The organism is Providencia sp. (assembly GCF_040396775.1).
Taxonomy (GTDB): Bacteria; Pseudomonadota; Gammaproteobacteria; order Enterobacterales; family Enterobacteriaceae; genus Providencia.
This window is the reverse complement of sequence record NZ_JBEBNT010000014.1, coordinates 1-57,671: the sequence shown is the minus strand read 5'-3', so window position 1 is coordinate 57,671 and position 57,671 is coordinate 1. Positions and strand designations below refer to the sequence as shown.

General features: G+C 43.9%; 49 protein-coding genes and 6 tRNA genes (1 of these 55 running past the window's edge). 31 read left to right on the top strand and 24 right to left on the bottom strand.

Annotated elements, in window-relative coordinates:
• Both ABWP91_RS14575 and ABWP91_RS14570 read left to right on the top strand, forming a co-directional pair.
• Positions 1-1,016, top strand: partial view of an SPFH domain-containing protein gene (locus ABWP91_RS14575; RefSeq protein WP_353243842.1) — the 3' portion only. The gene continues 4 nt to the left of window position 1, outside the view; only the last 1,016 of its 1,020 coding nucleotides appear in the window; the start codon falls outside the window, past its left edge; it ends in the stop codon at positions 1,014-1,016.
• A complete protein-coding gene (locus ABWP91_RS14570) occupies positions 1,016-1,939 on the top strand; it encodes a diacylglycerol kinase catalytic domain-containing protein (protein ID WP_353243881.1) in 924 nt (307 codons plus the stop codon). Before ABWP91_RS14575 ends, ABWP91_RS14570 begins: the two co-directional genes overlap by 1 nt.
• Positions 1,940-1,994: 55 nt before the next feature.
• Here ABWP91_RS14570 and lnt read toward each other — a convergent pair whose 3' ends face one another.
• The 5 genes from lnt to miaB form a co-directional block, all read right to left on the bottom strand.
• Positions 1,995-3,527, bottom strand: a complete 1,533-nt coding sequence (lnt, locus tag ABWP91_RS14565; RefSeq protein WP_353243841.1) for an apolipoprotein N-acyltransferase — start codon at positions 3,525-3,527, stop codon at positions 1,995-1,997.
• Positions 3,527-4,411, bottom strand: a complete 885-nt coding sequence (gene corC / locus ABWP91_RS14560; RefSeq protein WP_219249496.1) for a CNNM family magnesium/cobalt transport protein CorC — start codon at positions 4,409-4,411, stop codon at positions 3,527-3,529. Before corC ends, lnt begins: the two co-directional genes overlap by 1 nt.
• 383 nt (positions 4,412-4,794) lie before the next feature.
• The gene (gene ybeY / locus ABWP91_RS14555; RefSeq protein WP_353243840.1) at positions 4,795-5,262 is read right to left on the bottom strand and encodes an rRNA maturation RNase YbeY; all 468 of its coding nucleotides are present in this window, start codon (positions 5,260-5,262) and stop codon (positions 4,795-4,797) included.
• Entirely contained in the window at positions 5,263-6,261 is a 999-nt protein-coding gene (locus ABWP91_RS14550; protein ID WP_490736570.1) for a PhoH family protein, read from the bottom strand.
• Between the two features lie 93 nt (positions 6,262-6,354).
• Positions 6,355-7,785, bottom strand: a complete 1,431-nt coding sequence (gene miaB / locus ABWP91_RS14545) for a tRNA (N6-isopentenyl adenosine(37)-C2)-methylthiotransferase MiaB (RefSeq protein WP_353243838.1) — start codon at positions 7,783-7,785, stop codon at positions 6,355-6,357.
• A gap of 568 nt (positions 7,786-8,353) precedes the next feature.
• Here miaB and ubiF point away from each other — a divergent pair.
• A complete protein-coding gene (ubiF, locus tag ABWP91_RS14540; protein WP_353243837.1) occupies positions 8,354-9,541 on the top strand; it encodes a 3-demethoxyubiquinol 3-hydroxylase in 1,188 nt (395 codons plus the stop codon).
• Positions 9,542-9,606: 65 nt separating this feature from the next.
• Here the strand turns inward: ubiF and ABWP91_RS14535 are convergent, their stop codons facing one another.
• The 10 genes from ABWP91_RS14535 to nagB form a co-directional block, all read right to left on the bottom strand.
• Positions 9,607-10,962 carry a dicarboxylate/amino acid:cation symporter gene (locus ABWP91_RS14535; RefSeq protein WP_353243836.1) on the bottom strand — a complete coding sequence of 452 codons (1,356 nt, stop codon included), beginning with the start codon at positions 10,960-10,962 and terminating at the stop codon, positions 9,607-9,609.
• A gap of 533 nt (positions 10,963-11,495) precedes the next feature.
• A tRNA-Gln gene (locus tag ABWP91_RS14530) sits at positions 11,496-11,570 on the bottom strand.
• A 13-nt stretch (positions 11,571-11,583) separates the two neighbouring features.
• Positions 11,584-11,660, bottom strand: a tRNA-Met gene (locus tag ABWP91_RS14525).
• 49 nt (positions 11,661-11,709) lie between these two features.
• A tRNA-Gln gene (locus ABWP91_RS14520) sits at positions 11,710-11,784 on the bottom strand.
• 31 nt (positions 11,785-11,815) lie between these two features.
• Positions 11,816-11,890, bottom strand: a tRNA-Gln gene (locus tag ABWP91_RS14515).
• 31 nt (positions 11,891-11,921) lie between these two features.
• Positions 11,922-12,006: transfer RNA gene (locus ABWP91_RS14510), tRNA-Leu, on the bottom strand.
• Positions 12,007-12,013: 7 nt separating this feature from the next.
• Positions 12,014-12,090, bottom strand: a tRNA-Met gene (locus tag ABWP91_RS14505).
• A gap of 390 nt (positions 12,091-12,480) precedes the next feature.
• Positions 12,481-13,704 carry a DNA-binding transcriptional regulator NagC gene (gene nagC / locus ABWP91_RS14500; RefSeq protein WP_353243835.1) on the bottom strand — a complete coding sequence of 408 codons (1,224 nt, stop codon included), beginning with the start codon at positions 13,702-13,704 and terminating at the stop codon, positions 12,481-12,483.
• A 3-nt stretch (positions 13,705-13,707) separates the two neighbouring features.
• Positions 13,708-14,877 carry an N-acetylglucosamine-6-phosphate deacetylase gene (gene nagA / locus ABWP91_RS14495; RefSeq protein WP_353243834.1) on the bottom strand — a complete coding sequence of 390 codons (1,170 nt, stop codon included), beginning with the start codon at positions 14,875-14,877 and terminating at the stop codon, positions 13,708-13,710.
• A 76-nt stretch (positions 14,878-14,953) separates the two neighbouring features.
• On the bottom strand, positions 14,954-15,757 hold the full coding sequence (nagB, locus tag ABWP91_RS14490; protein WP_353243833.1) for a glucosamine-6-phosphate deaminase: 804 nt from the start codon (positions 15,755-15,757) through the stop codon (positions 14,954-14,956).
• Positions 15,758-16,173: 416 nt separating this feature from the next.
• Between nagB and nagE the strand changes: the two genes are divergently transcribed.
• The 6 genes from nagE (at position 16,174) to glnS (ending at position 22,862) form a co-directional block, all read left to right on the top strand.
• Entirely contained in the window at positions 16,174-18,201 is a 2,028-nt protein-coding gene (nagE, locus tag ABWP91_RS14485; protein ID WP_353243832.1) for an N-acetylglucosamine-specific PTS transporter subunit IIBC, read from the top strand.
• A 203-nt stretch (positions 18,202-18,404) separates the two neighbouring features.
• Entirely contained in the window at positions 18,405-19,256 is an 852-nt protein-coding gene (locus tag ABWP91_RS14480) for a hypothetical protein (RefSeq protein ID WP_353243831.1), read from the top strand.
• Entirely contained in the window at positions 19,235-19,762 is a 528-nt protein-coding gene (locus ABWP91_RS19835) for a colicin E3/pyocin S6 family cytotoxin (RefSeq protein ID WP_502935815.1), read from the top strand. Before ABWP91_RS14480 ends, ABWP91_RS19835 begins: the two co-directional genes overlap by 22 nt.
• 10 nt (positions 19,763-19,772) lie before the next feature.
• Entirely contained in the window at positions 19,773-20,027 is a 255-nt protein-coding gene (locus tag ABWP91_RS14470; protein WP_353243830.1) for a colicin E3-like toxin immunity protein, read from the top strand.
• A 180-nt stretch (positions 20,028-20,207) separates the two neighbouring features.
• Complete coding sequence (locus tag ABWP91_RS14465) at positions 20,208-21,023, top strand: sulfite exporter TauE/SafE family protein (protein WP_353243829.1); 816 nt, start codon at positions 20,208-20,210, stop codon at positions 21,021-21,023.
• A 171-nt stretch (positions 21,024-21,194) separates the two neighbouring features.
• Positions 21,195-22,862, top strand: coding sequence for a glutamine--tRNA ligase (glnS, locus tag ABWP91_RS14460; RefSeq protein WP_353243828.1), 1,668 nt, complete (start codon positions 21,195-21,197; stop codon positions 22,860-22,862).
• A 697-nt stretch (positions 22,863-23,559) separates the two neighbouring features.
• Here the strand turns inward: glnS and ABWP91_RS14455 are convergent.
• From ABWP91_RS14455 to kdpF, 7 genes are all read right to left on the bottom strand, one after another.
• Complete coding sequence (locus ABWP91_RS14455) at positions 23,560-23,886, bottom strand: DUF5329 family protein (protein ID WP_353243827.1); 327 nt, start codon at positions 23,884-23,886, stop codon at positions 23,560-23,562.
• A gap of 162 nt (positions 23,887-24,048) precedes the next feature.
• Positions 24,049-24,732 (bottom strand): two-component system response regulator KdpE, encoded by a 684-nt coding sequence (kdpE, locus tag ABWP91_RS14450; RefSeq protein ID WP_353243826.1) that lies wholly within the window; start codon positions 24,730-24,732, stop codon positions 24,049-24,051.
• Positions 24,733-24,748: 16 nt separating this feature from the next.
• Positions 24,749-27,436, bottom strand: a complete 2,688-nt coding sequence (kdpD, locus tag ABWP91_RS14445; RefSeq protein WP_353243825.1) for a two-component system sensor histidine kinase KdpD — start codon at positions 27,434-27,436, stop codon at positions 24,749-24,751.
• An 11-nt stretch (positions 27,437-27,447) separates the two neighbouring features.
• Entirely contained in the window at positions 27,448-28,038 is a 591-nt protein-coding gene (gene kdpC, locus ABWP91_RS14440; RefSeq protein WP_353243824.1) for a potassium-transporting ATPase subunit KdpC, read from the bottom strand.
• Positions 28,039-28,048: 10 nt separating this feature from the next.
• A complete protein-coding gene (gene kdpB / locus ABWP91_RS14435) occupies positions 28,049-30,112 on the bottom strand; it encodes a potassium-transporting ATPase subunit KdpB (protein WP_353243823.1) in 2,064 nt (687 codons plus the stop codon).
• Positions 30,113-30,125: 13 nt separating this feature from the next.
• On the bottom strand, positions 30,126-31,829 hold the full coding sequence (kdpA, locus tag ABWP91_RS14430; protein ID WP_353243822.1) for a potassium-transporting ATPase subunit KdpA: 1,704 nt from the start codon (positions 31,827-31,829) through the stop codon (positions 30,126-30,128).
• A gap of 1 nt (position 31,830) precedes the next feature.
• Positions 31,831-31,920, bottom strand: a complete 90-nt coding sequence (gene kdpF / locus ABWP91_RS14425) for a K(+)-transporting ATPase subunit F (RefSeq protein WP_206085296.1) — start codon at positions 31,918-31,920, stop codon at positions 31,831-31,833.
• 446 nt (positions 31,921-32,366) lie between these two features.
• Between kdpF and ABWP91_RS14420 the strand changes: the two genes are divergently transcribed.
• Together ABWP91_RS14420 and ABWP91_RS14415 are read left to right on the top strand one after the other, a co-directional pair.
• Positions 32,367-32,573 carry a YbfA family protein gene (locus tag ABWP91_RS14420; RefSeq protein ID WP_047756317.1) on the top strand — a complete coding sequence of 69 codons (207 nt, stop codon included), beginning with the start codon at positions 32,367-32,369 and terminating at the stop codon, positions 32,571-32,573.
• A 200-nt stretch (positions 32,574-32,773) separates the two neighbouring features.
• A complete protein-coding gene (locus ABWP91_RS14415) occupies positions 32,774-33,517 on the top strand; it encodes a type 2 GTP cyclohydrolase I (RefSeq protein WP_353243821.1) in 744 nt (247 codons plus the stop codon).
• Positions 33,518-33,794: 277 nt separating this feature from the next.
• Here the strand turns inward: ABWP91_RS14415 and ABWP91_RS14410 are convergent, their stop codons facing one another.
• Complete coding sequence (locus tag ABWP91_RS14410; protein WP_353243820.1) at positions 33,795-34,928, bottom strand: multidrug effflux MFS transporter; 1,134 nt, start codon at positions 34,926-34,928, stop codon at positions 33,795-33,797.
• A 125-nt stretch (positions 34,929-35,053) separates the two neighbouring features.
• Here ABWP91_RS14410 and ABWP91_RS14405 point away from each other — a divergent pair, with 125 nt between their 5' ends.
• Positions 35,054-35,812 carry an AraC family transcriptional regulator gene (locus ABWP91_RS14405; RefSeq protein ID WP_353243819.1) on the top strand — a complete coding sequence of 253 codons (759 nt, stop codon included), beginning with the start codon at positions 35,054-35,056 and terminating at the stop codon, positions 35,810-35,812.
• A gap of 81 nt (positions 35,813-35,893) precedes the next feature.
• Here the strand turns inward: ABWP91_RS14405 and ABWP91_RS14400 are convergent, their stop codons facing one another.
• Positions 35,894-37,180: a citrate synthase gene (locus ABWP91_RS14400; RefSeq protein ID WP_353243818.1), complete on the bottom strand. Its 1,287-nt coding sequence runs from the start codon at positions 37,178-37,180 to the stop codon at positions 35,894-35,896.
• A gap of 672 nt (positions 37,181-37,852) precedes the next feature.
• Here ABWP91_RS14400 and sdhC point away from each other — a divergent pair.
• From sdhC to cpoB, 19 genes are all read left to right on the top strand, one after another.
• A complete protein-coding gene (sdhC, locus tag ABWP91_RS14395) occupies positions 37,853-38,242 on the top strand; it encodes a succinate dehydrogenase cytochrome b556 subunit (protein WP_353243817.1) in 390 nt (129 codons plus the stop codon).
• The gene (sdhD, locus tag ABWP91_RS14390; RefSeq protein WP_353243816.1) at positions 38,236-38,580 is read left to right on the top strand and encodes a succinate dehydrogenase membrane anchor subunit; all 345 of its coding nucleotides are present in this window, start codon (positions 38,236-38,238) and stop codon (positions 38,578-38,580) included. Before sdhC ends, sdhD begins: the two co-directional genes overlap by 7 nt.
• 1 nt (position 38,581) lies before the next feature.
• The gene (gene sdhA / locus ABWP91_RS14385) at positions 38,582-40,348 is read left to right on the top strand and encodes a succinate dehydrogenase flavoprotein subunit (RefSeq protein WP_353243815.1); all 1,767 of its coding nucleotides are present in this window, start codon (positions 38,582-38,584) and stop codon (positions 40,346-40,348) included.
• 35 nt (positions 40,349-40,383) lie between these two features.
• Entirely contained in the window at positions 40,384-41,100 is a 717-nt protein-coding gene (locus ABWP91_RS14380) for a succinate dehydrogenase iron-sulfur subunit (RefSeq protein ID WP_004256824.1), read from the top strand.
• A 499-nt stretch (positions 41,101-41,599) separates the two neighbouring features.
• Positions 41,600-44,413 (top strand): 2-oxoglutarate dehydrogenase E1 component, encoded by a 2,814-nt coding sequence (sucA, locus tag ABWP91_RS14375; protein ID WP_353243814.1) that lies wholly within the window; start codon positions 41,600-41,602, stop codon positions 44,411-44,413.
• A 14-nt stretch (positions 44,414-44,427) separates the two neighbouring features.
• The gene (gene odhB / locus ABWP91_RS14370; protein WP_353243813.1) at positions 44,428-45,639 is read left to right on the top strand and encodes a 2-oxoglutarate dehydrogenase complex dihydrolipoyllysine-residue succinyltransferase; all 1,212 of its coding nucleotides are present in this window, start codon (positions 44,428-44,430) and stop codon (positions 45,637-45,639) included.
• 132 nt (positions 45,640-45,771) lie between these two features.
• The gene (sucC, locus tag ABWP91_RS14365) at positions 45,772-46,938 is read left to right on the top strand and encodes an ADP-forming succinate--CoA ligase subunit beta (protein WP_206085302.1); all 1,167 of its coding nucleotides are present in this window, start codon (positions 45,772-45,774) and stop codon (positions 46,936-46,938) included.
• Positions 46,938-47,810: a succinate--CoA ligase subunit alpha gene (gene sucD, locus ABWP91_RS14360; RefSeq protein WP_219244297.1), complete on the top strand. Its 873-nt coding sequence runs from the start codon at positions 46,938-46,940 to the stop codon at positions 47,808-47,810. The genes sucC and sucD overlap by 1 nt, the downstream gene beginning before the upstream one ends.
• Before the next feature lie 860 nt (positions 47,811-48,670).
• Positions 48,671-50,239, top strand: a complete 1,569-nt coding sequence (gene cydA / locus ABWP91_RS14355; protein WP_353243812.1) for a cytochrome ubiquinol oxidase subunit I — start codon at positions 48,671-48,673, stop codon at positions 50,237-50,239.
• A gap of 13 nt (positions 50,240-50,252) precedes the next feature.
• Positions 50,253-51,392, top strand: coding sequence for a cytochrome d ubiquinol oxidase subunit II (cydB, locus tag ABWP91_RS14350; protein ID WP_353243811.1), 1,140 nt, complete (start codon positions 50,253-50,255; stop codon positions 51,390-51,392).
• A gap of 11 nt (positions 51,393-51,403) precedes the next feature.
• Positions 51,404-51,517: a cytochrome bd-I oxidase subunit CydX gene (cydX, locus tag ABWP91_RS14345; protein ID WP_004909083.1), complete on the top strand. Its 114-nt coding sequence runs from the start codon at positions 51,404-51,406 to the stop codon at positions 51,515-51,517.
• A gap of 4 nt (positions 51,518-51,521) precedes the next feature.
• Complete coding sequence (gene ybgE / locus ABWP91_RS14340; RefSeq protein WP_353243810.1) at positions 51,522-51,809, top strand: cyd operon protein YbgE; 288 nt, start codon at positions 51,522-51,524, stop codon at positions 51,807-51,809.
• A 125-nt stretch (positions 51,810-51,934) separates the two neighbouring features.
• Positions 51,935-52,339, top strand: coding sequence for a tol-pal system-associated acyl-CoA thioesterase (ybgC, locus tag ABWP91_RS14335; protein WP_219244294.1), 405 nt, complete (start codon positions 51,935-51,937; stop codon positions 52,337-52,339).
• Positions 52,336-53,019 (top strand): Tol-Pal system protein TolQ, encoded by a 684-nt coding sequence (gene tolQ, locus ABWP91_RS14330; protein WP_206085308.1) that lies wholly within the window; start codon positions 52,336-52,338, stop codon positions 53,017-53,019. The genes ybgC and tolQ overlap by 4 nt, the downstream gene beginning before the upstream one ends.
• A 17-nt stretch (positions 53,020-53,036) precedes the next feature.
• Positions 53,037-53,459, top strand: coding sequence for a colicin uptake protein TolR (gene tolR / locus ABWP91_RS14325; RefSeq protein WP_353243809.1), 423 nt, complete (start codon positions 53,037-53,039; stop codon positions 53,457-53,459).
• A 51-nt stretch (positions 53,460-53,510) separates the two neighbouring features.
• Entirely contained in the window at positions 53,511-54,629 is a 1,119-nt protein-coding gene (tolA, locus tag ABWP91_RS14320; protein WP_353243808.1) for a cell envelope integrity protein TolA, read from the top strand.
• 146 nt (positions 54,630-54,775) lie between these two features.
• A complete protein-coding gene (tolB, locus tag ABWP91_RS14315) occupies positions 54,776-56,068 on the top strand; it encodes a Tol-Pal system beta propeller repeat protein TolB (protein WP_353243807.1) in 1,293 nt (430 codons plus the stop codon).
• Positions 56,069-56,112: 44 nt separating this feature from the next.
• Positions 56,113-56,610 carry a peptidoglycan-associated lipoprotein Pal gene (gene pal, locus ABWP91_RS14310; RefSeq protein WP_047756402.1) on the top strand — a complete coding sequence of 166 codons (498 nt, stop codon included), beginning with the start codon at positions 56,113-56,115 and terminating at the stop codon, positions 56,608-56,610.
• Between the two features lie 22 nt (positions 56,611-56,632).
• On the top strand, positions 56,633-57,418 hold the full coding sequence (gene cpoB / locus ABWP91_RS14305) for a cell division protein CpoB (RefSeq protein WP_353243806.1): 786 nt from the start codon (positions 56,633-56,635) through the stop codon (positions 57,416-57,418).
• The last annotated feature ends 253 nt before the right edge of the window (positions 57,419-57,671 follow it).

Below are 57,671 nucleotides of genomic sequence, written 5' to 3'. Positions count from 1 at the left end.
TTAACTTTAAATATTTCAAAGCAGACTCATCCACTTTTGTTATTCAATCAGTGAATGGAAAGGTACGTAAGCAAGGCAAAGGAATTAGTTTTTGGTATAACGCGGATAAAACTTCGATTGCTGCTTTACCACTGAATGCGCAAGAGGCACCGTTTATTTTTAACCTGCAAACCGCTGATTTTCAAAGTTTACGGGTACAGGGACAAATTTCATTTCAAGTCAAAGAGCCAGAAAAAACGGCTGATGTATTAAATTTTAACTTAACCAAAGACGGGAAAGGCTATTCATCGGAAGACCCGTTAAAAATGAGTGACAGAGTGGTGCGAGCGGCGCAAACGGTGATCCAAGCGAAAATCCAAAGTACATCATTGCGTGATGCATTATTAATTAGCCGTTCATTAGTTACGTTGGTTTCCCAGCAGTTAGCGGAACAGTCGGTTATCAATTCATTAGGGATAGATATTCTTGAGGTCTCTATTGCGGCGATTACGCCATCGCCAGAAACCTTGAAAGCTCTCGAAGCACAGGCGAGGGAGTCTATTTTAAAAGAGGCGGATGATGCGATTTACGCAAGGCGCAAATTCTCTGTTGAGCAAGAACGGACTATCAAAGAGGCCGAATTAGAAACCGATCTCTCCGTTCAAGCGAAAGAGCAGCAAATCGAAGAGGCGAGGTTAGACAATGAACGTCGATTATTACGTGAACGCGCAGAAATTGAACAAGAAGAATTAACCGCGCAGGTGAATGCCGAAGAGAAACGCCAAGAATTGGTGGCGCTCAGTGTCGGGAACCAACGTATTCAATCCGATGCGGATGCGTATTCCATTGAATCAAAAATGAAAGCTTACAGCCAGTTACCTGTGGAGAACTTAAAAGCGTTAGCGCTGGCCAAAATGGGGCCAGAACAGTTAATGGCGATGGCATTTGAATCATTGGCACAAAATGCAGGAAAAATTGGTGAGCTTAATATCTCCCCTGATTTATTCGGCCAATTAATGAAAAAAGGGGCTAAATGATGAAAGGAATTGATGATGCGCGTTTTGTCTTGGTCATGCGTAAGACACGCTTACAAGAGCTGATTGAACGTTTTAACACATGGCCGCAAGCCAAATTCTATTTAGAGCATAATCATGTCGAGGTTGATGATTACTTGCACGAACATGATTTATACCAACGACAATTAGTTCAAGCGGAATCTGTATTGAAATCACTAGGTCGATTTCAATTATTAGAAAGAAAACTACTACCAAGTTACCAATTTTCTAAACAGGATATTGTGGTGGTTATCGGGCAAGATGGCTTGGTTGCGAACACATTGAAGTACTTGCAAGGGCAGCCAGTGATCGCCATCAACCCAGACCCTGCAAGGTGGGATGGTAAGTTGTTACCCTTTGAAATCAGCCAATTAAGGGATGTGGTGACCCAGACATTAAAAGGGAAAATGGTACAAAAATCGGTGACTTTTGCTGAGGCGAAAACGAACGATGGGCAGTCTTTATTGGCGGTAAACGATCTGTTTATTGGCCCGAAAAGCCATACATCAGCGCGGTACCTACTTAACTGGCAAGGAGAGCAAGAGTTTCAGTCTTCATCAGGGATCATCATTTCGACAGGTCTTGGGTCAACAGGGTGGTTTCAATCTATTTTAGCTGGCGCTCAGGCGATTACAGGCACAAAAAGTCACCCATTGGCGAATGGATTTGCATGGGGAGACAGCAAGTTACAGTTTAGCGTGAGAGAGCCATTCTTAAGTAAAACAACGGGTACAAAGTGGGTGTTTGGGACGATAGAGCCTAATAGCCCGTTATCACTGGAGTCTCTAATGCCTGATAACGGCGTGATTTTTTCAGATGGGATTGAAGAGGATTTTTTGCAATTTAATGCGGGGTGCATTGTGACAATTAAGATTGCGGATATACAAGGACAACTCATTGCTTAGCTTTGCATCATCAGCCTCAATAGATATTTATTTACTATTGAGGCTGATTGATGATTTAGCGCTTACGGCGTCGGTTCATCGCAAAACCAAGCACACCAAACACAATAACCGTTCCCCACATTGGGTAATTGCTCCAACGTGCATAAGGGGTTAACCCTGTCGTTGGCGTTACTTCTGTGGCAAGAGTGGCGGTTTTGAATTGTGGAAGCATATCCTGAATAGAACCATCTGCACTGATCACCGCAGTAATACCATTATTGGTTGAGCGTAACAGAGGGCGACCCAATTCCAGAGAACGCATCCTCGCCATCTGGAAGTGCTGCCAAGGGCCTATGGATTTTCCAAACCACGCGTCATTTGAAACAGTAAGTAAGTAGTCGCTATCAGGTTTAAAGTTATCCCTGACCTGCGTACCTAAAATAATCTCATAACAAATAGCCGCCGTTAGATGAATATTACCTACTGCTAATTGCGCTTGTTCATAATCGCCACGGCTAAAGCCTGACATTGGCAAGTTAAAGAATGGGGCGATAGGGCGCAGTAAATCTTCTAAAGGCACATATTCACCAAATGGTACTAAATGGTGTTTGTTATAACGGTTTTTAGATGGATATAAATACGGTTTTTTATCTCCTAATACAATGATTGTATTATAGAAAGTATATTCACCATCCATCGGGCGTGCATCCACAATACCTGTAATTAGCTGGGTGTTTGACTCGGCTAATAATTGGTCGAGGGATTTTAGCCACGTTTGGTTGTCGAGTTCAACGGAAGGCACCGCTGATTCAGGCCAAATAATCAAAGACGCTTTGCCAATATAAGGGCGAGAGAGCGCCATATAGGTGTCTTTAGTTTTTTGTAAAAAGCTGGCTTCCCATTTCATCGATTGGGGAATATTGCCTTGCACTAGTGCCACTTCCATTTTTTTGTCTTCAAGGGGGGTAAACCATTGAACATTTTTGGCAATTAATGGAGCAAAGATTAAGACAGCAGCCACAGCGAGCGCGATAAAGCTACGGCGTAGGATAGCGAGTACTAACAGACCACTGATGCTAAATAACAGCAATGTGATCATTTCTACCCCAAATACAGGGGCGAGGGCTTTCATCGGCCCATCAATTTGGCTATAACCAAATTGTAGCCATGGGAAGCCAGTTAATACCCAACCACGCAGAAATTCAGTGACTTGCCATAGAGCAGGGGCGACAAAAACTAAACGCCAAATATTGGCTTTAGGGGCAAGTTTGGCCAATAAACTGCCAAATAGGCCAGTATAAAGGGAAAGGTAAGCGGCTAATAAAATAACAATAAAGACGTTGACAGGCCCCGGCATTCCACCAAAATCAGCGATGCTGACATAAACCCAATTGACGCCACTGCCAAACAGGCCAAGCCCCCACGCAAAACCAACAGCAAAAGATTGCTTTGCATTGCGTTCTAAGGTGAGAAGCTGGAGAAATAGAATTGAGAGAAGTGCGGCAGGCCAGATGTCAAAAGGCGAAAAAGCCAGTGTTCCACTGGCTCCGAATAATAAAGCCAGCAGTAACCGCAACCACTGACTTTGATACATAGACGTTGAGTTCATTAAGTCTGTTCTTCTTCCAAAGTAGGAACTGGCGCATCGTCTGGAATTTTCACATGGAGCAGAAGAATCCGACGACTGTCTGCCATAGCAACTTTAAACTGATAATTATCTATTGTGATGGTTTCTCCGCGGGAAGGCAAATGACCAAAGGCTTGCATGACCAACCCACCAACGGTATCCACTTCGTCATCACTAAAATGGGTATTGAAAGCGTCATTGAAATCTTCAATCTGCGTTAGTGCGCGGACAGAATAGGAATGACGGCTCAACTGGCGAACATCGACGTCGTCTTGATCGTCATATTCGTCTTCAATTTCACCCACAATCAACTCTAAAATATCTTCAATGGTCACAAGACCAGAAACACCACCAAACTCATCGATAACGATAGCCATATGGTAGCGTTGGGAACGGAACTCTTTGAGTAATCGGTCTACTCGTTTACTTTCAGGGACAACAACCGCTTGGCGCAAGACTTTGTCGATACTAAAAGGCTCAGCATCTGTACGCATAAATGGCAGTAAATCTTTAGCCATCAACAGCCCTTCAATGTGGTCTTTATCTTCGCTGATAACAGGGAAGCGCGAGTGAGCAGAGTCAATAATGACATCCAAGCACTCATCAAGCGTTTGGTTACGTTTTAAGGTAACAATTTGGGAACGCGGGATCATAATGTCGCGCACGCGCTGATCCGCGATATCCATAACCCCTTCAAGCATTTCACGGGTATCAGGATCGATTAAATCGTTTTGCTCAGAGTCGCGGATTAATTCGACTAAATCATCACGATTTTTAGGTTCACCATGGAAAAGGTGATTTAACAGTGCAAAGAACCCTTTCTTAGGACCAGGGTTATCGCTACTCGAAGAGTTATCGTCGCTCATGGCGGTTAATTTTTTTTTCCTCAAAAAATACTCGTCATACTTCGAACCGCAGCGTTGTTGGCTGCACTCGGCTACCCGAATCACATACTTGTGTATGCTCATCGGATATCCTCGCTGGCCGCCTAGCTGCAATCCGAATTATTTAGAGTATTGAATAGTCGTTACTCATCACATATCGAACCGCAGCGTTGTTGGCTGGTTTGTGCTATTTCGTTAAACAAAAAGTGAGCACATAAAGTATTTAGAGCGTTGGTTAGTTAATAAAAACAGCTTACTTCATTCTTTTTTAGCATAAAACTGACGGTTTATCTGCAAAATTACCGTCAGTTTTTTGTAAAATAATGCTTTCTTCGTCAAAGATACCTAAAAAAATTATAGTTAGGTCACTCTTTTTCCGCAAGATAGGGGTCTTCATAACCCAATTCTGCCAAGATTTCCGTTTCTAAACCTTCCATTTCCTCGGCTTCATCATCTTCAATATGGTCATAACCTAATAAATGCAAGCAGCCGTGAACCACCATATGTGCCCAATGTTCTTCGGCACTTTTTTGTTGTTCAATGGCTTCTTGTTCAACCACTTGGCGACAAATAATTAAGTCACCGAGCAGGGGAAGTTCAATTTCAGGTGGCGCTTCAAAAGGAAAAGATAACACATTGGTTGGTTTATCTTTTCCGCGATAAGTCAGGTTTAAATGGTGGCTTTCCGCTTCGTCCACAATACGAATTGTCACTTCACTTTGTGCTTGAAATTTAGGTAATACAGCGGCTAACCAGCGCTCAAAAAGTGCTTCAGAAGGCAAACCTTCAGGGTTTTCACACGCAATTTGTAAATCGAGAATGATGTCACTCATTTATTGGTTTTCCTGCTTTTCCAGCTCTTTTTGCTGTTCTTTTTCTTCACGTAATTGTTGGCGACGCTTGCTATCTTGCTCTTCCCACGCTTCGTAGGCCATAACAACCTTGGCAACGACAGGGTGGCGAACCACGTCTTCACTGTGGAAGAAATTAAAGCTTAAATCATCTACGCCAGACAGCACTTCAATAGCGTGACGCAGGCCTGATTTACTGCCGCGCGGTAAGTCGACTTGGGTGATATCACCTGTGACAACCGCTTTGGAGTTAAACCCAATCCGCGTCAAAAACATTTTCATCTGTTCGATGGTGGTGTTTTGGCTTTCATCTAAAATAATAAACGCGTCATTTAATGTCCGACCGCGCATATACGCCAGCGGGGCGACTTCAATAACGTTGCGCTCAATCAGTTTTTCAACCTTTTCAAAGCCTAACATTTCAAACAGGGCATCATAAAGCGGGCGTAAATACGGGTCGACTTTCTGGCTTAAATCCCCGGGTAAGAAACCGAGCTTTTCACCAGCTTCAACCGCTGGGCGCGTAAGCAGAATGCGGCGAACTTCTTGGCGCTCTAAGGCATCAACCGCCGCGGCGACTGCTAAGTAGGTTTTCCCCGTTCCCGCAGGACCAATACCAAACGTAATATCATGATCCAAAATATTGGCAATGTATTGCGCTTGGTTTGGTGTGCGAGGCTTTATCACGCCACGTTTGGTTTTGATATTCACCGCTTTGCCGTAGTCTGGAACGCTTTCGGCGGACTGCTCTAAAACGCGACTATCCAAAATGGCTAAGTGAATATTTTCAGGGTCGATATCAGGAATAACACCGCGCACAGGCGCGGTATCGACATACAGTTGACGCAAAATTTTGCTTGCCGCTTGAACATTCAGCGGCTTACCCGATAACTTAAAGCGGTTATCACGGCGATTAATTTCGATAGCAAGGCGGCGTTCTAGCTGCTTGATATTATCGTCAAATGGCCCGCAGAGGCTCATTAAACGCTGGTTATCTGCGGGTTCTAGAAAGATTTCTTGTGTTGCGATTTGCAAATTTTTTGTCTCGGTCACTGAATATCCTATGGTTGTGGCTTAGGGTTGAAAGCTACCAACACCTAGCTCATCTTCTTTACGGGTACGTGCAATAACAGACGCTGGCGATTCATGAACGCGAAGACCCATTTGATCTTCTGTACGAATGACTTTACCGCGCAATGAGTTGGTATAGACATCCACAATTTCAACATCCACAAATTTACCGATCATATCTGGTGTGCCTTCAAAGTTCACCACGCGGTTATTTTCGGTACGCCCAGAAAGCTCCATCACGTTTTTACGGGATGTCCCTTCAACTAAAATACGTTGAACGGTGCCCACCATTTGGCGGCTGAAGCTCAATGCCTGCTGATTAATACGCTGTTGCAGTAAGTATAGACGCTGTTTTTTCTCATCTTCAGTGACATCGTCAGGTAAATCTGCCGCTGGTGTACCAGGACGTGCGGAATAGACAAAGCTGTAGCTCATGTCAAAATTTACGTCTGCAATCAGTTTCATGGTTCTTTCAAAATCATCGGTCGTTTCACCAGGGAAACCAACAATAAAGTCAGAACTGATCAGAATACCCGGACGTGCTTCGCGCAGTTTGCGAATAATGGATTTATATTCGAGTGCGGTATGAGCACGTTTCATCATTGTGAGAACGCGGTCAGAACCACTTTGCACTGGCAGGTGCAAGAAGCTGACTAACTCAGGTGTATCACGATAAACTTCGATGATATCGTCAGTAAATTCAATTGGGTGGCTAGTGGTAAAGCGAACACGGTCGATACCATCAATAGCGGCGACTAAACGCAGTAATTCTGCGAACGAGCAAATTTCACCGTCAAACGTAGCACCGCGATAAGCGTTAACGTTCTGACCCAGCAAGTTAACCTCACGTACGCCTTGTGCGGCTAATTGTGCGATTTCAAATAAGATATCGTCGCAAGGGCGGCTAACCTCTTCACCGCGGGTATAAGGCACCACGCAGAAAGTACAGTATTTATTACAGCCTTCCATAATGGAAACGAATGCGGTTGGGCCTTCAGCTCGCGGCTCTGGTAGGCGGTCAAACTTCTCAATTTCAGGGAAGCTGATATCAATAACAGGGCTGCGAGTACCTTGTACTTGGTTGATCATTTCAGGCAGGCGGTGCAGTGTCTGTGGACCAAAAACAATGTCAACACTCGGCGCACGCTGGCGAATAAAATCCCCTTCTTGGGATGCCACGCAGCCACCGACACCAATAATGATGTCAGGGTTTTTATCTTTAAAAAACTTCCAACGACCAAGCTGGTGGAAGACTTTTTCTTGGGCTTTTTCCCGAATCGAGCAGGTGTTAAGCAGGAGTAAATCTGCTTCTTCAGCAACTTCAGTTAGCTGATAACCGTGGGTGCTTTCTAATAAAGAGACCATTTTGGATGAGTCATACTCATTCATTTGGCAGCCCCACGTTTTAATGTATAACTTTTTATTCGTCGACATGTCGTATATCCGGTGTTTTCGAAGCGGCTAGTGTAATGGACCCCGAAACGCGTTGTAAATCCAAAGTCCTACCCTCTTTTGGGAACTCGTTTGCATTTTGATTAAGGACATCATTGTATGATGAGATAAATGCAAAGATAGCGAGAAATAATATCACTTCACGAAATTTAAGGGCAGGCAATTTGCCTATTGTTTTAAAAATTAGGACGTATTGTATTCATTTGGGGCTTCAGTGACTAGGGGGTGTTTATCTTTGATGGTCAATTTTTATTCGAATTAAAGCCATTTTAGGCAAGGCAAGAGCCTCTCAACGCAGCATCAAATGAGTGAAACGCGCTTTAATCGAACCCGCAGGGCAGCGTTTAAGTACAATAGTTAACGCAAATAATAGTCAGTCAGCTTGATTAACACGTTTATTCAATGTGTTAATTGTTTTTTGACCTTTTTTAGCGGTAAAAATCAGCAGCAAAGATAAACAGCCCCTAGAGTTCAAGTGGAGATATTGTCTGCGAGGGCAATAAATTTTCGGTACAATACGGCAATCAATTCGTAAATAGTGGCCAATGTGATGAATAAACAAATCGAATCTTATGATGTTGTCGTAGTCGGCGCGGGGATGACAGGCGCAGCGGCGGCATTGGGCTTTGCCCAAGAAGGGATGAGGGTGGCTTTGCTTGAAAAGGCACAACCGACACCATTTGAGCCACACAGTACCCCAGACGTTCGCATTTCGGCGATTAGCCGTGCATCCGTCGAATTATTAAAGCAACTTGGTGCATGGCAGCATGTTGAAGCTATGCGCAGTGTGCCATATCGTCAGTTGGAAACATGGGAAGAGCCTGAAAGCAATGTAGTGTTCGATGCCCAAAGCTTAGGTTTACCTGAGCTCGGTTTTATGGTTGAAAACAGAGTGTTACAGCTCGCTTTGTGGCAGGAATGCGAAAAATACAGCAACTTAGAACTCGTTTGCCCCGCAAAACTGGTGAATTTATATCAGCCCAAAAACCAAAAAGAGTGGCGATTAGAACTTGATGATAACCGCCTGTTAGAGGCTAAATTGGTTGTGGGTGCAGATGGCGCAAACTCCCAAGTGCGCAAAATGGCAGGGATCGGTAGCCGCGGTTGGCAGTATCGCCAATCTTGCATGTTGATTACCATCCAAACCGAACAACCTCAGCAAGACAAAACATGGCAGCAATTTTTTCCATCAGGCCCACGTGCATTTTTGCCGTTATACGATAATTGGGCCTCATTGGTCTGGTATGACAGCCCTGCAAAGATCAGGCGCTTACAAAGTATGTCTATGGAACAACTCACTGGTGCGATTTCTGAAGCGTTTCCTGAGCGTTTGGGTAAGGTGACTGCCATTGCATCAGGGGCATTCCCCTTAACGCGTCATCATGCTAACCGCTATGTGATGGATGGCTTAGCGTTGATTGGCGATGCGGCGCATACAATCAACCCGTTAGCAGGGCAAGGGGTTAATTTAGGCTACCGTGATGTAGAGAGCTTACTGAATGTGGTGAGCTATGCACGTGAATATTTGCAACCTTGGTATTCAGTGGATGTTTTAAAACGCTACCAGCGTCGCCGTTTGCCAGATAATTTAGTGATGCAAGCGGGGATGGATGTATTCTATATGGCATTTAGTGAAAATCTACCGGGATTAAAAATGTTTAGAAACCTTGGTTTGATGGCAGCTCAAAGGGCTGGTGAAGCGAAAAAGCTCGCGCTTAAGTATGCGCTAGGGTTATAAATTTACTGTTGACCATAAAATAGGCCGCTGATTAGCGGCCTATTTGTTTTTATCAATCTGGCAGATTATTTATTATTTGCTAAATCAACAGGCTGAACGTTTGGCGCATCATTAGTGATGCTGTCGTCTTCAGTCAGTACTGAATCTAATGTTTCATTTTTGGCTGAGAATGCATGAGCCAGTTTCTCGGTATCTAACTCTTTTTCCCAACGAGCAACTACGATACACGCACAAGCATTACCGACTAAGTTAGTTAATGCACGGCACTCTGACATAAAGCGGTCAATCCCCAGAATCAAGGCCATACCTGCAACAGGAATGCTTGGCACAACCATCAGTGTTGCGGCTAGGGTAATGAAGCCTGCACCTGTGACACCCGCAGCACCTTTAGAGCTGATCATGGCAACGAGCAGTAAGGAAACTTGTTCCCAAATAGTGAGCTCAATATTGGTAGCTTGTGCGATAAACAGCGCTGCCATGGTCATATAGATGTTGGTACCATCAAGATTGAATGAATAACCTGTTGGGATAACTAAGCCCACAACGGATTTTTCACACCCAGCGTGCTCCATTTTTCTCATTAAGCTTGGCAGTGCCGCTTCAGAAGAAGAGGTACCTAAAACTAACCAGAGTTCGTCTTTGATGTATTTAATCAATTGAATGATTGAAAAGCCGTTATATTTTGCGACGGCACCTAATACCAGTAATACGAAGAGTAAAGAGGTAATGTAGAACGTCATTATCAGCATCATTAAGTTACCGATAGATGAAATCCCATATTTACCAATGGTAAATGCCATTGCACCAAATGCCCCGATTGGCGCGAGTTTCATTAGCATCGCAACCATTTTGAACACTGGCTCAGAGAAGTTTTGCAGTAACTTAACAATTGGCTCGCCGTGCTTGCCTGTTGCTGCTAATGCTAATCCGAAAATTACGGCAATGAATAGAACTTGAAGAATGTTACCGTTTACCAATGGGCTAATGACGGTATCAGGGATGATATTCATCAAGAAGCCAACAATTGACGATTCGTGTGCTTTGGCAACGTAACCCGCAACTTTAGTACTGTCGAGGGTTGCAGGGTCAATATTTAAGCCATCACCTGGGCGAATGACGTTCGCTACGATGAGACCAATGATGAGTGCGACAGTTGAGAAGGTGATGAAGTAGAGCATTGATTTACCCGCAACGCTACCTACAGCCTTCATGTTTGACATGCCTGAAATACCCGTTACTACGGTTAAGAAGATAACAGGCGCGATAATCATTTTAACGATTTTGATGAATGCATCACCAAGTGGTTTTAATGATTCTCCGATGTCTGGGAAAAAGTGGCCTAGCGCGATACCTAAGGCGATGGCTACGATGACCTGAACATATAAGATTTTATATATTGGTTGCTTTATCATGTTTCGCATAAATTTTCTCTGTAAAAATGTTGCGCTTTGGCAATTTATAATTATTAGGTTTAAAACTTTTATTTGAGTTTTTGAGAACTAATTAATGGAATGGAAGATGGGAGTGAGTTTTCTGGTGACTTAAGTGTATAAAACTATTTAGCCACCAATCATACCTAACTACAATTCGAGCGCAGGTTACCACTTTCAACAGTTAAATAGAAATGATTAAAGTCACAGATTTAATAGAAAAGTTATGCAAAAGTAAATTTTATGGGCGAAATGTTGCTTAGTTAACATTTAAAACGATTAAGCTACTGGTTAATTAGTATCCGCGGGATTTAATAAAGTAAAAAACATGAAAAAAGAGTACATCTCCACTGAAAAAGTGCATAAACATGCAAATAGCGACGCAAAAAATTGGTTTTCAGTAAGAAATATGGATTTATTACCTAATTTTTTAAACTTGGTTTAATTTATCAATAAAAGTAATAATCAAAATAAATGAATTGAAAAGAGATTGTATTAGAGAGAAAAGAATGGAAGCAGAGGAATGGCTGGGGTACCAGGATTCGAACCTGGGGATGCCAGGATCAAAACCTGGTGCCTTACCGCTTGGCGATACCCCAACAACAAAAGAAATGGTAGCTACGACGGGATTCGAACCTGTGACCCCAACATTATGAGTGTTGTGCTCTAACCAACTGAGCTACATAGCCATCGTCTATTTCTTTAATCGTGATTTTTGCAACAAGGAGGGATAGTAGATGGCTGGGGTACCAGGATTCGAACCTGGGAATGCCAGGATCAAAACCTGGTGCCTTACCGCTTGGCGATACCCCATCCGGGAAATTCTACTATTGATGATTTAAGATGGCTGGGGTACCAGGATTCGAACCTGGGGATGCCAGGATCAAAACCTGGTGCCTTACCGCTTGGCGATACCCCAATCTTAAATTCAATACTACCGAGAAGGAAAATGGTGCGGGAGACAAGACTTGAACTTGCACACCTTGCGGCGCCAGAACCTAAATCTGGTGCGTCTACCAATTTCGCCACTCCCGCAAATAAATGGTGGCTATGACGGGATTCGAACCTGTGACCCCAACATTATGAGTGTTGTGCTCTAACCAGCTGAGCTACATAGCCATCTTTTTTTGCTTAACCTTCATCGGCGTTGCGGGGCGCATTATGCTAATTACAGACCCTACAGTCAACAGCTTTTTGCACTATTTTTCAGAAAATGCGTCTGTTTGTTTGTTGAATAATCATTTTGTCGATAAAGTCAGCAAAAAACAACCCTTGATTTGAAAAAAACCTGATTTTCACAGTTTGTCTGTTCAAAAAATAGTAGGGAGAAATAACGGTGTTTTGCGAAATTTGCTTTTAAGAGAAGCTGAAATAATTTGAGAAAATACAAATAGATTTTAAATTGTACAATGCCATGGTGAAGGGCAAGCGTATTTTTTGATATTGGGTCTCTCAAAGCAAAAAAGCAGGCCGAAACCTGCTTTTATTTATTCATTGAGGAGGCGGAAATTAATTATCAAACAGCTTTTGCAGTAATTCACCATTAAGCATTGCGCGTTTGGTTAAGGCAAATGCGCCAATGGCTGAATTATGGACTAATTGCGAGGTAACAATCGGTAAGTTCTCACGGAAGCCTTTGAGTGCTTGAGTATCAATACAGCTTTGGATAGCGGGCAGTAAAATTTGCTCAGCCTCGGTAATATCCCCTGCAATGACGACTTTTTCTGGGTTGAACAAGTTAATGGTAATTGCAACCGCTTTACCTATTTGCCGGCCAACGTGCTGAATAACCTCGGTGGCTAATGGATCGTTTTTGTTTGCGGCTTGGCAAATAGATGAAATTGTGCAAGTTTCTGCGGTCAGCGTGCTTGAATAGCCTTGTTCTAAGCGCTGTTTAACGCGTGCTTCAATGGCTTGGTTTGAGGCAATGGTTTCTAAACAGCCAAAATTACCGCAGTGGCACAGTTCACCAAGGGGGTCGACTTGGATGTGGCCGATCTCCCCTAAATTGCCACGACGGTTTAGCAATATCTCTTTATTGATAACAAGGCCTGCTCCAGCGCCTCGGTGAATACGCACTAATAAAGAGTCTTCACAATCCCGCGTAGCGCCAAAATAGCTCTCAGCAAGTGCGAGACTGCGAATATCGTGCCCAACATAGCAGGTGATATTAAAATGCGCTTGCAGGTTATCAATCAGGTGCCAATTATCCACTTTGATGTGGGGCATATAGAAAATTATGCCCCGATTTGGGTTGACCAAACCGGGGAGGATAATTGAAATAGCAATCAGTTCTTTGATACGACGCTGATTTTGCTCGATAAAATCCTCGAGGGCAGCAATCAATTTCTGTTCGACGGCCTCTTGAGAAGGCTCAGAGATAGGGTAGTGACCATCCACAATCATTTTTCCGCCTAAGTCGTACAATGCGATAGTGGCATCATAGCGGCCTAAACGGACACCAATGGTGTGGAAGTTTTTGTGTTCAGAAACAATGGAGATAGCGCGGCGGCCCCCTGTGGAGGCCTGCTGGTCAACTTCTTTAATTAAACCGCGCTCAAGTAGCTGGCGAGTGATCTTCGTGACACTGGCTGGGGCAAGCTGGCTTTGCTCCGCTATTTGAATTCTTGATATCGGACCTTGTTGGTCTATCAAGCTATAGACGACAGCACTATTGAGTTGTTTGACGAGGTCAATATTACCAATTTGCTTTAGCGAGTGGCTTTGATTCATTAGCTAGTTACTCATTTTGTAGACTTCCTTTCCGTTTACGTAAGTCGCGAGAATAGTGAAGTCGTGGTTAAATGCGGTCAAATTCGCAATTTTACCCGGAGCAATTGACCCTAAAGTTTCATCAACTCCGATGGCTCTTGCTGGATAGAGCGTTGCCATTCTAAGTGTTTCATCCAATGCGATACCGACATGTTCTACGCTGTTTCTGACTGCTTCAATCATCGTCAGTGACGAACCGCTGAGTGTGCCATTTTCATCAACACATAATCCATCACGATAGTATATGGTTTTACCTGCGAAGATAAAATGATCCATTTCACCAGTTTGAGGATCAATTCCTGCGGGTGCTGTTGCATCCGTCACTAAAATTAATTTATCACCTTTCAGGTGCTTACTGTTTCGAATGTTAGCCCATTGAACATGTAAGCCGTCGGCAATAATACCTGCATACACTTCTGGCGTATCATAAATGGCGCCAACTAAACCTGGGCCGCGGCCTGAAATGTATGGCATCGCATTGAAAAGGTGCGTTGAGAAACGGATACCTGCTTTAAAGCCAAGTTTCGCTTCTTCATAGGTTGCATTTGAATGCCCAGCAGAAATCACAATACCCGCTGCTTTTAACTGGCGAATATAATCGAGGTCGACCATTTCAGGCGCTAAGGTGACTTTTGTGATGGCATCGGCGTGGGAGGCCAAATAATCAATCATTTGAGCTGAAGGCTGGCGAATAAATTCAGGGTTATGAGTCCCTTTTTTGATCACATTAATATAAGGACCTTCTAAATGTAGGCCAATGGCTTGGTTTTTGTGATCTTTTAAATATTCAGTCATGACGTCAATGCCATGTTTCATCAGGTCATCAGAGCAAGTGATCAGCGTTGGTAGGTAGCTAGTGCAACCTGTGCGCTCATTGGCTTTTTGCATGATGTCTAAATTTTTCAATGTGACATTTTCTTTATTGTCATTGAATTGAACACCGCCGCAGCCGTTAACTTGCAGATCAATAAAACCAGCAGAGAGAATTGCGCCTTGCAAATCGTGTTGTGGAATATTTGCAGGTAGTTCAGAGACAGGGCAAACCTCTTTGATGATTTCACCATCAACGATGACAGCATGGTTATCCAGTCTTTCATGACCTGTATAAATAATGCAATGAGTTAGTGCATACATGGTTTTAAACTCCTGACCTCTGGAAAAATGGGTCACCGACTAGCCGTCGCCAGTCGGGTGATTGATAAATATAATCTTAGTTAAACTTCTCAATAATTTCAGATTCTAGCTGTTTGAAATATTTGAGGGTTTTGACTTTTAATTCGAGCGTTGCGGGTTCATCACACACAATCAGTGCTTTCGGGTGCATTTGTACACAGCTTACTGTCCACAAATGGTTGATGGAACCTTCTACCGCAGCGTGAACCGCATTGGCTTTATTCGCACCTGTCGCTAACACCATTAATTCTTCTGCATCCATGAGTGTGGCGACACCTACCGTTAACGCAAATTTTGGCACTTGGTTGATATCATTATCAAAGAAGCGTGAGTTTGCTTGGCGCGTTTCTGGCGTTAACGTCTTAATACGGGTACGAGAATTTAATGATGAACCCGGTTCATTGAACGCAATATGGCCATCATTTCCTACGCCGCCCATAAACAAATTGATTTTGCCGTAAGATTTAATTTTATCTTCATAACGTTGACATTCCGCATCAACATCTGGGGCATTACCATTGAGCAGGTTGATATTTTCAGCTTGGATATCAATGTGGCTAAAGAAATTATCATGCATAAAGGTATGGTAGCTTTGTGGATGATTAGCGGGAATGCCAATGTATTCATCCATATTAAACGTCACCACATGTTTAAAGCTCACTTTACCCGCTTGATATAAAGCAATCAGCGCTTTATAGGTTGCAAGAGGTGTGCCACCTGTCGGTAAACCGAGAACAAAAGGGCGCTCAGCGGTTGGGTTGAATGCGTTGATTTTATCGGCGATATATTGCGCGGACCAAGTGCCGACATCATGCGCATTGTTTAATGGGATTAGCCTCATGTTTCAATTACCTCTAATAAGTCTGTGAAATCTTTCATATATATGTGTATCCCTGATGTTATACATTAGATATAGGAATACTCGTTATACTACAAATTTATTACGCGTTGGTGTTGGTATACAGTGCCGTCTAGCGGCCGCACCTGCATTTAAACGCGCTGAGAATATACAGGTTAATGGCTTAAATAAGTTATTTTTAATCATAAAATAAGTTTTCAATAATAGCTACTAATTTAGTCAGATCATGAACTCTTTCGTTGACATTTATCACAAATCGCACCTATTTATTTTGCATCGCGAAACAATTAATTTAGACTATGAAATTGATACTCTCAATAACCTAAATTATGATTTAGGTGTGTGAACAAGAAGATCCCGTAAATGGGGCAAAAAATAGGGCGATAAAGGGGGAGTTTGTGAATATTCTTAGCTACTTACAGCGGATTGGTAGGGCACTTATGGTGCCAGTTGCTGTACTACCAGCCGCAGCAATCCTAATGGGGATTGGCTATTGGATTGACCCAGATGGTTGGGGCGCTAATAGTGCAATCGCGGCGTTACTAATTAAATCCGGTGCGGCAATTATTGAAAATATGTCCGTACTATTTGCAATTGGTGTTGCATATGGGATGTCTAAAGATAAGGATGGTGCTGCGGCACTGACCGGTTTTGTCGGCTTCTTAGTGGTGACAACACTGTGTTCTCCTGCATCTTATTCCATGATTATGAATGTGCCTCTGGAAACTGTTCCAGCGGCATTCGGAAAAATTAATAACCAGTTCGTGGGTATCTTAGTTGGGGTACTGTCTGCTGAATTATACAACCGCTACAGTGGTGTTGAATTGCCAAAAGCGTTGTCATTCTTTAGTGGCCGTCGCCTTGTTCCGATTTTAACCTCATTCTTGATGATCATCTTAGCCTTCGTACTGATGTATGTCTGGCCGGTGGTATATAACGGTTTAGTGTCTTTCGGTGAAAGCATTAAAGATTTAGGTTCTGTCGGTGCGGGTATCTACGCATTCTTTAACCGCTTGTTAATTCCTGTTGGCTTGCACCATGCACTTAACTCGGTGTTCTGGTTTGACGTTGCGGGTATTAACGATATTCCAAACTTCCTTGGTGGAGCTAAATCTATCGAAGCAGGTTTGGCAACGGTAGGTATCACAGGTCGTTACCAAGCTGGTTTCTTCCCAATTATGATGTTTGGCCTACCGGGTGCAGCACTAGCTATTTACCACTGTGCACGCCCTGAAAATAAAGCCAAAGTGGCGGGTATCATGATTGCGGGTGCATTTGCTGCATTCTTCACCGGTATCACTGAACCGCTTGAGTTCTCATTCATGTTCGTGGCGCCAATCCTGTACGTTATTCACGCACTGTTGACTGGTATTTCTGTGTATATCGCTGCAACAATGGAGTGGATTTCGGGCTTCGGCTTCAGCGCAGGTTTAGTGGATATGCTGCTGCAATCACGCAACCCATTAGCTGTTCAATGGTACATGCTGATTGTTCAAGGCTTAGTCTTCTTCTGTATTTACTATGTGATCTTCCGTTTCATGATCCGCAAATTCAACCTGTTAACCCCAGGCCGTGAAGAAAGCTCAGATGATGAAACCATTGATGGTTACGATGAAAGCCTCAGCCCTGCCAATACGACGGATAGCGATATCCAAAAAGAGGCACGTCAGTATGTCTCTGCGGTAGGCGGTAGCGATAATATCGTCAATATCGATGCGTGTATCACTCGTTTACGTTTAACGGTAAAAGACACGGCGATTGTTAACGATGCAATGACGAAACGCCTTGGTGCTTCAGGGGTTATTCGCCTGAACAAACAAAACGTGCAAGTGATTGTGGGAACCCGTGCTGAATTGGTTGCTAAAGCGATGACGGAAGTGATTGCAAAAGGTCCAATTGCAGGTACTGCACCTGTTGCCGCCGCAGAAGAGAAAAAAGCAGCAGAGCCAGCGAAAGCAAAAGGCAATGCAATTTTATCCCTCGTTGCGCCAGTCAGCGGACAAGTCTATTCCCTCGATGATGTGCCTGATGAAGCGTTCTCTAGCCGCATTGTGGGCGATGGTATTGCCATCAAACCAACCAGCAGTGAAGTGTTAGCCCCTGCATCAGGTACAGTCGTTAAGATTTTCGAAACTAACCACGCATTCTGCCTTGAAACTGAAAACGGCGTAGAGCTCATTGTTCATATGGGTATCGATACCGTTGCGCTGAAAGGCGAAGGTTGTGCGCGTTTAGTGGAAGAAGGTGCAGAAGTCACTGCGGGTACACCAATCTTGAAATTAGACTTAGATTTCCTTGAAGCCAATGCTAAATCGATGATCAGCCCAGTTATCATCAGTAATATCGATGATTTCGCAGGTGTCGAAATTTTAGTTGACGGTGAAGTGAAAGCCGGCGAAACCGTTATTTATAATGTACTGAAATAATTTAGTTTAATATTATAAGTGAGTAATAGGGTGGCTTAGGCCACCCTTTTTTATGGGATTAAATAAGGAGAAGATAATCATATAGGGTATAACAAATAATGATAATCACTATCAATTGAGTTTAGCGCATAGAGAAAACATAATTAATTGTTAGCTTTGTGGGCTGTGTTTGGGACAACACATTCTTTTGATAAGGAATATCTATGCAGCAATATGATGAAATTATGAACATATTGAAGTGTAATCTTTGCCCTAGATGTGGGGAGCAAGATTGCCCTTTTCTAACACATGATAAGCGCGCTAAACAGATGATGGATGCATTTAGGCGAGGTAATTTTTTAGAAGCGCGAAAAATATATCTAAAAACATTTGAACAAATGTTACCTATACTGAGAGATAATTTTAAAAGAAAAATCAAAATATATGAGTTAGTAACAGAAAGCCTAAGATATAAATTTATTGATAATCAAATAGTAAAAATTCCCCCGACACTGGCTTCAGCGTTAAATACTTCTTTATCAACCTTAAAACCTTCTCCTCTAATAACCGGTCATACTGCACCAGTCTCAACGTTTAAACTCGGTGTCACACCGCTTTCTAACAGCGACCCTCTAGGTGCTGTTATTGGACGTTCTGTCGGACTAGGTGTTGGGTTACTAACATATTCGCCACCAGCGGGTGCCCCTGGGCTAGATACATTGCATGGTTTTTCAAAGCATGACTTTAATTATTTAACAAAGAATACGAATACAGCAAGAACACCTGTTGGGGAGCAATTAAGAATACCAGAAGAACGAATATTAAGGGCGGTGGGCCGTAACAAAGGCGTTGTTGAAACTTATGCGGTTCCCACTGAGCGTATAAGTCATGGGCAAAAAATTATTGAGTTAACCCCAACACATTTACCAGTCAAGACACGTGTTATAGAGGCGATCCCCACGGAGCAAAAAGGGCTTTTTAGTTACTCCCTACCTAATGAACAAAAAGATAGATATATACAAATAGGCAAACCGGAGATTTCACTGGTACTCCCTTGCCTAACCCTAAGAGATTGAAGTCGTTACCTGGTGAAATATATGATATCACTCGTTCTTCGGGCATCCCGATTAGTTCACCCTCTTTTCCAACTTCCGTTATAAATTCAAGTTCTCACTCACAATCTCCTTTTATTATTGTTTTTTCCGAGAATTTAGGCATCAAACCAATTTATATTGCAGCAAACAAAGGTGGTAAGAAAAATAAAGGTAAAGGAGAAGAGGATAAAAGAAAAGGTATTAAAGAAGAAGGACATGAATACCACCCTGCTCCTAAAACAGAAGAAATTAAAGGATTAGGTGATTTAGAAAGAGGTAAAGATAAGACACCTAAACAAGGTGGTGGTGGGAAGCGTAGACGTTGGTTTGGTGATAAAAAACGTAAAATATATGAATGGGACTCTCAGCATGGAGAACTTGAAGGTTACAGAGGAAGTGATGGTCAGCATATTGGTGCATTTGACCCTTATACAGGTAAACAATTGAAGCCAGCAGACCCTAAACGTAATATAAAAAAATATCTATAAGGAGAAAATAATGGGATTAAAAATTCATCTAGTTTGGTTTGATAAACAAACAGAAGAATATGTTGATGAAGAGTATTCTCTTGATCTAGGCGATGATGGTCGCATTATAGAGGAAACGGTAAACCCTGAAGAAAATATTATTAATAATGGTAGTTTTGATGTGGTTTCTGACTGGGTCTCTAATCTTCAAAATCATATAGAACATAAAATTGAATGTAGTAAATATGATTACCAAGTTTCATTCGATTATCGAGACGAATGGTAGTGATTATTCACATTTGAATGATGTTAAATAAAGGGGGCTAAGCTTCCTTTATTTTCCCCCACCAAGTTGCACTTATTAATAACATTTGGCGAAATCTCAAAGCAGGTTGTCAAATCTGCATAAGCAAGGCGGCTTACGCATCGATAAGATATTTTCTCAATGACTGATGAGGAATTTTCTGTGGAACTGCTTCTTTGCTTATTTGGGTTTATTTCGGGGATCACAACCGCGTTATTTGGTTTTGGCGGTGGGTTTATTACTGTACCGCTGCTGTATGCCTTGATTACCTTAGTCTGGGGGCCGCAAAGCGATGCAAGTGCAGTGGCGATGCAAGTTGCAGTAGCAACATCCACTTGTGTGATGATTTTTTCATCAACGCTATCGAGCCGTGCTCATTATCTAAAAGGTAACCTTAACTGGCCAATTATCAAGCCGTTTATTATTCCCATTTCAATGGGTGGAATACTTGGGGCAATTGTTGCGTTATCGGTAGATAGCGCGTTGATCCGCTGGATATTTATTGTCTATTTGATTATCACGATATTAGATTGCTTTATTCGGCCCGGTTTTATGCAAACGGACTCGGAAGGTATTAAAGCTTCTCGTGGGGGCATTTTTGCGGATACCCCGATTGGTGTGGTAATAGGTGCCGTGGCAGCATTTTTAGGGGTGGGCGGCAGTGTGATGACCGTTCCATTGATGCGACGCCGCGGTGCCAGTATGATCCAAGCGGCGGCGTTTGCTAACCCATTAACGCTACCGATGGCAATCACAGGGACATTAACTTATTTTTATTTTGCTATTGAAAAACACGTTGACCTCGGCGCGGGTTTCCTTGGCATGATTTACCTCAAAGGCGCGTTGATTCTGATTGCTGCATCTTGGTTGGGGATCCGTTTTGCTTCATTATTAATGCCTTACCTTAGCGATAAGCGCCATGCACAAAGCTACCCATTGTTGTTGCTAGTGGTATTAACCGTGATGTTATTGACCTAGAAAGGGTGAGCAAGCAAAGTTTAATGCGCCTATTTTTTATTGTGAACGCCTCCTTGGTATAGCTTTTATCGGTTAAGCGCAATCAAACGGTTGTTTCCTGACGGATTATGGTAGAATATATCTGGTTACTAACCGCTTTTAGCGCGCTTTTGGCATTGAGGAATGATGACAATGAATGAGGCAGATGCTCGCCCAACAAATTTTATCCGTCAGATCATAGATGAAGATCTGGCGAGTGGAAAACACACGTCGGTCCATACCCGTTTTCCACCAGAACCGAATGGCTATTTACACATCGGCCACGCGAAATCAATCTGCTTGAATTTTGGCATTGCCAAGGATTATCAGGGACAGTGCAACTTACGTTTTGACGATACCAACCCGGTTAAAGAAGACGTCGAATACGTTAACTCAATCCAAGAAGACGTCAAATGGTTAGGTTTTGAGTGGACGGGCAATGTTCGTTACTCTTCTGACTATTTTGATACCTTATATCAATATGCAATTGAGCTGATTAAAAAAGGCTTAGCTTACGTTGATGAGCTAAGTGCAGACGAAATTCGTGAATACCGTGGCACATTAAAACAGCCAGGTAAAAATAGCCCCTATCGCGAGCGCCTAATCGAAGACAATCTCGCATTATTTGAAAAAATGCGTGATGGCGGCTTTGAAGAAGGTAAAGCATGCTTACGTGCAAAAATCGACATGGCATCACCATTTATGGTGATGCGTGATCCAGTTTTATATCGCATTAAATTTGCTGAACATCACCAATCTGGCAATAAGTGGTGCATTTACCCAATGTATGACTTCACACATTGTATTTCTGATGCGCTAGAAGGGATCACGCACTCTTTATGTACACTGGAATTCCAAGATAACCGCCGTTTATATGACTGGGTGTTGGATAACATCACGATTGATTGTCATCCGCGTCAGTACGAGTTTTCTCGCCTGAATCTTGAATACACGGTGATGTCTAAGCGTAAGCTGAACCAATTAGTGACAGAAAAACACGTTAACGGTTGGGATGACCCACGTATGTTAACCATTTCTGGATTACGTCGTCGTGGTTATACCGCTGCGTCTATCCGTGAATTCTGCCAACGTATTGGTGTGACAAAGCAAGATAATAACGTTGAAATGGCGTCATTAGAGTCGTGCATTCGTGATGACCTGAACGTATCAGCACCACGCGCTATGGCGGTAATTGACCCAGTGCGTGTCGTGATTGAAAACATGCCAGCGGGCGAAGAAATTTTAACGGCGCCAAACCACCCAAATAACCCAGAGATGGGCACGCGTAAAGTACCGTTTAGCAATGAAATTTATATTGACCGTGCGGATTTCCGTGAAGAAGCAAACCGTCAATTTAAACGTTTAGTGTTAGGTAAAGAAGTGCGCTTACGTAATGCGTATATCATCAAGGCTGAGCGTGTGGAAAAAGATGCTGATGGCAACATCACAACTATTTTCTGTACGTATGATGCAGGCACACTGAACAAAGACCCAGCTGATGGGCGTAAAGTGAAAGGTGTTATTCACTGGGTGAGCGTACAGCACGCACTACCAGCGGAAATTCGCCTGTATGACCGTCTGTTTACTGTGCCAAACCCGGGTGCAGAAGATGATTTCTTATCGGTGATTAACCCAGAATCGTTAGTTGCTCGCCAAGGCTTTGTTGAGCCAAGCTTGAAAGATGCGGTTGCAGAGAAAGCGTATCAGTTTGAGCGTGAAGGATATTTTTGTGCAGATAGTAAGTTAAGCAGCCCAGAGCATCTGGTGTTTAATAGGACTGTTGGGTTGCGTGATACTTGGGCGAAAATCGAGTCTAACTAAAATCCTCGTCATCCTTCGCGCTGTAGGTGCGTTGGCTTCACCCACTAGCCCTAGTCACATACTTATGTATGCTCCTAGGGTCTAGCGGATTTGCCGCCTTCCTACAACACAAATGATTTAGAGGATGGTATGGGTAAGGTCTCTCTCGTCATCCTTCGGCTATCCTCGTCATCCTTCGCGCTGTAGGTGCGTTGGCTTCACCCACTAGCCCTAGTCACATACTTATGTATGCTCCTAGGGTCTAGCGGATTTGCCGCCTTCCTACAACACAAATGATTTAGAGGATGGTATGGGTAAGGTCTCTCTCGTCATCCTTCGGCTATCCTCGTCATCCTTCGCGCTGTAGGTGCGTTGGCTTCACCCACTAGCCCTAGTCACATACTTATGTATGCTCCTAGGGTCTAGCGGATTTGCCGCCTTCCTACAACACAAATGATTTAGAGGATGGTATGGGTAAGGTCTCTCTCGTCATCCTTCGCGCTGTAGGTGCGTTGGCTTCACCCATTAGCCCTAGTCACATACTTATGTATGCTTACGGGATAACTTAATTTGCCGCCTACCTGTGGCACAAATTATTTAGGGGACGTGCGGAGTGAAGTCTCTCTCGTGAGCTGCTACTAATGGCGGCTCAGGAAAACTAAAAAGCCGGCAGTTAAATGTCGGCTTTTTATCGTAGTTAGTTTACAGACCTACAAATCTATTTAGATTTGCTATCTACTTTATCTTTCAATAAATCATGCAAATATTGATTGGCGGGAAGCACATTACCTTGGGCGTCTTTAACTTGGTAGATTTCACCAGTAATAGACGATTTTGAGGCCACATTATCAATAAATTGCTCGGTGGTGTTTAGGCGTTTTTCTGTTTTACGTAATTTTAAACGCAAATGGGATTCAGCATCGGCCGCGTTGTGTTCTGTGCCGTTGCGGGTAAATGTTAAGTTTTGTTGTTTACCAAGCTCTGTGAGTAAAGACTCAGTGCGAACTTTTTCTTCTGGGCTTAAAGCGAGGGCCTGAGTTGTCACAAAAATTCCTAAAAAAAGGACTAAGGCAGATGAAAAACGGTTTGATAGTTGAGTTGTTAATAATTGCACGGATTTCTCTCCATAGAAAATAATGGGGAAATTATAGCCAGCTAAAGGTTTTAAACTAGCGGAAAGATTCTGAGAATTCGATGCAAAATTGGCTTATGGCATAAACCGATAGCCAATACCTGTTTCCGTTAATAAATGAATCGGGCGAGTTGGGTCATTTTCCAATTTCTGCCGTAAGTGACCCATATAAATCCGCAAATAATGGTTATGCTCAATATAGCTTGGGCCCCATACTTGCAATAATAAATGGCGTTGAGTCAATACCTTACCGCTATTAGCAACTAATTCACTAAGTAAGCGAAACTCGATAGGCGTGAGGTGTAACTCTTCATTTTGCTTAGTGACAATCCGATTAATAAAATCGACAGTAATATCACCAAATTGAAATTGTGAACTTTCTTGACCCACTTTGCCAAAACGGCGTAGTGCTACACGAACTCGCGCTAGTAATTCACTGATACCAAACGGTTTTGTTAGATAATCATCCGCACCTGCATCAAGAGCGGCAACTTTTTGTGATTCTTCTTCGCGGGCTGACAAGACAATAATGGGAATACTGCTCCATTTTCGTAAATCACGAATTAAATCAAGGCCATCACCGTCAGGTAGCCCGAGGTCTAAAATCAGTAAATCTGGTTGCCTTGTGCCTGCTTCAATCAAACCCCGTTGGCAGTTCTCAGCCTCAAAAACTTTCAAGCCTTCACCCTCCAATGCAAGTCGGACAAAGCGGCGAATTTCTTTTTCATCTTCAACAATTAGGATTTGATGGCTGCTCACAATCGGGTAATGTCTCCTAAACTTCAGCTTCAATATCAGGGGGTTGCTTTAAAGGTAAAACAAAGTGGAAGCTAGCTCCACCTTTATTATTATTTTGCGCCCAAATTTCCCCTTCGTGTAATTGAATGATTGCACGGCAGATAGCTAGCCCAAGGCCAACACCGGGGATTGCGGACTCTTTTTGTGCACGGGAAAATTTATCAAAAATTGTTTTCTCTTGCCCATCTGGAATAGCGTTACTGGCATCCCACACTTCAATATGAATTTTTTGCCCTTCAATACGGCCATTTATGCCAATGGGTGTATCTTCATGGCTATATTTTACTGCATTTTCCAATAAATTAATTAATACCCGTTCAATTAACATGGCATCGCAATATAGCAGCAAATCAGTGGCAATATTGATCTCCAATGGATGGCTGTGTAACGTGTAATCTAATGTTCTGACTGCGCTGCTGGTTATTTCTTGCAAAGATTCCCATTCAAGGTTGGGCTGAATACTGCCTGATTGTAAACGTGCCATATCGAGCAAATTATTCACTAAACGAGACGTACTAAGCACTTGTTGACGCATTTGGTTTACTTGCGCAGTCAGTGGGGAATTTTCAGCGGATAAATTCAGCATCAAAATTTCTGTTTGCCCAAATAAAACCGTTAGCGGTGTTTTTAAATCGTGGGAAAGAGCGGCTAGCAAGGAGTTTCGTAGTTGCTCGCGTTCAATATCTAATTTGGCAGACTCAGCTTGTTTTGTCAGTTGCAAGCGCGAAAGGGCGCTGGCGATCAACCCTGTAAATGTTTGCAACATGCGCTGTTGTTCTGGGATCATCAACTGGCGTAAGTTGCGGGGCTCGATGGCTAAGACGGCTAAGGTTTGATCAACCGTCGTGATTGGCTGCAATTGATAAGGCACACTTGGCAGGGTATCTGTTCCCGCTCCTGCGGGCTGGCGCTTATCAAAACTCCATTTGGCAATGGCTTTATCAATTTGCATCGGTGTATGCCCATCACATAACAGTGGGAGTAAATCCCCATTTTCATCGGGGACTAATAAGCAACTTTTGGCTTGAAAAGCATTATTAAGAAAGTGGTAGCCTGTTTTTCCGATATCTTCCGTGTTAAGTGCTTGTCCTAATTCTTTCGTCATTTCATAGAGATGGCGAGTTCGTTGTTCTCGATAGCGAGCAATGCGCGCTTGGTAGCGCATGCCCGCGGTTAGGTTCCCCACAACGACGCCAACAATCAGCATCACGGTAAAGGTTACTAAGTACTGCATGTCCATGATAGCAAGGGAAAAATGGGGTTGGACAAAAAACAGATCGAAGCTAATTACGTTAATAAGCGCGGCAAAGATAGAAGGGCGACGTCCGTAAAATAGGGCAATCAGCACCACACCTAATAAATAGAGTGTTACGAGGTTTGCCTTGTCTAAGGCGAGTAAAAATGTTCTAGAAAATAAGGTAATAGCGGCGCACATTACAATCGCCATCAAGTAACCGTTTAAATCGGAACGCCATTTTTCAGAAAATGGTTTTCTTTCTGGTTCTTTATCCCAATCGCTTTTTTCTTCAAGGGCGACAATCACTAAATCGAGGTCGGGCCCTAATTTTCCTAAACGATCGGCAAAGCCAGGGCGAAAATTAAGTTTGGGCCATTTACGATGTTTATCGCGGCGACCAATTAATATTTTGCCTAAATTATGCTCTCGGGCATAACGGAGTATCGCTTTTTCTTCGGAAGGATCAGATAGGGTGGCTGTTTCGGCTCCTAAATCTTGGGCGAGGCGCAGTGCTTTGAGTACGGCGCGGCGTTGGGATTCAGGGAGCTGGTGGAGTGTGGGGGTCTCGACATAGACCGCATGCCACACGCTGCCAAACTTTGCAGCAAGCCGCGCGGCGGCACGCACCAATTTTTCATTGCCCATATTATGGCCGATACACAATAAAAGCCCATCACGGGTGTGCCAGACTGGGGCTTCCCCTTTGCCATCGCGAAATTCCCGCATTTGGTCATCAACGCGATCAGCGGTGCGGCGCAAAGCCAGCTCACGCAGTGCGATTAAGTTTCCTTTACGAAAAAAATGCTCAATAGCGCGTTCAGCTTGCCCTGGAATATACACTTTGCCTTCTTTTAGGCGCTGGCGTAAATCGTCAGGGGGCAGGTCGACTAACACCACCTCATTGGCGGCATCAAAAATATGATCAGGAACCGTTTCGCGCACGCGAATACCTGTAATGCTCCCCACAATATCATTCAAACTTTCAATATGTTGAACGTTAATAGTGGTGAGCACGTCGATGCCTGCATCTAATAGCTCCTCAACATCTTGCCAGCGTTTTGGGTGGCGGCTGCCTGTTGGGTTACTAAATGCTAACTCATCCATAAGTATAATGGCAGGGTGCCTCGCAATTGCTGCGTCAATATCAAATGCATTTAAACGGCGACCGCGGTGCTGTAATTTTCGGTGTGGCAACACCGAAAGGCCATCCAATAAGGCGGCGGTTTCTTCCCTTTCATGGGTTTCTACCACACCGATAAGAACGTCTAACCCTTGTGAGCGTAAGCGTTGAGCTTCTTGAAGCATTGCGTAGGTTTTTCCGACGCCCGCACAGGCGCCGAAAAAGATTTTTAATTTACCGCGGCCATCTTCATTGGCTTTCACCAATAAGTCATCAGGGTTTGGGCGAGCAGGTTCCTGATTTTTCATAACTCACCTTATTAACGTTGGCTATTCATTTGTTGCATATATTCATCAAGTGCCAAATTCAGTTGTAGCACATTCACAACGGGTTCACCTAAAAAAGGCAATAAGACCGTTTCTGTTTGCGCCGTAATTAATGATTTTACGGCTTCTAATGAAATCTGTCTGTTTTTTGCGATACGTGGTGCTTGGTAAATGGCGGCATCAACCGAAATATTTGGGTCAAGCCCGCTGGCAGAAGCGGTGAGTAAATCTACTGGGATCGCATTGCCTGCATCTGGGTTCTGAGCTCGCAGCAGTTTACTACGTTCTGCCATCGTTTGTTGTAACACGGGGTTACTAACTGCAAGGTTACTCCCCCCAGAGGCGAGTGGATTATAAGGTGTTTCAGCCGTTGCGGAAGGACGACCGTGGAAATACCCTTCACTTTGCACATTTTGTCCAATTAGTTTGGAACCGACAATATGTGCATCCCGTGTGACTAAAGAGCCTTTTGCTTGCCATGGGAAAAAGACATTTGCAAGACCAGTGACCATTAAGGGGTAGGCTATCCCAGTTAATAGGGTTAACACCAATAACATGATAATAGATGAACGGATCATGTTCATAATCAAATCCTTAAATACCAAACAAGCTAATAAACATATCGATCAATTTGATCCCCACAAATGGCACCAGCAAGCCACCTAAGCCATATAAACCTAAGTTTCGTTGCAAAAGTGATTGGGAACTCATTGGGCGATAATTCACGCCTTTAAGTGCCAATGGGATCAAAAAGACAATAATCAATGCGTTGAAGATCACAGCAGAAAGCAAGGCGGATGCAGGTGAATGTAAATGCATGACATTTAACGCATTCAGTTGTGGCCATGTCACTGCAAAGGCCGCAGGGATAATGGCAAAATATTTGGCGATGTCATTTGCGATACTGAAGGTGGTTAGTGAACCACGGGTCATCAGCATCTGTTTACCAATGTGCACGACCTCAATGAGCTTGGTTGGGTTTGAGTCTAAATCCACCATGTTCCCTGCTTCTTTTGCGGCTTGTGTGCCCGAGTTCATCGCAACAGCAACGTCAGCTTGGGCGAGAGCAGGTGCATCGTTGGTCCCGTCGCCCGTCATGGCGACTAACCGGCCTTCAGATTGGTATTGGCGAATAAGCGCTAATTTCGCTTCTGGGGTTGCTTCAGCAAGGAAATCATCGACACCTGCTTCCGCCGCGATGGCAGCGGCAGTTAAGTGGTTATCCCCCGTGATCATCACAGTTTTGATCCCCATGCTGCGCATTTGGGCAAAGCGTTCTTTCATCCCACCTTTGACGATGTCTTTTAGCGCGACGACACCTAAAACAGTTTGGTCATCAACCACCACTAAAGGCGTTCCCCCTAAATGGGCAACTTTTTCCACGAGTTTGTCTGCTTCCTCAGGGAATTTTTGATGATTCGCTTCAACGTAGCGGCGAATGGCATCCGCAGAGCCTTTACGGATCATGCGCTCACCAACGTTAACGCCACTCATACGGGTCATCGCGGAGAATGGCACGAAAGTAGCATTCATCCCGTGAATGTCTCTTTCACGCAAATTGAATTTTTGTTTCGCGAGCACGACAATACTGCGCCCTTCAGGGGTTTCATCAGCGAGTGAAGAGAGCTGCGCTGCATCCGCCAGTTGCTCTTCAGTCACGCCAGTTAAAGGCAGAAACTCAGAGGCTTGGCGGTTTCCTAAAGTGATGGTGCCCGTTTTATCGAGTAATAAAACATCCACATCTCCTGCGGCTTCGACCGCCCTCCCGCTGGTGGCAATCACATTCGCACCTAACATGCGGCTCATTCCTGCCACACCAATGGAAGAAAGTAGCCCGCCAATTGTGGTTGGAATTAAACAAATGAGTAATGCAATCAACACTAATATAGAAACTGCACTACCTGCCCCTGCATACTCTGCGGCAAATAGCGTAAACGGATACAAAGTTGCACAAACTAATACAAAGATAATGGTGAGTGCTGTTAACAAAATAGTTAAGGCGATTTCGTTCGGTGTTTTACGGCGCTGTGCACCTTCGACCATGGAGATCATGCGGTCGAGGAATGTCTCACCAGGGTTCACGGTACATTCAACAATCAACCAGTCAGACAGCACACGCGTCCCGCCTGTCACAGAGGAAAAGTCACCGCCAGATTCACGGATCACCGGAGCCGATTCCCCTGTGATAGCGCTTTCATCCACAGATGCACCGCCTTCGATAACTTCGCCATCGCAAGGAACGGTCTCCCCTGCACGGATCAGGACGATGTCCCCTTTGCGCAGTTGATCAGAGCTGACAATTTCTTGTGTTGCTTCCAATGAGGCCGCAGCAAGTCGTGTGGCATTACTTTGCTGTTTTACCCCTTTCAAACTTTGCGCTTGAGCTTTACTTCGGCCTTCAGCTAAAGCTTCCGCAAAGTTGGCGAACAGCACGGTAAACCATAGCCACAGAGTGACCATTCCGCTAAACCATGCACTTCCTTCCGTTAAACCCGCAACCATTGCCGCCCATAATAAGGTGGTAATAAGGCTACCGATGTACACCACAAACATGACGGGGTTACGCCATTGCGCCTGCGGTGTGCATTTTTTCATGGCATCAAGAATCGATTGTTTGATGAGTTTTTTATCAAATAAAGGTGTTTTTTGCTTTTTCATTTTTTTCCCCTGATTATCCCGCAATACCAATTTGTAGCTGCTCAGCAATTGGACCTAGTGCCAGTGCAGGGACAAAAGTCAGTGCGCCAATAAGGAGGATAGTAAAAATTAATAAACCAATAAAAAGTGGGCCTGAAGTTGGCAATGTTGCCTGACTTTGTGCTTGGGATTTTTTGAGCGCCATCGAACCTGCGATAGCAAGTACGGGCAAGATAACGCCAAAGCGCCCAACAAACATGGCGATAGCAAGTAGCACATTGTAGAACGGGGTGTTGGCACTGAGTCCCGCAAATGCGCTACCATTGTTATTGGCCGCCGATGAAAAAGCGTATAACACTTCGCTAAATCCATGGGCGCCTGGGTTTAAAATACCTGCACGTCCTGCATCGGTCATTAAGGCAATGGTTGTACCCAGTAGCACTAAGGTAGGCGTCACTAAAATTGCCAGTGCAACCATCTTCATTTCACGGACTTCAATTTTTTTCCCTAAGTACTCGGGGGTACGGCCAATCATCAGCCCAGCAAGGAAGACAGCCAGTAGAACAAACAGCAACATGCCATACAAACCTGAACCGACACCGCCAAAAATGACTTCACCAATCTGCATTAACCACATTGGTACCATGCCACCCATTGCGGTAAAGGAATCATGCATCGCATTGACAGCACCACAGGAGGCAGCGGTGGTGACAACGGCATATAAAGCAGAAGAAAGAACACCAAAGCGGCTTTCTTTACCCTCCATATTGGCACTACTGCTTGCATGCAGTTCACTTAAGAATGGGTTACCAACGTACTCAGCTTTAATGACGACAATGGCGGCAATAACAAAAATGATCCCCATAACCCATAACAAGGTATGCCCCTGTTTGTTATCACCCACAGAACAACCGAAGGCAAAACACAATGCGGTAGGAATTAAGAATATCGCTAGCATTTGAACAAAGTTGCTTAGTGCTGTTGGGTTTTCAAATGGGTGTGAAGAGTTTGAGCCAAAGAATCCACCGCCATTGGTTCCCAGCAATTTAATCGCTTCTTGGGATGCGACAGGGCCCATAGGCAACAGTTGTGTTGTGTTATCTAAATTGTCGATTAAGAGGTAGTCAGAAAAGTTTTGAATTACCCCTTGGCTGACAAAAAATAACGCAACAACAATGGCGAGAGGGAACAATAAATAAAAGGTGATACGGTAGATATCAACCCATGCATTGCCCAGCGTTTTACTGCCATGTCGTGAGAAGGCACGGATCAAGGCAAAAACCACGGCGATACCCGTTGAGGCTGAGAGAAAATTTTGTACGGTTAAGCCAGCCATTTGGCTCAAATAACTTAGCGTGTTTTCACCGCTGTAAGATTGCCAGTTGGTATTTGCGACGAAGCTTATCGCCGTATTGAAGGCTAAATCCCAACTCATACCAGCAAAGTGCTGTGGATTGAGTGGCAAACTGCCCTGAAACATTAAAATGGCGAACAACAAAACAAACCCCAGCACATTGAATAAAACAATGGCTAAGGCATATTGTCGCCAATTCATTTCAGCCGCTGATTTTCCGGGTTGTTTAATGCCCGCTAAGCGCCAAAGTAATGATTCGCTTGCCATTAAAGGGTGAGGGATATCACCGTCAATAAGACGTGCAATTCCATTCCCTAATGGTTTAGCCAATATAAGTAAGACCAGCAGGAAGCTGCCAATCAGTAAAAATGCAGTGGTGGCCATATCAGAAATCCTCCGCGTTAAGCAGGGCGTAAATCAGATAAACCAGCAGTAGAACAACGAGAACTGCCCCAAAAATGGAAAGTAATGACACCGTGTTTTCTCCTTATTATTTCCATGAGATAAGGGTAGAGAGTTCGTTGTAAATAAGCTGATAAAAAGATAGGGCTGGGTGTAAAAAAAGTATAAAAATACGCATTTTTTAATCAGCTAGGGTGGGGTAGACACTATTTAGTAAAATAAGTAATAACACTTAAATTATAGGTTGTTATTTAATTGTTATTGAGATGTTTATTTGAAACAGTTTAAGGTTAAATTATGTAGTAAAAATCCGAAATGGTAGGTAATTATTAGTAAAACTTTAATTTTAGTGGTCAGATGAGTAGTTTTATTACACAATTTACGCTATTCTATAATCAGTTAATTAATTTTCATATTATCTGTTCGGTTTTAGTCGCTCTGTGGAATAGCTGTATTTGGGGAGTTTTTTAGAGCAAAACTGGGATCGACAAATAAAGTGGCAACTGAAGGAGGATATCGATGTCCACATACCGCGAATATTCCCGTAATCAGGTACTTGCACGCCGCACTGCTGCTGTTACCGCAGGCATTATTGCGTTTCCTGTTATGGTGTTTCACCCGAAAAGAGCTAAATATTACAGTTACTTAAATAAAGTATGGTCGAAAACAAGTGATAAGCCTGTCTGGCTAGAGCGTTCAGAGACTACACTCGAAAGCCATCGCTAACCCTGCATCTTAAGTAATTGATAATAGCCCCTGCAATGACTCGTTGTGGGGTTTTTTTTTATATTCCTCATTTCCTTTTTGAATGATGCACTTCAAATAACACAGAAAAAAAGTGTGTTTCCGCTTATGCTTATTGCTTATCAGTAAATTATATTCAAAATGGCGTTATAGATTCGCTATGCAGTAAAAAGGACAACATAATGCATAACTTAAGATTAGAAGAAGTCATTAACGACGAACTTAAAGTGAGTGAGTTTCAAGATTTCGCACCAAATGGACTGCAAGTTGAAGGCCGCCCCCATGTGCATAAAATCATTACAGGAGTTACTGCCTGCCAAGCTTTACTCGATGTCGCTGTTGAGAAAAAAGCGGATGCGGTGATTGTTCACCATGGCTATTTTTGGAAAAATGAGCCAGCCATTATTAAAGGCATGAAAAAAAACCGATTAAAAACATTGTTAGCCAATGATATTAACCTTTATGGTTATCACCTTCCTTTAGATGCTCATCATCAATTAGGTAACAATACACAGCTTGCTTATATCATGGGCGTACAAGTGAATGGCCAAATTGACCCATTGATGCCATTTGGCTTTTTTGACCAGCCAATAACCCCAGCAGAGTTGACCAATCGCCTAGAAACGCGCCTAGGCCGTAAAGTCCTTCACTGTGGTGATAACGCGAAAGAAGAAATTCGCCAAATCGCATGGTGCACAGGGGGCGGGCAAGGTTTTATTTTGCAAGCTGCAGAGTTTGGCGTTGACGCCTTTGTAACAGGGGAAGTCTCAGAACAAACGATCCATATCGCAAGGGAAATGGGGATCCATTTCTACAGTGCAGGACATCATGCCACGGAGCGTTACGGGATTAAAGCATTAACTCAGTGGTTAGTCGATGAACAGGGGTTAGACGCCGAGTTTGTCGATATCGATAATCCAGCCTAATTTTCGTCATATTTCGAGCTGTGGCGGCGTTGGCTTCACTCGGCTACTTGGGTCACATACTTATGTATGCTCCCCAAGCTATCCTCATTTGCCGCCTAGCCACAACACCAACTATTTAGAAAATTGAATTTTCGTCATATTTTGTGCTGTGGCGGTGTTAGCTTCATTCGGCTACTTGGGTCACATACTTGTGTATGCTCCCCAAGCTATCCTCATTTGCTGCCTAGCCGCAACACCAACTATTTAGAAAATTATATGTGTTTAATAAAACAATAACTTAACTCGTATAAATGCGATAACGTAGTGATGCAAGAACGAGAACTAGACTAGAGATAGAGAGCACTAAACCTAAGTGTTGGCTCCAGCCTGCGACCATCAGCCCGATGGCGAGCCCGATATAATAAAGCAAACCTAAAATTGCGCCGGCAGTGCCTTTTCGGTCGCCATAACGGTTTAATGCGTGAGCAAGAATGTTCGGGATCGCAATACCATAGCCAATAACCACGCCAATAACGGGTAAAACGAACCAAGCAGAGTCAATAAGAACAAAAACCGTACAGCCACTGACCAAGGAAATCACACTCGAAAGCTTAACAAGTTGCTCAGATGTGTGTTTTTTAGCCAATAAATGGCGGTTAATCATCGAGCCTAACCCCACTCCGAGCGCCAATAAAATTCCCGTGAAACCAAATTGTTGCTGAGTGAGCATTAATTGTTCAAAACTGAAAGGTGCCAGCTGATAATAGCTAAATAAATTAATGTTGAAAAATGCTATCAAGATCACATTTCTCATAATCTCTTTATCCGTGATCATCCGTAAAAATGTCTTCATAAATGGGACTTTGATCACATTTTCTGGACGTGTCTCCGGTAATCGATATATTGACCACAGTAAAAGTACGATAGCTAAAATAGCTAAACCAGTAAAAACACCACGATAACCAGCCAGGCTAACCAGACTCGCGCCTGATAACATGCCTAGTGCAGGACTAATGGCTAATGCAATGCCCATGATTGAGAAAACTTTTGCTAATTCATGGCCTTGATAACTATCACGCATTACTGTTTGTGTACCAATTGAGCCTACAGCAGCCCCAAAAGCAGCTAGCATTCGCAGCAGCAATAACAAATAAAATTGGCTAATAAATAAGGCGCCAATTGAGGCAACCCCATAAACCAGTAAACCCGCTAAAATCGTTGGACGGCGGCCAACGGTGTCGCAAGTTCTACCCCAAAATACAACGCCCAATGCAAAGGCAAAGAAATAGAGTGAAAGCGTCTGTGAAGCTTGTTCCGCATTCACTGAAAAAGCACTCGCAATATCAGTCAGTGCAGGGCTATAAATGGTTTCCACAATCTGTGGGAACATAATTAAGGCAACAGCCAGCCATAATGAAAGAGGGTGTTTCATGTTCATTTTCCTACCCTGTGTAATAAAAAATAACGATTTAACCTTTTAATGGTGGGCAGTTTAGTGGTAATTTTGATGTCTTATTACAATAATAAAGACTATAAATATCAAAAAATGGACAACTTATGGCGTGGTTAAATCAAACGGATGAATTTCAAACACATTGGTATCAAACCCCTGTTTTAGGGATTGCTGCGCAGATGGGGCAGCACGATTCAGGCACGCATACCCATGAAATGGGGCAACTTTTGTTTACCCAGCAAGGGTGCATTCGTATATCTCTTGAAAATCGTCTCTCTCTGTTACCCCCTGGCAGGGTGGCTTGGATCCCGCCACATGTTATCCATCGTGCACAAATGCGCGCATCAGTGGGGTATAGGTCAGTTTATTTAGGTGAAGAATATGCCCAAAAAGTCGGGAACGACGTCGTCATTTTAAGCATTTCACCGCTGTTAAGGGAGCTATTAGAGCGTATTGCTATCGCACCTTTTGATAGTGATTGGCGAAAGGGGCGGTTAGCCAATTTATTGCCTGTTTTTATTGATGAACTACAAGCTGCCACAACTGAACCAACCTTACTTTCTTTGCCGCAGGATAGGCGCTTGAAACGCCTCGATATTGAGCAATTACCCCCTAATTTGAGCCAATTAGCTCAGATTATCGGTGCTAGCGAAAAGACAATAACGCGTGTTTTTTTGAAAGAAACCGGAATGACATACCAAACATGGCGACAGCAATGGCGGTTTATTAAAGCGATTGAATTGTTAGCACAAGAAAAGCCATATCACTTTATTACTCAAGAACTTGGACTTACCAGCGACAGCGCATTTATTAGTTTTTTTCGTAAAATGAGCGGAGTGACACCGAGAGAGTATCAAAAGTAGGGAACGATGCGTTGAATAAACAAAAAAGACCTTGATAAATCAAGGTCTTAATTTACGTAGGGATTCGAATTTAACGAAATATTATTTTTTTGCTAATTCAGAGTTGAATTCACGTTTGTCATAACCGGTATACAGCTGGCGAGGACGCGCAATTTTCAGGCCGTCATCGTGCATTTCGTTCCAGTGCGCAATCCAACCAATAGTACGTGCAATAGCGAAGATTACGGTGAACATTGAAGATGGAATACCCATTGCTTTCAAGATGATACCTGAGTAGAAGTCAACGTTAGGGTACAATTTCTTTTCAATGAAGTACGGGTCGTTCAGCGCGATACGTTCCAGTTCCATTGCAACTTCCAGTAAGCTGTCATTCAAGCCAAGTTCATTCAGAACTTCGTGGCAAGTTTCACGCATTACAGTGGCACGTGGATCGTGGTTTTTGTAGACTCGGTGACCAAAGCCCATTAGGCGGAAAGAGTCATTTTTGTCTTTCGCACGTTCGATAAACGCAGGAATGTGCTCAACAGTTTGAATTTCTTCCAGCATGCGCAAGCAAGCTTCGTTAGCACCACCATGAGCAGGCCCCCACAGTGACGCGATACCCGCTGCGATACAAGCAAATGGGTTTGCGCCTGATGAGCCCGCAGTACGTACCGTTGAGGTTGAGGCATTTTGTTCGTGATCAGCGTGCAGGATTAAAATGCGATCCATTGCGCGTTCAAGAACTGGGTTTACTGTATATTCTTCACATGGTGTAGAGAACATCATGTGCAAGAAGTTACCCGCGTATGACAGATCATTACGTGGATAAACAAAAGGTTGGCCAATAGAATATTTATAACACATAGCTGCAACAGTTGGCATTTTGGACAGCAAGCGATAAGCCGTAATTTCACGGTGGCGCGGGTTGTTAACATCCAACGCATCGTGATAGAACGCCGCCAGTGCACCTGTTACACCACATAATACAGCCATTGGGTGTGAGTCACGGCGGAAACCATTAAGCATGCGAGTAATTTGCTCATGGATCATGGTATGGCGAGTCACCGTATTTTTAAATACGTCGTATTGTTCTTGGGTAGGTGCTTCACCGTACAGCAGGATATAACAGACTTCGAGGTAGGAGGCTTCGGTTGCCAGTTGGTCGATAGGGAAACCACGGTGCAGTAGAATGCCTTTATCACCATCGATATAGGTGATTTTTGATTCACAGGATGCAGTAGAAGTAAAACCCGGGTCGTAGGTAAAGAACCCTTTTGAACCTAAAGTTCGGACATCGATAACGTCTTGACCAAGGGTAGGGCTTAAAATATCGAGTTCAATATCACCGGCACTACCAGTCATTAGCTTAGCTTTGTTATCAGCCATTTACGGTCTCCTTAGCGCTTGATAATCGACACCCAACAACCCAGAAGCTCAGCGTTATACTGTGTCTTCGTGCATTGTTCTACCGGTATGCTTTGGAAATCAGCTCGCTATCACATAAAACCTGAAATCTGAGACCGACGACAATGTAATTAGGTTGTTTATGAGTGTGTAGATGTTATGTTCTTTTTGTTGTTTTCCCTACAATATCATTATTTGTGGTAAGGGGAACAACTTTCATAACTTTTGTTATTAATACCCATCATAGTTCAAATTGTGGAGTATCTAACATTGCAATGTGCACGTTTTTTATTTTTACGGTGAAGTATCAACCGCACCGTTAAGATAATTCTGCCAGACCTATATGTAAGATAAATGTTGAATCATTGTCAAATAAGATAAGCACATTTATACAAAATGTTTAAATCGTGATCCTTCTCACTGTTCGGGCTAAATGTCTCCAAACATTTTGTGTGGGAATTGTAATGGCATTGTGAAGACTTTATACTAGCGGCAGGTCTCCGGATTACCCTGTAGTAGGAGTTCCCAGCGTGATCAGTATGCAACTTTATTTAAACATGATGGATTAGAGTTTGTGTTAAGTTGCATTTTGTACCCCTGTCGCTGTCTGATTTCCACCCCAGGTCCGGAGGATGGAAAATAATAAAGAGCTGTGTGGGCAAAATTGTGAAAAAACAAAGACCTGTCAACCTTGATTTGCAGACGATTCACTTCCCGATCACTGCAATATCTTCGATCTTGCACCGTGTCTCTGGCGTCATTACTCTCATCGCAGTTGGTATTCTGCTTTGGTTGTTAGGGACATCTCTCTCCTCTCCAGAAGGTTTTCAATACGCGTCTGAAATAATGACTGGCTTTTTTGCTAAGTTCATTCTTTGGGGCATCCTAACGGCATTGGCTTACCACGTTTGTGGTGGTATCCGTCATATGTTAATGGACTTCGGCTGTGTTGATGAAACCCTTGCTGCTGGTAATTCATCTGCAAAAATTACATTTGTTATTACCGTAATTCTGGCAATTCTGGCGGGGATCTTAGTATGGTAAGTAATGCATCAGCTTTAGGCCGTACTGGTATTCAGGACTGGCTGTTAATCCGTGGCTCTGCGATTATCATCGCACTCTACGTACTCTACATTGTTGGTTTTGTTGCGATTAACGACATTACCTATGAAGTCTGGCGTGGCTTCTTTGCCTCTTCTGTGACGAAAGTATTCACTATCCTCACTTTGTTCTCGATTCTTGTGCATGCGTGGATTGGCATGTGGCAAGTGCTGACTGACTATGTTAAGCCGCTGGCGATTCGCTTAGTGTTGCAATTGGCTATCGTTGTAGGTCTGTTGGCTTATTTAATTTACGGAACAATCGTTGTGTGGGGTGCATAAAATGAATCTGCCAATCAGAGAGTTTGACGCTATCGTTATCGGTGCGGGCGGCGCAGGTATGCGCGCAGCACTTCAAATTTCACAGATGGGCCTATCTTGTGCGCTTCTGTCAAAAGTCTTTCCAACCCGTTCTCATACGGTATCAGCGCAAGGCGGTATTACTGTTGCTTTAGGTAACACGCACCCTGATAACTGGGAATGGCACATGTACGATACTGTCAAAGGTTCCGACTACATCGGCGACCAAGATGCTATCGAATACATGTGTAAAACAGGGCCAGAAGCTATCCTCGAATTAGAACACATGGGGTTACCGTTCTCGCGCCTTGACGATGGAAGCATCTATCAACGTCCATTTGGTGGTCAGTCTAAAAACTTCGGTGGCGAGCAAGCAGCGCGTACCGCAGCCGCCGCTGACCGTACAGGACACGCACTGTTACATACGCTGTACCAGCAGAACTTAAAAAACCACACCACCATTTTTTCTGAATGGTATGCCCTTGATTTAGTTAAAAATCAAGATGGCGATGTTGTGGGCTGTACGGCGATTTGTATGGAAACAGGCGAACTCGTTTACTTCAAAGCGAAAGCAACCATTCTGGCAACAGGTGGTGCAGGCCGTATTTACCAATCAACCACCAATGCTCATATCAATACGGGTGATGGTGTGGGGATGGCAGCACGTGCTGGTGTGCCATTACAAGATATGGAAATGTGGCAATTCCACCCAACGGGTATCGCAGGGGCTGGGGTTTTGGTCACTGAAGGTTGCCGTGGTGAAGGTGGTTACTTGCTGAATAAAGACGGCGAGCGCTTCATGGAACGTTATGCACCAAACGCGAAAGACCTTGCAGGTCGTGACGTTGTTGCACGTTCAATCATGATTGAAATCCGTGAAGGCCGTGGTTGTGATGGCCCTTGGGGTCCACATGCTAAGCTGAAATTGGATCACTTAGGGAAAGAGGTTCTGGAATCACGTTTACCAGGTATCCTTGAATTATCACGTACCTTTGCGCACGTTGATCCAATCAAAGAGCCAATTCCTGTCATCCCAACGTGCCACTACATGATGGGCGGTATTCCAACGAAAGTCACTGGTCAAGCACTTCGCTATAACGAAAAAGGCGAAGACGAAGTTATCCCAGGTCTGTTCGCTGTGGGTGAAATTGCTTGTGTATCAGTACACGGCGCTAACCGCTTAGGCGGTAATTCACTGCTCGACTTAGTGGTATTTGGTCGTTCTGCGGGTCTGCACTTGAAAGAATCCATCATGGAACAAGGTTCAATGCGTGATGCTTCTGAATCTGACATCGATGCAGCAATGACACGCTTTAATCGTTGGGAAGGCGCACGTACTGGCGAAGATCCAACAGAAATCCGCAAAGCACTGCAAACCTGCATGCAGCATAACTTCTCCGTATTCCGTGAAGGTGATGCAATGGCAAAAGGTTTAGAAGAGCTGAAAGTGATCCGCGAACGTCTGCAAAATGCTCGCCTTGATGATACGTCGACTGAGTTCAATACGCAGCGTATCGAGTGTTTAGAACTGGATAACCTGATGGAAACCGCTTATGCGACAGCACAAGCAGCAAACTTCCGTACAGAAAGTCGTGGGGCTCACAGCCGCTTTGACTATCCAGAGCGTGATGATGCGAATTGGTTATGTCACTCATTATATTTACCGCAATCTGAAACGATGACGCGTCGTGAAGTTAATATGCAGCCAAAACTGCGTGAAGCCTTCCCACCGAAAATTCGTACCTACTAATGCGTGGTGTTAATCCAGTTGCGGAGAAATAAACTATGAAATTACAATTTTCGATTTATCGCTACAATCCTGATGTGGACAACGCACCACGTATGCAAGATTACACGCTAGAAGTCCCAGAAGGGCGTGACATGATGTTGCTGGATGCGTTAATCCAAATCAAAGAGCAAGACCCAACATTATCCTTCCGTCGTTCTTGCCGTGAAGGGGTATGTGGTTCTGATGGTCTGAACATGAACGGTAAAAACGGGTTGGCTTGTATCACGCCATTATCTGCTTTAATCCGTGGTGGGAAGAAAATTGTCATTCGTCCATTGCCAGGTCTGCCCGTTGTGCGTGACCTGATCATCGACATGACTCAGTTCTATACCCAATACGAAAAAATCCGTCCATATCTGATTAATGACAACAAAAACCCACCAGCGCGCGAGAATTTACAAACTCCTGCACAACGTGAAAAACTCGATGGTTTATACGAGTGTATCTTGTGTGCATGTTGTTCGACTTCTTGCCCATCTTTCTGGTGGAATCCGGACAAATTTATTGGTCCAGCAGGCCTGTTAGCGGCGTATCGTTTCTTGATTGATAGCCGTGATACTGAAACCGATTCGCGATTAGACGATCTGAACGACGCTTTCAGTGTTTTCCGCTGTCATAGCATCATGAATTGTGTCAATGTATGCCCTAAAGGACTAAATCCAACAAAAGCTATTGGTCATATTAAATCTATGTTGCTAAAACATAGTGCTTAATAGCTAAATTTAACCCGCAGTGCCTTGGTACTGCGGGCTAAAGTGGAAATAGCACGAAATAAAAACATAAGTTAAAAATAAAGCGTAAAGTAAATCCAAGATTTTGATTTAAATAGCGCTTAAGGTCACAAAAGCGCGAAAACCAAATACCCATAAAGGTCATCAGAAAGTAACATTGTCATCAATAAAACGTAGCATTAAATAAAACGTTGTAACAACAAAAGCGCAAAAAAGTGAACGTAACGAAAGTAACAGTAAAAAGTAAAAAAAATAGCCAACTGCAAAAGATGAAGAAGACGAAAGCGTAATCTTAGGGGCCTTTAAAAACCGCAGCCAGTTTTTAAAGGTTCCTTAAAAGGGAAACCCTTACTGATAAAGGGCCTCCCAAAGAGAGAACATGCATAAAGCACGTCCAAGAGAACCTTTATCGAGGTCGCTTAAATGCGGCGATTAGTTAACCACGGCGAAAACTAAAGCTTTTAAAGCTTAAGGGATCACAATGCAGAACGGCGTAATGAAGGACTGGCTGGATTCAAGCTTTCTGGCAGGCGCGAACCAGACTTATATAGAACAGCTCTATGAAGATTATCTGACTGACCCTAACTCTGTCGATGCCGAGTGGAAAGCCATTTTTGAGCAACTACCTGGTGCAACCCTCGGCACCAATGGTGAGCAATTCCACTCCCAAGCGCGCGATTACTTCCGCCGCTTAGCAAAAGACTCTACTCGTTATCACACCTCTGTTAGCGATCCTGCTATCGATGCAAAACAAGTCAAAGTTTTGCAGCTAATTAATGCATTCCGCTTTCGCGGACATCAAAATGCTAACCTTGACCCGTTAGGGCTATGGAATCGCGAATCTGTTCCAGATTTAGACCCAGCATTCCATAACTTAACGAAAGAAGATTTCAACGAAACCTTCAACGTCGGTTCTTTTGCTATCGGCAAAGAAACCATGAAACTCAGCGAGCTATATGACAACCTGAAACGCATTTACTGCGGTTCAATCGGTGCGGAATATATGCACATCACGAATACAGAAGAAAAACGTTGGATCCAACAACGTCTTGAGTCTGTTGACGTGTCTAAAATTTTCTCTGCGGATGAGAAAAAACGCTTCCTGTCTGAGTTAACGGCGGCTGAAGGTCTTGAGCGCTACATCGGGGCTAAATTCCCGGGTGCAAAACGCTTCTCATTGGAAGGTGGTGATTCACTGATCCCAATGCTGAAAGACTTAATCCACCACGCTGGCAAACAAGATACTCGCGAAGTTGTGCTGGGTATGGCCCACCGTGGTCGTTTAAACGTACTGGTTAATATCTTAGGTAAAAAACCGGGCGAATTGTTTGATGAGTTCGCAGGTAAACACAAAGATCATTCAAGTGCGGGTGACGTTAAATATCACCAAGGTTTCTCATCTGACTTTGAAACCGCAGGTTCACGTGTTCACTTAGCGCTGGCGTTTAACCCATCGCACCTTGAAATCGTTAGCCCAGTGGTAATCGGTTCTGTACGCGCTCGTCGTGACCGTTTAGATGAAGGTCGCAGCAACATGGTTCTGCCAATCACTATTCATGGTGACTCAGCAGTAACTGGCCAAGGCGTTGTGCAAGAAACCCTGAACATGTCTCAAGCACGCGGTTATGAAGTGGGCGGTACCATGCGTATCGTTATTAACAACCAAATTGGTTTCACCACCTCAAACCCGAAAGATACACGTTCAACTGAATACTGTACTGACATCGTGAAGATGGTTCAGGCGCCAATTTTCCACGTGAATGCAGATGACCCAGAAGCGGTTTCATTTGTTACACGTTTAGCGCTGGATTTCCGTAATACCTTTAAACGCGATGTCATGATCGATTTAGTGTGTTACCGCCGTCATGGTCATAACGAAGCCGATGAGCCAAGTGCAACTCAGCCTGTGATGTACCAAAAAATCAAACAGCACCCAACACCACGTAAAATCTACGCAGACCGCTTAATTGCAGAAAACGTATTGAGTGCAAATGATGTGACTGAAATGGTTAACCTGTACCGTGATGCGTTAGATGCGGGTAACTGTGTGGTTGAAGAGTACCGTGAGATGGGGCTGAACTCATACACATGGGCTCCGTATTTGAACCACGAGTGGGATGCATCCTACAAATCAACAGTTGATATTAAACGCTTAACAGATCTGGCTGTTAAAGTCAGCACGATCCCTGAAGGCGTTGTCGCGCAATCTCGTGTTGAAAAAATCTACGCTGACCGTGCAGAAATGGCGAAAGGCAATAAATTACTCGACTGGGGTGCAGCTGAGACTTTAGCGTATGCAACGTTAGTTGATGAAGGCGTTCCAGTGCGCTTATCCGGTGAAGATGCGGGTCGCGGAACCTTCTTCCACCGTCATGCGGTTGTTCACAACCAAACGAATGGTTCTGTCTACGTTCCACTGCAAAACATTCATAATGGCCAAGGCGTGTTCAACGTTTGGGACTCTGTTCTGACTGAAAATGCGGTATTAGCGTTCGAATACGGTTATGCAACAACTGAACCTCGCGCACTGACCATTTGGGAAGCGCAATTCGGTGACTTCGCTAACTGTGCGCAAGTGGTTATCGACCAATTTATTAGCTCTGGTGAGCAAAAATGGGGTCGTATGTGTGGTCTGGTAATGTTACTACCTCATGGTTATGAAGGTCAGGGCCCAGAGCACTCATCTGCACGTTTAGAGCGTTACCTGCAACTGTGTGCTGACCAAAACATGCAAGTGTGTGTGCCGTCAACACCGGCTCAGGTTTATCACATGTTACGTCGTCAAGCCCTGCGTGGCATGCGTCGTCCTCTGATTGTGATGTCACCGAAATCTCTGCTGCGTCACCCGTTAGCAGTGTCTAGCATGGAAGAACTGGCAAATGGCACATTTGAACCAGTTATTGGTGAAATCGATGAAATCAATCCGAAAAATGTGAAACGCGTCGTGATGTGTTCAGGTAAAGTTTATTACGATCTGTTAGAGCAACGTCGTAAGAATGAACAAACTGATGTGGCTATCGTGCGTATCGAACAGCTGTATCCGTTCCCACACGAAGACATCCAAAAAGCGTTGGCGCAATTTACCGGTGTGAAAGACTTTGTATGGTGTCAAGAAGAGCCATTAAACCAAGGCGCTTGGTATTGCAGTCAACATAATTTCCGTGAAGCTATCCCAGCTGGGGCAACTTTACGTTATGCAGGTCGAGCTGCTTCTTCATCTCCAGCAGTTGGCTATGCGTCCGTACACCAAGAGCAACAGAAAGCTCTGGTCAATGACGCTTTGAACATTGAATAATTAAAGGATAGAAAATGAGTAGCGTAGAAATTCTTGTTCCCGATCTTCCTGAGTCCGTTGCTGATGCTACGGTTGCCACATGGCATAAAAAACCAGGTGACAGTGTTCAGCGTGATGAAGTCCTGGTTGAGATCGAAACAGATAAAGTGGTACTGGAAGTACCAGCGAGCGAAGCGGGCGTATTAGAAGCTATCGTTGAAGACGAAGGCGCAACGGTATTATCTAAGCAACTGTTAGGTCGTATTCGTTTAGGCGACAGCACTGGCATTCCTGCGGAAGTGAAAAGCGCGCAAGAAGCAACGCCAGCTCAGCGCCAAACGGCGAGCTTAGAAGATGAAAGCAACGATGCGCTGAGCCCAGCAATTCGTCGTCTGATTGCAGAACATGACCTGAACCCAGCGAACATTAAAGGTACGGGTGTTGGCGGTCGTTTAACACGTGAAGATGTTGAAAAACACTTAGCGGCAAACAAATCCGCAGCGCCAGCAGCTTCAGCACCAGCTGCACCACAGGCTCCTTTAGCGCACCGTAGCGAAAAACGTGTTCCAATGACACGTTTACGTAAACGTATCGCAGAGCGTCTGTTAGAAGCGAAAAACACCACGGCAATGTTGACCACGTTTAACGAAATCAACATGCAACCAATCAAAGACTTACGTAAACAGTACGGCGAAGCGTTCGAAAAACGTCATGGCGTACGTTTAGGTTTCATGTCTTTCTATGTTAAAGCTGCGGTTGAAGCACTGAAACGCTATCCAGAAGTGAACGCTTCTATTGATGGCAGTGATGTGGTTTACCATAACTACTTTGATATCAGCATCGCGGTATCAACACCTCGTGGTCTGGTCACTCCAGTACTGCGCGATGTCGATGCAATGAGCATGGCTGATATCGAGAAGAAAATTAAAGAACTGGCTGTTAAAGGTCGTGACGGTAAATTAACTGTTGAAGACTTAAGCGGCGGTAACTTCACTATTACTAATGGTGGCGTATTTGGTTCTCTGATGTCTACACCTATCATTAACCCACCACAGAGCGCAATTTTAGGCATGCATGCCATTAAAGACCGCCCTATGGCTGTAAATGGTAAGGTAGAGATTCTTCCTATGATGTACTTAGCGCTGTCTTATGACCACCGCTTAATCGATGGTAGTGAGTCAGTCGGCTTCTTAGTCGCTATCAAAGATATGCTGGAAGATCCAACTCGTTTACTGCTGGACGTATAGCAACATAACAGGGCAGGGAACAACCTGCCCGGTCTGAAGTAACCGATGCAGCCCGTTCGCGGGTTGCTAAATCAGTAACAATTGCAGGAGGCGAATAAACGCCTCTTCAGACTCAATTATGGATAGAACATCATGAATTTACACGAGTACCAGGCAAAACAGTTGTTTGCACGTTATGGGATGCCTGCACCAACAGGTTATGCCTGTTCATCAGTCGCTGAAACCGTCGATGCTGCGAAAAAAATTGGCAACGGCCCATGGGTAATTAAATGCCAAGTTCACGCAGGTGGACGTGGTAAAGCTGGTGGCGTTAAAGTCACTAGCGATATCAACGAAGTTAAAGCCTTCGCAGAAAATTGGTTAGGTAAAAACTTAGTTACCTATCAAACAGATGCAAACGGTCAGCCAGTTAACCAAATTCTGGTTGAAACGGCGACTGACATTGCAAAAGAATTATATTTAGGTGCGGTTGTAGACCGTAGCACCCGTCGCGTTGTTTTCATGGCATCGACTGAAGGTGGCGTGGAAATTGAGAAAGTTGCTGAAGAAACACCAGAACTGATCCACAAAGCGATTATCGACCCACTGACAGGGCCAATGCCTTTCCAAGGCCGTGAATTAGCGTTCAAATTAGGCTTAACGGGCAAACAAGTTAGCCAATTCGCGAAAATCTTCATGGGTCTGGCGACGCTGTTCCTTGAGCGCGATTTAGCATTAGCTGAAATCAACCCACTGGTTATCAGCACAGCGGGCGACTTAGTATGCTTAGATGGTAAATTAGGCATCGACAGCAACGCATTATATCGTCAGCCTGAAATCCGTGAACTACGTGACGAATCTCAAGAAGATGCGCGTGAAGCACAAGCGGCTCAGTGGGAACTGAACTACGTTGCACTAGACGGCAACATCGGTTGTATGGTTAACGGTGCGGGCCTAGCAATGGGCACCATGGACATCGTTAAACTGCACGGCGGTGCACCGGCTAACTTCTTAGACGTTGGCGGCGGCGCGACAAAAGAGCGTGTGACTGAAGCATTTAAAATCATTCTTTCTGATGAAAATGTAAAAGCGGTTTTCGTTAACATCTTTGGTGGTATCGTTCGTTGCGACCTGATTGCAGACGGCATCATTGGTGCAGTTGAAGAAGTGGGCGTAAATGTACCCGTAGTTGTGCGTTTAGAAGGTAACAATGCTGAGTTAGGTGCTAAGAAACTGGCAGACAGCGGCTTGAACATTATCGCTGCAAACAGCCTGACTGACGCAGCTAAAAAAGCAGTAGCAGCAGCGGAGGCTAAATAATGTCTATTTTAATCGATAAAAACACCAAAGTAATTTGCCAAGGTTTCACTGGTGGTCAAGGTACATTCCACTCAGAACAAGCAATTGCTTATGGAACACAAATGGTTGGTGGTGTGACTCCGGGTAAAGGCGGCACAACGCACCTAGGTCTGCCAGTATTTAACACTGTGCGCGAAGCTGTCGAAGCAACGGGCGCAACCGCATCTGTTATCTACGTTCCAGCACCATTTTGTAAAGATTCTATCTTAGAAGCTATCGATGCAGGCATTAAACTGATCATCACTATCACTGAAGGTATCCCAACGCTGGATATGCTGACTGTCAAAGTGAAATTAGATGAAGCTGGCGTTCGCATGATTGGTCCAAACTGCCCTGGTGTTATCACTCCAGGTCAATGTAAAATTGGTATCCAACCTGGCCACATTCACTTACCCGGTAAAGTCGGTATCGTTTCACGTTCAGGTACACTGACGTATGAAGCGGTTAAACAAACGACAGATGCAGGTTTAGGCCAATCTACCTGTGTTGGTATCGGTGGTGACCCAATCCCAGGTTCAAACTTCATTGATATCCTGAAAATGTTCCAAGCTGACCCACAAACTGAAGCGATCGTGATGATCGGTGAAATCGGTGGTAATGCAGAAGAAGAAGCAGCAGCTTATATTAAAGAGCACGTGACTAAACCTGTTGTAGGTTACATCGCGGGTGTGACTGCGCCGAAAGGCAAACGTATGGGTCACGCTGGTGCAATCATTGCTGGCGGTAAAGGTACTGCGGATGAGAAATTTGCTGCATTAGAAGCGGCGGGCGTGAAAACCGTTCGTAGCCTTGCAGACATCGGTGATGCCGTTAAATCATTACTGAACAAGTAATTGATCCGCTAGGCAACTAGCAACCGTAAGAGACGAAAGCCCGTGCTTATTCAAGTACGGGTTTTTTTGTGCCTCGCGTTGGGCCATGCTCACAAGGCCTAACATAATTTCTGCACCACTTTTAAGGTTTTCTAAAAAAGAGTGTCTATACTTTAAAAAAATGTACTTGAAAACACGCTCATAGCGGTTATGAGGGGGAACAAAGGATGTAGATTGGCAAAAATGGGGTGTGTTCGCACTTTATGCAAAAAATAGCGAAATTGCTGCACATCAAATTTATAACTTTTAGGGAGAATCAATTATCCGAATATAGGGATTTAGTTGAGTTAAATTCGTATATTAATAAAATTCATAATAATTTTAAAATAAGATACTATTACAAATTAAATATTCTTTTTTGGAGTCCTTAATACAAAGATTATATTTTTTGTTAATCTTTGGAAAAATTAAGTACATTTATATCAATATCAATAACAGCATCTTAACAAGTAAATAACCATTAATTGACTGGTGCTCAGAGCAATTAACAATGCGAAAAAAATTGACGTAAATCAATTCATTGGCGCTGGCTTTATTTGAACAAATTGCTTAAATTGGTGCTTGATCAAATACTCGAGTTTCTATTAAAGAGTATAATTATTGATGTAAATTCAGAATTCAAATCTGAGTCACGTAAAAGAAGTTTATTGTGTGTGAAGATAGGCGTACTATTATTATAGTAACGTTCGTTCTTTTAATTTTGTTAATTATTTGTTGTTTTGAGGCATTTTTTGCTGGTAGTTAAGAGGCTTTCTAAAAACATAATTTGGAAGCCGGGTTGCCGCAAGTCGGTGTCTTCCTGCTAGGAGCAAGGAGTCAAGATGTTTGATATTGTCGAACTGTCACGATTACAGTTTGCCTTCACTGCAATGTATCACTTCCTGTTCGTACCATTAACGCTCGGTATGGCGTTTTTGCTTGCGATCATGGAAACGGTATATGTGCTGTCTGGCAAGCAAATTTATAAAGATATGACTAAGTTCTGGGGTAAGTTATTTGGTATTAACTTTGCTCTGGGTGTTGCAACAGGTTTGACTATGGAGTTCCAATTCGGGACTAACTGGTCTTACTATTCACACTATGTCGGAGATATCTTCGGTGCACCTCTTGCAATCGAAGGTTTGATGGCATTCTTCTTAGAATCTACTTTTGTTGGTTTATTCTTCTTTGGTTGGGATCGTTTAAGCAAAAAACAACACCTGGCTGTAACATGGTTAGTTGCTTTAGGTTCTAACTTCTCTGCTTTGTGGATTTTAGTTGCGAACGGTTGGATGCAAAACCCAATCGCTGCTGATTTCAACTACGAAACCATGCGTATGGAAATGCTCAGCTTCTCTGAGCTAGTTTTAAACCCAGTTGCGCAAGTTAAGTTCGTCCACACAGTTGCTGCGGGTTACTGTACCGGTGCAATGTTTATCCTTGGTATTAGCTCTTACTATCTGCTTAAAGGTCGTGATGTTGCTTTTGCTAAACGTTCTTTTGCTATTGCTGCAAGCTTTGGTATTGCTGCCGTTCTGTCTGTTATCGTTCTTGGTGATGAATCAGGTTACGAAATGGGTGACGTTCAGAAAACCAAACTGGCTGCCGTTGAAGCAGAGTGGGAAACTCATGCTCCACCTGCAGCGTTTAACTTAATCGCTTGGCCAGATACAGAGAAGCAAGAAAACAAATTTGCTATCTCGATTCCGTGGGCGATGGGTATCATTGCAACCCGTTCTATCGATACGCCTGTATTAGGTCTGAAAGACCTGATGAAACAACACGAAGTTCGTATCCGTAACGGTATGGTTGCATATGGTCAGTTACAAGAGTTGTTAGCGGGTAACAAAGATCCTGATTTGCGTGCCGCATTCGAAGCAAGCAAAAAAGACTTGGGTTACGGCCTTCTGTTAAAACAATACGCACCAAACGTGGTTGATGCGACAGAAGCGCAGATTCAACAAGCTGTTAAAGACAGTATCCCGAACGTCGGTCCTCTGTTCTGGGCGTTCCGCATCATGGTTGGTGTCGGCTTCCTGTTACTGTTAATCATCAGCTGGGCATTCCTGTCAGTGGTTCGCAACCGTATCGGTAAAAGCAAACTATTGTTACGTATCGCCTTGATTGGTATCCCATTACCATGGATTGCAATCGAAGCGGGTTGGTTTGTTGCCGAATATGGTCGTCAGCCATGGGCAATTGGTGAGGTGTTACCTGTGTCGGTTGCGCACTCCAATTTAACCACCCATGACCTGATCTTCTCTTTAGTGCTGATCGGTGGTCTGTATACACTGTTCTTAATTGCTGAAATGTTCTTAATGTTCAAATTTGCTCGTAAAGGGCCTAGCAGCCTGAAAACTGGCCGCTATCACTTTGAACAGAAAAATACTTCTGCACACGACGTTCAGTAAATAGGAGCCACTTATGTTTGATTATGAAGTTCTTCGGTTTGTGTGGTGGATCCTTATCGGTGTATTACTGATTGGATTTGCTGTCACGGATGGCTTTGACATGGGCGTTGGCTTCTTATTACCTATCTTAGGTAAAACAGATACTGAACGCCGTATCATGATTAACGCCGTTGCACCGCACTGGGATGGTAACCAAGTTTGGTTAATCACCGCGGGTGGTGCGATGTTCGCTGCATGGCCACAAGTCTATGCTGCGTCATTCTCTGGTTTCTATATCGCCATGATTTTGGTATTAGCAGCATTGTTCTTCCGTCCGGTGGGTTTTGACTACCGTTCAAAACTGGAGAACTCAAAATGGCGTAATATGTGGGACTGGGGTCTGTTTATCGGTGGTTTCGTTCCACCATTAGTTATCGGTGTTGCGTTTGGTAACCTGTTACTGGGTGTTCCGCTGCAAATTGATAACCAGCAGTACCTGACTTATACAGGTAACCTGTTTGGTCTGCTAAACCCATACGGTCTGTTAGCTGGTGTAGTCGGTTTAATGATGATTGTTACCCAAGGTGCAACTTATCTGCAAATGCGTACTACGGGCGAACTGTACTTACGTGTGCGTAAAGCAACGTATATCTGTGCATTAGTCACACTGTTAGCCTTTGCGGGCGCAGGCGTTTGGTTAGTGATGGGAATTGATGGCTATGTTGTGACCTCAACACTGGATCACCATGCTGTATCAAACCCACTGAACAAAACAGTCGAAGTAGTTTCAGGTGCTTGGTTGACTAACTTCAACACTTACCCAATCCTGTGGGCTCTGCCTGGACTGGGTCTGGCGCTGCCATTACTGACTATGTTGTTCAGTAAAGCAGACAAAAATGGTTGGGCGTTTGTTAGTTCTTCATTAACCATCGCTTGTATCATTTTAACTTGCGGCGTAGCAATGTTCCCATTCATCATGCCTTCAAGCATCATGCCAAATGCAAGCTTGACCATGTGGGATGCGACTTCTAGCCTGTTTACTCTGCAAGTGATGACCGTGGTTGCTATTATCTTTGTTCCAATCGTACTGGCATACACCGCTTGGTGTTACTACAAAATGTTTGGTCGTTTGGACAAAAACTTCATCGAAGGCAACAAGCACTCACTGTATTAAGGAGCATAACTATGTGGTATTTCGCCTGGATCCTCGGCACGCTGTTAGCTTGTAGTTTTGCAGTGATTGCAGCACTCGCGTTAGAGCACTCTGAAGACTCTAAAGCCGCTAAAGATGGTGAGTAAATAAATGCTGGTGGATAAAACCTATCAGCTAATGGATAAGGGGCCGATAAGGGCCCTTATCCTTATTTTAGCTTTAATAACAGCTGGCGCTGTCATGTGGGACCCGAGCCTATTTGCAGCCAAAACCAGTTCATTCCTCATTTGGCAAGGGCTATTATTAATTTGGGCAACGTGTACGTCGATGATTTTTGGTGTGGGTTTTAAACCGCAAAAAGTTATCTTCCGTGCACTATTTCACCCATTGCCAGCTGCCATCATTCTTATTTGGGGACTTTTTCAAGTCTTTAGATAATTCTAATTGCTAATTGTGGGTCAATGGACCCATAATTATTTTTGATATCTTTACTTTCAAAGTGATTCCAAACTGACACTGTCTTGCGTATAGTGGCACCGTTAATGAATTTAACCTAAGACGGAGTGGTTGATATGTTATTTCGCTGGCCTGTTCGCGTGTATTATGAAGATACAGATGCGGGCGGTGTGGTTTATCACGCACGCTATTTAGCTTTTTTTGAGCGAGCAAGAACAGAAATGTTGCGAAATAAAGGGATCAACCAGCAAAGTATGCTTACCGAGAACCTTGGCTTTGTTGTGCGTAGCATGACAATTGATTTTGTGAAGGGCGCTCGGTTGGATGACATGTTGGAAGTTGAGACGCAAATCGTTGAAATGAAACGCGCCTCATTAACCTTTCATCAAAGGTTAGTTGATTCGCAAGGTAACCTGCTTTGTGGGGCTAATGCCCTTATTGCTTGTGTGGACACATCAAAAATGAAGCCTACAGCGCTTCCTAAGTCTATTGTCGCGGAGTTTAAACAGTGACTGACATGAATATCCTGGATTTATTCCTAAAAGCGAGCCTTTTGGTTCAGCTCATTATGTTCGTTTTGATCGGTTTTTCTATCGCATCATGGGCGATCATCATTCAAAGAACCAAAATTTTAAATGCCGCTAGCCGTGAAGCAGAGGCATTCGAGGATAAGTTCTGGTCAGGAATCGAGCTATCGCGCTTATATAAAGAAAGCCAAGCGCGTCGTGATGAACTCAGTGGCGCAGAACAAATTTTCCACTCAGGCTTTAAAGAGTTTGTTCGTTTACATCAAGCGAATATCCATGCACCTGATGCCGTGGTTACTGGGGCATCCCGTGCAATGCGTATTTCCATGAATCGTGAGTTAGAATCCGTAGAGGCACACATCCCATTCTTAGGTACCGTCGGGTCAATTAGCCCGTATATTGGTTTGTTTGGTACAGTTTGGGGGATCATGCATGCCTTTATCGCATTAGGTGCGGTTAAACAAGCGACACTGCAAATGGTTGCGCCGGGGATTGCTGAAGCCTTGATCGCAACTGCGATTGGTCTGTTTGCCGCAATTCCAGCGGTGATGGCGTATAACCGCTTAAACCAGCGTGTTAACAAGTTAGAACAAAGCTACGATAACTTTATGGAAGAATTTTTAGCCATCTTGCATCGTCAAGCCTTCTCTGCTGATAAGAAATAATACGGGGAGATAAGCGAATGGCGCGCACTAGTCGCAAACGTGAGCTGAAATCCGAAATTAACATCGTTCCATTGCTGGATGTCTTGCTGGTACTTTTGCTGATCTTTATGGCAACTGCACCCATTATCTCCCAAAGTGTGGAAGTTGAATTACCGGATGCTACAGATACACAAACCGTATCATCAAGTGATAACCCTCCGATTATTTTAGAAGTATCGGGAGTGGGGCAATACAATATGCGCCTTGATGGCGAGGTGTTAGAATTGCTTCCACCAGAACAGATTGCGGCTGAAGCTAAAGCTCAATTAGAGAAAAATCCCAAAGCGGTTTTCTTAATTGGGGGCGCAAAAGAAGTGCCTTATGAGGAAGTGATTAAGGCATTGAACATTTTGCACAGCGCAGGGATTAAATCTGTCGGCTTGATGACTCAGCCTATTTAGGCTGAGTTGTTGTGGTTTGAATAAGTCACACATCTTTTTTTGGATACCAGAGTGGGAAAGACAAAAGAGAAAAAAGATAACTTAAACCGGTCACTTGTGATGTCAGTGGTTCTGCACGTCCTGTTGATTGGTTTGATTGTTATAGGCTCTTTAGTTTCCGTCGTCAAACTTGGTGGTGGCGGAGAAGAAGGGACTGTCATCGATGCGGTGATGGTCGACCCTGGCGTGGTTGTTGAGCAATATGAAGAAATGCAAAAACAACAAAACATGGCCAGACAAGCGGCTAAAGAGCGCAAAGAGCAAGAGCAGAAGCAAGATGCCGAGCTAAGGGAACAGCAAGAGAAGGAACAAAAACGCCTTCAAAAACTAGAAGAAGAACGCATTAAAACTGAACGTGATACAGCTGAGCAACAAAAACAAGCTGAAGAACAACAGAAAAAAGCGTTAGACGCCGCGAAGAAAGCGAAGGAAGAGCAAAAAATAGCGGAAGAAGCAGCTGCGAAAGCAAAAGCCGAAAAAGAAAAATTAATTAAAGAGCAAGCGGCAGAAAAAGCCAAAGCCGAAGCTCAAGCGCAAAAAGAAGCTGAAGCCACTAAAGCCAAAGCCGAAAAAGAAGCGAAAGAAAAAGCCGAAAAAGAAGCCAAAGAAAAAGCGGAAAAAGAGGCTAAAGTAAAAGCCGATAAAGAAGCCAAAGCCAAGGCTGATAAAGAAGCGAAAGAAAAAGCAGACAAAGAAGCTAAAGCAAAAGCCGCTAAAGCCAAGGCGGAAGCAGCTAAAAACGCCGCTTCAGTTGATGACTTACTGGGCGACTTAACGGCATCGGGTCCGAGCAAAAAAGGCGGTGAAACCGCGGCAGGAACGGGTGGTGGTAAAAAATCGGGTGCTTCTAATGCAGATGTTGATAGCTATGCAGGTAAAGTAAAAGCGGCAATTCAAAGCAAATTCTATGATTCGGATACGTTTCGTGGACGGACGTGTGAACTGCAATTGAAGCTTGCACCAGATGGCTTATTAGTAAGTATTACCCCAAAAAATAGCCCGGCCAATGACGCAGCGCTATGTGATGCGGCAATACGAGCAGCGAAACTTGCTACGATGCCAAAACCGCCTAACCGCGAGGTCTATGATACATTTAATAAAGCAGGTAGCACTGTTGTGTTTAAGCCTTGATTTTCAACAACTCAGAGCTATCTGTATTGAAAAGTTCATGGCAATAGCATAAATAGTTTGCGTGGTATCTAGTTTTGTTATTATACCTTTGTTAAAATTCAGCGAATTATTGCGGTGGTGAATAATACGCAGTAAGGGAGATAAGAATGAAGCAGGCTTTTAAAGTAGTTTTAGGGTTCCTAATGCTATGGGCGACAGTGGCTCAGGCTGAAATACGTATTGAGATCACTGAAGGTGTAAACTCAGCTCAACCAATTGGTGTGGTGCCTTTTAAATGGTCTGGTGCAGGCGCACCGCCACAAGAAGTTGGCCAAATCGTGGGCGCTGATTTACGTAATAGCGGGAAATTTAACCCGATTGAGCCAAGCCGTATGCCTCAACAACCCGGCACTGCATCTGAAGTCATTCCAGATGCATGGACTGCATTAGGTATTAATGCGGTGGTTGTCGGCCAAGTACAGCCAGCAGCAGACGGCAGCTTTGTGGTCAGCTATCAGTTAGTGGATGTTGCCGCTAACCCAGGTGCTGTATTATCTCAAAATCAATTTAAAGTCACGAAAGAGTGGTTACGCTATGCGGCGCACACTGCAAGTGATGAAGTCTTTGAAAAACTAACAGGCATTCGTGGCGCATTCCGTACACGTATTGCGTATGTTGTTGTAAACAAAGGCGGTCAGTATCCATATGAATTACGAGTTTCTGATTACGACGGTTTCAACCAATTCACGGTTCACCGTTCACCAGAACCTCTAATGTCGCCTGCTTGGTCACCAGATGGTGAAAAACTGGCGTATGTAACTTTTGAAAGCGGTAGTTCAGCACTTGTCATTCAAACGTTGTCTTCAGGAGCAGTTCGTCAGGTTGCGTCTTTTCCTCGTCATAATGGGGCACCTGCATTCTCTCCAGATGGGACAAAATTGGCATTTGCACTGTCTAAAACAGGCAGCCTGAATTTATATGTTATGGACTTAGCGAGTGGGCAAATTCGTCAGGTAACCGATGGCCGCAGTAACAATACTGAGCCAAGCTGGATGCCAGATAGCCAAACTTTGGTCTATACTTCAGATCAGGCGGGACGCCCGCAGATTTATAAAACGAATATTAATGGTGGCAGTCCTACACGTGTATCTTGGGAAGGAACACAAAATCAGGACGCTGATGTTAGCCCGGATGGTACTTTCTTAGTGATGGTCAGCTCCGGCGGCGGTCAGCAACATGTCGCCAAACAAGATCTGGCAACGAACAACGTTGAGTTTTTAACGAAAACGTTCCTAGATGAAACGCCGAGTATCGCACCTAACGGCACTATGGTAATTTATAGCTCCTCTCAAGGCTTGGGGACTATATTGCAGCTAGTTTCGACCGACGGGCGTTTCAAAGCGCGTCTTCCGGCGACTGATGGACAGGTCAAATTCCCTGCCTGGTCTCCGTATCTGTGATGCATAATAATAATGTGTGGCAAAAAATATTAAGGATCAAAACGATGCAACTGAATAAAGTGCTTAAAGGGCTGATGATCGCGTTACCAATCATGGCAGTCGCAGCTTGTAGCTCTAACAAAAACAATGACCAAGATGGCGTAGATACTTCTACTAACCAAACTAACACTGGTCTGTCTGCGGAAGAGCTGGCACGTCAGCAAATGGAACAGCTGCAACAAAACAACACTGTTTACTTTGGTTTTGACAAATACAACGTATCTCCAGAATACGCTGATATGTTAGATGCACACGCAGCATTCCTGCGTAGCAACCCATCTGTACGTGTTGTTGTTGAAGGTCATGCGGATGAGCGTGGTACTCCAGAATACAACATCGCACTGGGCGAGCGTCGTGCTAATGCAGTTAAAATGTACCTGCAAAGCAAAGGTGTTTCTGGTGACCAAGTTTCACTGGTTTCTTACGGTAAAGAAAAACCAGCTGTGTTAGGTCATACTGAAGCAGACTACGCGAAAAACCGTCGTGCAGTCATTGCATACTAATAGATAAGCGAAATTATCTATTATGAACAGTAACTTCAGACACTTACTAGTCGGTCTGTCGTTATTGGTTGGCGTAGCGGCCCCTTGGGCCGCTATTGCCCAAGCGCCAATCAACAATGTCGGATCTGGTTCTCCAGGTGACCGTCTATCCCAACTTGAGACTGCGGTATCTTCTCAAGGTCAAATTCTGTATCAAATTCAACAGCAACTCGCTGATAACCAACGTGATATCGATATGTTACGTGGTCAGATTCAAGAAAGTGAATACAAATTGAATCAAGTCATCGAGCGCCAAAAAGATTTGTACATGCAATTAGACAATGCGGGTGGCGGCAATTCAGCTAACTCAGGTGATGCGCCTGATACAAGCTCAGCAAATACATCATCTTCCTCAAATACGCCAGCGGCAACTGCCAACACAGGTGGAAATGAGAAAGATGATTATAATGCTGCGGTTAAGCTCGCAATGGAAAGCAAGTCAAAAGCTCAAATTGATGATGCTATCAGTGCATTACAAGGTTTTATTAAAGCCTATCCTAAGTCAGGGTATCAATCTAACGCCAACTATTGGTTGGGGCAGTTAAACTACAATAAAGGTAGCAAGGACGACGCTGCATTCTACTTTGCCACTGTAGTGAAGCAATATCCAAAATCCCAAAAAAGCAGTGAAGCCTTATACAAAGTTGGGCTGATCATGCAAGACAAGGGACAAAAAGATAAAGCGAAAGCTGTTTACCAACAGGTGTTGAAACAATATCCAAATAGTGCGGGCTCTAAATTAGCTGAAAAAAAGCTAAGTGCACTTTAATATCTAGCCCCGAAGCGATATTACCGAATATTTCGGGGTTATCAGTATGATAAGTGTGCATTCAATCTTTTTTTGCAAAAAAATCATTGCACCCTCGTCAGAAATCAGTAATATAAGCCGCCGTTGATACGAGAATATGGTTAACCAAAAATCTCGCAAGACAGCAAGAAATTTAGTTTTAGATGTATTAGTAGCAAATTAGATGGGTCGTTAGCTCAGTCGGTAGAGCAGTTGACTTTTAATCAATTGGTCG

Excerpts from the sequence above, each read along its gene's own strand:
- ABWP91_RS14570 (WP_353243881.1), top strand. The coding sequence starts at position 1,016 with ATGAAAGGAATTGATGATGCGCGTTTTGTCTTGGTCATGCGTAAGACA.
- lnt (WP_353243841.1), bottom strand. The coding sequence starts at position 3,527 with ATGAACTCAACGTCTATGTATCAAAGTCAGTGGTTGCGGTTACTGCTG.
- corC (WP_219249496.1), bottom strand. The coding sequence starts at position 4,411 with ATGAGCGACGATAACTCTTCGAGTAGCGATAACCCTGGTCCTAAGAAA.
- ybeY (WP_353243840.1), bottom strand. The coding sequence starts at position 5,262 with ATGAGTGACATCATTCTCGATTTACAAATTGCGTGTGAAAACCCTGAA.
- ABWP91_RS14550 (WP_490736570.1), bottom strand. The coding sequence starts at position 6,261 with ATGAGCCTCTGCGGGCCATTTGACGATAATATCAAGCAGCTAGAACGC.
- miaB (WP_353243838.1), bottom strand. The coding sequence starts at position 7,785 with ATGTCGACGAATAAAAAGTTATACATTAAAACGTGGGGCTGCCAAATG.
- ubiF (WP_353243837.1), top strand. The coding sequence starts at position 8,354 with ATGAATAAACAAATCGAATCTTATGATGTTGTCGTAGTCGGCGCGGGG.
- ABWP91_RS14535 (WP_353243836.1), bottom strand. The coding sequence starts at position 10,962 with ATGCGAAACATGATAAAGCAACCAATATATAAAATCTTATATGTTCAG.
- nagC (WP_353243835.1), bottom strand. The coding sequence starts at position 13,704 with ATGAATCAAAGCCACTCGCTAAAGCAAATTGGTAATATTGACCTCGTC.
- nagA (WP_353243834.1), bottom strand. The coding sequence starts at position 14,877 with ATGTATGCACTAACTCATTGCATTATTTATACAGGTCATGAAAGACTG.
- nagB (WP_353243833.1), bottom strand. The coding sequence starts at position 15,757 with ATGAGGCTAATCCCATTAAACAATGCGCATGATGTCGGCACTTGGTCC.
- ABWP91_RS14480 (WP_353243831.1), top strand. The coding sequence starts at position 18,405 with ATGCAGCAATATGATGAAATTATGAACATATTGAAGTGTAATCTTTGC.
- ABWP91_RS14470 (WP_353243830.1), top strand. The coding sequence starts at position 19,773 with ATGGGATTAAAAATTCATCTAGTTTGGTTTGATAAACAAACAGAAGAA.
- glnS (WP_353243828.1), top strand. The coding sequence starts at position 21,195 with ATGAATGAGGCAGATGCTCGCCCAACAAATTTTATCCGTCAGATCATA.
- kdpD (WP_353243825.1), bottom strand. The coding sequence starts at position 27,436 with ATGAAAAATCAGGAACCTGCTCGCCCAAACCCTGATGACTTATTGGTG.
- kdpC (WP_353243824.1), bottom strand. The coding sequence starts at position 28,038 with ATGAACATGATCCGTTCATCTATTATCATGTTATTGGTGTTAACCCTA.
- kdpB (WP_353243823.1), bottom strand. The coding sequence starts at position 30,112 with ATGAAAAAGCAAAAAACACCTTTATTTGATAAAAAACTCATCAAACAA.
- kdpA (WP_353243822.1), bottom strand. The coding sequence starts at position 31,829 with ATGGCCACCACTGCATTTTTACTGATTGGCAGCTTCCTGCTGGTCTTA.
- ABWP91_RS14420 (WP_047756317.1), top strand. The coding sequence starts at position 32,367 with ATGTCCACATACCGCGAATATTCCCGTAATCAGGTACTTGCACGCCGC.
- ABWP91_RS14415 (WP_353243821.1), top strand. The coding sequence starts at position 32,774 with ATGCATAACTTAAGATTAGAAGAAGTCATTAACGACGAACTTAAAGTG.
- ABWP91_RS14410 (WP_353243820.1), bottom strand. The coding sequence starts at position 34,928 with ATGAAACACCCTCTTTCATTATGGCTGGCTGTTGCCTTAATTATGTTC.
- ABWP91_RS14405 (WP_353243819.1), top strand. The coding sequence starts at position 35,054 with ATGGCGTGGTTAAATCAAACGGATGAATTTCAAACACATTGGTATCAA.
- ABWP91_RS14400 (WP_353243818.1), bottom strand. The coding sequence starts at position 37,180 with ATGGCTGATAACAAAGCTAAGCTAATGACTGGTAGTGCCGGTGATATT.
- sdhD (WP_353243816.1), top strand. The coding sequence starts at position 38,236 with ATGGTAAGTAATGCATCAGCTTTAGGCCGTACTGGTATTCAGGACTGG.
- sdhA (WP_353243815.1), top strand. The coding sequence starts at position 38,582 with ATGAATCTGCCAATCAGAGAGTTTGACGCTATCGTTATCGGTGCGGGC.
- ABWP91_RS14380 (WP_004256824.1), top strand. The coding sequence starts at position 40,384 with ATGAAATTACAATTTTCGATTTATCGCTACAATCCTGATGTGGACAAC.
- sucA (WP_353243814.1), top strand. The coding sequence starts at position 41,600 with ATGCAGAACGGCGTAATGAAGGACTGGCTGGATTCAAGCTTTCTGGCA.
- odhB (WP_353243813.1), top strand. The coding sequence starts at position 44,428 with ATGAGTAGCGTAGAAATTCTTGTTCCCGATCTTCCTGAGTCCGTTGCT.
- sucC (WP_206085302.1), top strand. The coding sequence starts at position 45,772 with ATGAATTTACACGAGTACCAGGCAAAACAGTTGTTTGCACGTTATGGG.
- sucD (WP_219244297.1), top strand. The coding sequence starts at position 46,938 with ATGTCTATTTTAATCGATAAAAACACCAAAGTAATTTGCCAAGGTTTC.
- cydA (WP_353243812.1), top strand. The coding sequence starts at position 48,671 with ATGTTTGATATTGTCGAACTGTCACGATTACAGTTTGCCTTCACTGCA.
- cydB (WP_353243811.1), top strand. The coding sequence starts at position 50,253 with ATGTTTGATTATGAAGTTCTTCGGTTTGTGTGGTGGATCCTTATCGGT.
- cydX (WP_004909083.1), top strand. The coding sequence starts at position 51,404 with ATGTGGTATTTCGCCTGGATCCTCGGCACGCTGTTAGCTTGTAGTTTT.
- ybgE (WP_353243810.1), top strand. The coding sequence starts at position 51,522 with ATGCTGGTGGATAAAACCTATCAGCTAATGGATAAGGGGCCGATAAGG.
- tolR (WP_353243809.1), top strand. The coding sequence starts at position 53,037 with ATGGCGCGCACTAGTCGCAAACGTGAGCTGAAATCCGAAATTAACATC.
- tolB (WP_353243807.1), top strand. The coding sequence starts at position 54,776 with ATGAAGCAGGCTTTTAAAGTAGTTTTAGGGTTCCTAATGCTATGGGCG.
- pal (WP_047756402.1), top strand. The coding sequence starts at position 56,113 with ATGCAACTGAATAAAGTGCTTAAAGGGCTGATGATCGCGTTACCAATC.
- cpoB (WP_353243806.1), top strand. The coding sequence starts at position 56,633 with ATGAACAGTAACTTCAGACACTTACTAGTCGGTCTGTCGTTATTGGTT.